Below are 47,234 nucleotides of genomic sequence, written 5' to 3'. Positions count from 1 at the left end.
CCGTAGTGCCGATGGTAGTGTGGGTATTACCCATGTGAGAGTAGGGTGCCGCCAGACTTTTAAATTAGAGCGAAAGCCCAGCAGAGATGCTGGGCTTTTTTGCTATTTGCCGTTTAGATTTTGTGTAAATAATTTTGCATAATCATTTATTTGTTTGTGATTTTCTATATCATAAAATGTAATATTAAACATCAAGTGTTGTAGGAACGAGATGAATTCACTAATCGCCTTTAATAAACCATTTAATGTTATTACACAGTTTTCCTTTCATGAAAAATATCAAACATTAAAAAATTTTATACCATTACCACAATTTTACCCAGCAGGTCGGCTTGATACTGACAGTGAAGGATTACTATTACTCACCAATGACGGTAAATTACAAGCTAAAATAAGTTCCCCGAAATTCAAATTACCTAAAACATATTGGGTACAAGTAGAAGGTGAGATTAACCAAAGTGCGATTGAAGCATTAAAGCGGGGTGTTCAATTAAAAGAGTTTCATACCGCACCTGCAATTGTTTCAGCGCTGGCTGAGCCGACACAATTATGGCCAAGGGTGCCGCCGATTAGAGAACGCAAAACGATACCGACCTCATGGGTAAGTATCACAATAACCGAAGGCAAAAATCGACAAGTTCGCCGAATGTGTGCCGCTGTCGGTTTCCCTTGTTTAAGGCTCGTGCGTGTACAAATTGGCAAATATAATCTCTTTACTCATCAATTGTCACAAGGTGAGTGGCGTTCAATCAGTCTCAATGATCTTTAATTACAATTAATCGTCTAATATTGGTTGATATTCTATTCTTTCCTTTAAATTTTAAAGGATCAAATTGATCAATAATGTTATTTTCTCTGATTGAATACATTGGGCTTTATTCTAAAATAAGATAAAATGATCGTTAATATGATCATAGGATAATTTATTTATGGCAGAACAAAAAAAAGAAGGCTTTTTTTCACGCTTAAAAAAAGGTCTTTTTAAAACTAAACAAAATATTGGATCGGGTTTTCTTAATTTATTTAAAGGAAAAAAGATCGACGATGCGTTATTTGAAGAGCTTGAAGAGCAGCTTATTATTGCCGATGTAGGCTTTGATACAACACAAAAATTAATCAGTTCATTAACTCAACAAGCTTCACGCAAAGAACTAAAAGACGCTGATGCACTACATGAGCTTTTAAAGCAAGAAATGAAATCTATTTTAAGTGATGTGGATAAACCTCTTGAAATAGAAAGTCACAAGCCTTTTGTTATATTAATGGTTGGCGTAAATGGTGTAGGAAAAACAACCACCATAGGCAAATTAGCTCGTCAATTTCAACAACAAGGCAAATCTGTTATGCTCGCTGCCGGCGATACATTCCGTGCTGCTGCCGTTGAACAGCTACAAGTGTGGGGAGAGCGCAATAATATCCCGGTTATCGCCCAACATATCAATGCGGATTCGGCTTCAGTTATTTTTGATGCTATGCAAGCAGCTAAAGCTAAAAATATTGATGTACTTATTGCTGACACAGCTGGACGTTTACAAAATAAATCTCATTTAATGGATGAACTCAAAAAGATCGTTCGAGTAATGAAAAAACAAGACGAAACGGCCCCGCATGAAATCATGTTAACGATAGATGCCGGTACCGGGCAAAATGCCATTAGCCAAACCAAACTATTTAATGAGGCAGTTGGTGTGACCGGTATGACATTAACCAAATTAGATGGTACCGCTAAAGGTGGGATTATTTTTAGTATTGCCGATCAATTTAATATCCCTATCCGTTATATAGGCGTTGGTGAGAAGATTGAAGATTTACGACCTTTTGTCGCTGACGATTTTATCAATGCACTATTTGATGAAACAGATGAATAGAGAGAAACCATGATCCAATTTCAGCGAGTAAGTAAAGTTTATTCCGGTGGAAAACCCGCACTACAAAATATAAATTTTACTTTATATTCTGGTGAAATGGCATTTTTAACCGGACATTCTGGCGCCGGTAAAAGCACTTTAATGCGATTAATTTGCGGTTTAGAAAAAGCAAATGACGGTAAAGTGCTCCTTAATGGTATTGATGTCTCTAGTTTAAAAAAACAAGATGTACCATTTTTACGCCGAACAATTGGCATGATCTTTCAAGATCACCAATTGCTGATGGATCATACTGTTTACGATAATGTGGCTATTCCATTAATTATTCTTGGTAAACCAGCTGAGGAGATCAAAAGACGAGTTTCCGCCGCTCTCGATAAAGTCGGATTGTTAGATAAAATGAAATTTTATCCTATACAACTATCCGGTGGAGAGCAACAACGAGTCGGGATTGCTCGTGCGATTGTTAATCGCCCAAATGTCTTACTTGCCGATGAACCGACCGGTAATTTGGATGATAAATTATCAAAAGATATTTTGACATTGTTTGAAGAATTTAATCAAGCTGGCGTCACCGTGCTAATGGCAACACATAATATGTCACTTATTCGCCGTAAACATCATCGCATATTAAATTTGAATCAAGGACGTTTAGAGGTTAAAAGTTGATGATTAATGCAAAAGTCAAACCTGCTAAACCAAAAGCAAAAAATGAAAATAGCTTTTTCGCACGTTGGAAAAGGCAAATTGCCTATGCCTGGAAAAATGTATTTAATGATTTCAGACAACATATTTTTGCCTCGTTGCTCACTATTTTTGTGATCGCAATTTCAATTGCATTACCGACAATTGGATATATATTGTGGAAAAATGCAAATCAAGCGGCACAGCAATGGAACCCAACGCCTAATTTAACTGTCTATATCAATAAATCATTAACACCGGAAAAAACGACTGATTTACTCGATAAACTCAAAACTTATACCGAGTTTGAAAGTGTCAACTATCTGTCAGCGGAGCAGGCACGTGAAGAGTTTAAAAAATGGTCTGGATTTGACAGTGCTTTAGATTTATTAGATGAGAACCCATTACCGGCAGTAGCCATTTTACTGCCGCAAAAAGAAGCCAAACAGACAACTAAACTTCATCAATTACAGGCGGAAATATCGAAAATTGAAGGTGTTGATGATGTACAACTCGATGATAGTTGGTTTACCAGACTTATCGCATTGACAGATATGGTAAAATCGATAGTATGGACAGTAGCAATCTTAATGGTTATTGCCGTTTCTTTAGTTATCGGTAATAGCATTCGATTAAATATTTTTGCCCGTAGGCAAACAATTGTTGTTATGCAATTAATTGGCGCAACAGAAGGATTTATTTTAAGACCATTTTTATATAGTGGCATCTTTATTGGTCTAATAAGTGCTATTTTAGCTTTAATTTTATCGAAAATATTTATACTTCAAATAGATTCAATCATATTGCATGTTGCAGATGTATTTGGAACAATAGTGACAATAAATGGACTTTCATGGGATGAAAGTATATTGATTGTTTTATTTTCGATGATAATTGGTTGGCTATCAGCTTTAATTGCGACTAAAAAATATTTAAAAGTGATGCATATTGCTTAATTAAATTAAATAAATATTATTAGTGCTATCAAGATATAAATATATTATAAAAAATGTGAACTAAATCACGTTTTGATGGTCTAATTAAACAGTAAGATTTTAAATTGTTGTTATTTAAAAAGGCAACAAAATAGCTTAATTAAAAGGGGGAATTAAATGAGTACTGATTTAAAAATGCAAGTAGGTGCTTTAATCCCACAAGGAAATATTGAATCATATCTTCGCATGATTAACACCTATCCGATGCTAACCGCAGAAGAAGAAAAATCATTAGGTGAAAGACTTTATTATCATGACGATGTGGACGCAGCAAGACAATTAATTTTGTCACACTTACGTTTTGTTGCGCATATAGCCCGTGGTTATTCCGGTTATGGATTACCGCAAGCAGATTTAATACAAGAAGGTAATATTGGATTAATGAAAGCTGTTCGTCGTTTCAATCCTGAAATGGGCGTTCGCTTAGTTTCATTTGCGGTACACTGGATAAAAGCTGAAATTCATGAATACGTATTAAAAAATTGGCGTATTGTTAAAGTAGCAACAACTAAAGCACAACGAAAATTATTCTTCAACCTAAGAAAAAACAAACAACGTTTAGGTTGGTTTAATAATGCTGAAGTTGATATGGTTGCTGATGAATTAGGTGTTAGTCGTAAAGACGTACTTGAAATGGAATCTCGCATGTCAGCGCAAGATATGTCATTTGATATTGATAGTGATGACGATGATAATTCAATTGTAGCTCCGGCGCTTTATTTAGAAGATGTTAATTCTGATTTTTCTAAATCAATTGAAAATGATAATTGGGAAAATGACGCAACGGATAAATTACATGATGCATTATCACAATTGGATGAACGTAGCCAAGATATCATTAAAGCACGTTGGTTAGATTCTGATGATAGCAAATCAACATTGCAAGTTTTGGCTGATAAATATAGTGTTTCGGCTGAACGTATACGTCAACTAGAAAAAAATGCAATGAAAAAACTACGTGTAGCCATTGAAGCATAATTAAATTGTGATTATTAACTTTTTAAACCTTACTGATAAAACAGTAAGGTTTTTTTATGCTCAAAATCCACAATGAATGCATTAAGATAAGTTATTATTGTTTTACTTTAATATTTTATTGTTTTTTATTGTGCTTGTTTTATACTGTATTTCCTAAGTTAAATAATAAGGAAATAAAAATGGATACAGCTATAACCAAAAAACAATCACGATTAAACCAATACTGTCAATATATGGCAATTTTAATCCTGCTCCCTATTGTATGCATGCTAATTGGTACGGTGTCGCCAATGCTGTTTTACTTTTTTGGTACGAATAATATCGGGTTGGAATCCAATGGATATTCATTTTTCATTTTTACAGCAATCGATGATAGCTTCGATGTACTAAGCTTAACCTTCTGGCAAGCTGCCTTAGCAACACTTATTGATACCGGCAGAATTATTATTTTAATTTATGCTTTTAATCAACTACGATTAATGCAGGTTAATTTTGCGCAAGCGGACTATTTTTCCGTTAAATCAACAAACTACTGTTATAACTTTGGTAAATATTTGGTGATTTGGGCGGTAATGGGGGTACTTTCAGAACCGGTAATAACGGCAATATTAAGTTACAATCAGCCTGAGCGTTATTTTTCAATATCGTTCACGAGCGAAGATTTTATGACACTGCTGTTAGCAATCAGTATTATGCTAGTTGGTCAGATCTTAAAAAAAGCCAGTCAGATCGCTGAAGAAAATAGACAGTTTATCTAAATATAGCATATAAATAATAACGTTGAGTACGATACAATGACGTTAACCTAGAAACCGATTTAATAGGATCTTAATGTGGCAATTATTATAAATTTAGATGTAATGCTGGCTAAACGCAAAGTTAAATCCAAAGACTTAGCAGCCGCAATCGGCATTACTGAACAAAATTTATCATTACTAAAGCAAGGTAAAGTAAAAGGATTCAGACTGGCAACCCTCGAGGCAATCTGTAAACACTTAGATTGCCAACCGGGCGATATACTGGAATATTCTGATAAAGAGTAAATGATTAACTTATTGCAAGTAAGGCGGCTTCTTCTGCATGCAATAAAGCGGTATCAAACAATGGCGTCAGGCAATCTGTCTGTTGGATTAACAAGCCAATTTCAGTGCAACCCAGTATAACGCCTTGTGCGCCTTGCTTAACAAGTTTATCAATAATCTGAAGATAAGCTTGTTTAGCGCTTGGCTTAATTATGCCATGGCAAAGCTCATCATAAATAATTTGATTGATGATTATTCTATCTTGCTCATCGGGAATCAGTACTTGTAAACCTTTATTAGTCAGTTTTGATTTATAAAAGTCTTGTTCCATCGTATATTTTGTTCCTAGCAAAGCAACCGTTTGAATATTGCCTTTGATTAAGTGCTGTGCCGTAACATCAGCAATATGGAGAATGGGAATATCAATGGCAGCTTGAATCTGATCTGCGACTTTATGCATCGTATTGGTACAAATCACGATAAAATCTGCCCCAGCTAATGCTAGTCTTTTGGCGGCATCAATTAAAATAAGCGCACTTTTATCCCACTCACCATTGGACTGACAATGTTCAATTTCTTGAAAGTCGACACTATATAAAAGCGTCTTGGCTGAATGTAATCCTCCTAATGATTTTCCTACCATTTGATTGATCACTTGATAATAAGTCACTGTGCTTTCCCAGCTCATCCCGCCGATTAAACCTATTGTTTTCATTTTATCCATTTCCTAAACGTATTAAGCGAACTGTGTGATTAAAATTATGTTGAAGAGATTAAATTTGTTTAATGTTAAGGTATTTTGGTAAATAAACCAAAGCGTCTTGTAACAATCTTTTAAACTTAAAAAACTTATATAACATAGTATATAAATCTTTTGATGCTATAATCGATATTAGTAGAATATAAGGAAAAAGCAATAATGCGAAAGCTGTTATCCAGTTATCATCCCTTACTTTATTGGTTAAGAGTAAATCAGCGTCGCTTGTTTCGTCGATTTTCCTGGTATTGTTCTTCACGTCAATATAGCTTAAAACGTAGTCATGATTTACGTTTACCTTTTCGTTATAAAAAACATACCTCTAAATTAATACGTCGATTGGGTAACAGCGATATTCAGCTTCAATACAATAAAGTCAAAAACCTAAAAATTGCAGTTGTTTCGTTAAATGGAATCTTAATTAAACCTGGTGAATATTTTTCATTTTGCCGATTAGTCGGAAAACCAACTAAGAAGCGAGGATTTGTCAATGGAATGGAACTTTTATTGGGCGTAGCTCGTTCAGGTATTGGCGGTGGTATATGTCAGGTTAGTAATCTGATTCATTGGTTAGCTCTCCATTCAAAGCGCCAAATAGTCGAACGAGCAAATCATAGCTTTGATCCTTTTCCTGATGATGGTCGGGTGTTACCTTTTGGTTCGGGTGCCGCTATTTTTTATAATTATATTGATCTTATTATTCATAATCCTACCGATAAAACATTTCAAATTATGCTTCATGTTGGCGATCACCAACTAGAGGGAGAACTATTATGTGATGAAGAAAGACAATACAGCTATCGTGTTTATGAAAAGCAGCATGCCTTTATTAAAAGGCAAGGTATTATCTATAGAAAAAATGATAATCTGGAGAGACACCATGACCAAAAACAATATCGGTCGCGCCCCTGCATGTATTTGTTCTAAAATGATGTATAAAAATAAAGTCATTGTGAAATACGAAGTGAATGGAGAATTGATAACAAATGAAGAAAACGAGTAAATATCTATTATTAATGCCAATAATGTGTTTAGTTTTATCTTTTTCATGTTTTGCAGATCCCAAAGTGATTCATGTCGTTGTTGCATTATGTGATAATAAGTATCAAGGCATTGCACCAGTTCCGGCTGCAATCGGTAATGGTCAAGATCCAAAAAATAATCTTTATTGGGGCGCCGCCTATGGCTTTAAAACCTTTTTTAGTAAACAAAAAGAGTGGCAAGTAGTACAAGTCAATAAACCTGAAAAGGGTTATATATTAGAAGAGATTATCTATAAGCATCAAAGCAAAGATGTTTATATCGTTGCGCAAGCCTATGACGGTAAATATATTGATAATACGATTGATGATTTTATTAATTACTCGGCAGGCAAAAAACAATCAACATTTACCATAAATAACAAAGAAATAATCGCTGGTGGTAAAGCTGATTTAGTTGTATACATCGGTCACAATGGTTTAATGGAATGGTCTTGGCGTAAATTCTTTGGTTATGAAACGAGTTGGGCGGCAAACTCAAAACAAGAGCAAGAAAAGCAAAAAACACGCTATGCGGCCGTTTTTGCTTGTAAAAGTCAAAAATATTTTTCTAAACCGTTATTAGGTACGGGTATTTCGCCATTGATTTTAACCATGCAGTATATGGCCCCGGAAGCATATAGCGTGCACGCCATGATTAATAGTTGGTTAAATGGTGAAAGCAAAGCAAACGTCAGATCAAAAGTGGCTAGCGCTTACAGTAAGTATCAAAAGTTAAAAAAACCGGCTATGAGCATGTTTACAACCGAATATAAACAATAGTAAATTAATTAAACCTGTATGATTAGAATGATAAAGATTTAAGGTATGATGAAAACACCTAAAATTGTGATTTTAACCGGTGCGGGTATTTCTGCTGAATCCGGGTTATCGACATTCCGAGCACAAAATGGATTGTGGGAAGGGTATGATGTTAACGATGTTGCAACCTACGAGGGTTATAGTCGCGATCCCATTGCGGTTCACAGCTTCTATAATATGCTAAGAAAAAAATTACAAAGCCCTGAGGTAAAACCAAACTTAGCGCATTTGGCTTTAGCTCAGCTGGAATATAAGCTTGGCAGTGAAAATGTGTTAGTTGTGACACAAAATGTTGATAACCTTCATGAGCGGGCGGGTTCTAAAAATATTATCCACATGCATGGTGAATTATTGAAAGTTCGCAATGAACAAACCGGACAAATCATTGATTGTCATCAGGATGTGGATTATGTAAAAAATAAGCTTATTCGTCCACACATAGTATGGTTTGGTGAAATCCCATTAGAGATGAATAAAATTTATCATGCGCTTTCACAAGCTGACTATTTTATTTCGATTGGTACATCGGGCAATGTCTACCCGGCAGCGGGTTTTGTAGAGGTTGCTAATCAATCGGGGGCAAAAACTGTTGAGCTCAATTTAGAGCCGAGTTTGGGTGAAAGTTTATTTCAAACCAAAATTTACGGCCCAGCAAGTAAAATTGTCCCTAAATTTGTAGAAACATTGAGCGCAATCGATAATTAATTAAGTTTCTTCAAATATGTTTTCGTATCTAAATTTTCCATTTGGCCTAGGATCCATTTTGCTTTTTTTTGTGTAAGGATATTAGGCTTAACTGGACTCCATTTTCTAGGATTAGGTAAAATTGCAGCCAGTAAACTAGCTTGCTCTTTGGTTAATTGCTTTGCACTGACACCAAAGTAGTGGCGGGAGGCTGCCTCAATACCAAAAATACCTTCTCCCCATTCGATACTATTTAAATAGATTTCAAGGGTGCGTTTTTTTGACCAACTTAGCTCAATACAAAGCGTAATCCAAGACTCAACGCCTTTACGCACGAAGCTACGTGCAGACCACAAAAATACATTCTTAGCCACTTGCTGGGTAATGGTACTACCGCCACGCTTTTTATTATTCTTTAAATTATGTTTAACTGCATGAACTATGGCACTAAAATCAAATCCCCAATGAGAAGAAAATTTTTGATCCTCGGCGGCAATAACCGCAATTTTTATATTATCGGAAATTTCATCCCAATCTTTCCATTCATGTTCTTGCTGAACATTCCAATTAGCTAATTTTCTTTCGACCATAATCATTGAGCCAAACGGATCGACCCAACGCATGACTAATACCAGAAAGAAAGATAACAGCATAAATCCAAGGGTGACTTTTATAGTGATGCGTAATAGTTTTTTTAGTATTCGATTCATGCAAATCTTTAATAGAAACTGAGTAAAAATTAGGTAAATAAGATACGATATATTAAGAATTAAATAAATATTTTTTTAAAAATTGGACAATTTGCTCGGGCTGATTGATATCTAATAGTGGCAAAGCCATTTTTACAGGCTGATCACTGGCAACAGCGATAGTAAATTCATCGATATAAAAAGGTTTATTGTTTGCTTGCCTATGACAGACAATCTTCGGGATTTTTTCATCTTTAAACCCTTCAACCAAAATCACATCAACGTTATCAAAACGCTCAATGAGATTGGATAAGCTGGCCGGCTCATTAGGGGTTTCTTCAATAAAAGCGTATCGATTATCGCAAGCAACAATCGTTTGCAAAGCGCCTGCTTTTCGTAACTCATAACTATCTTTACCGGCAATATCCACTTCGATATCGTGGTGGGCATGTTTTAAGCTACCAACTTTTATCCCTTGTTTAACTAATAACGCGATAATCTTTTTTAATAACGTGGTTTTACCACTACCGCTGTAGCCTGCGATCGCCACTATTTTTCGATTGTTCATAGACTCTTTGTTCAAGCATGTTATATTAAAAGTAAGATTAATATTACATCATTTTATGATGTTGGATGAATAAAAAAGGTAATGATATGTATGATTTTTTGAATGATTATAACCAAACTGTGCACCCACGTTTACTGCAACGTTTTCTTGATATTACCAACCAAAAATTAAGCGGTTATGGTTTAGATGCTTGTAGTTATCAAGCGAGAGAGACCATTCAAAAAAAACTCAAATCACCTAATGCTGATATTCATTTTATGCCGGGTGGGACGCTGACCAATTTAACGGTTATCTCTCATCTATTACGGCCTTATCAAGCGGTAATTGCAACCCAAACCGGCCATATTAATGTTCACGAAACAGGCGCCATTGAGGCGACCGGACACAAAGTATTAACGGTCAAAAGTTCGAATGGCAAATTGACACCAGAACTCATTAAACCGATATTAGCGCAGCACGGTGATGAACATATGGTGCAACCAAAGTTAGTCTATATCTCTAATTCAACAGAGTTAGGTACAATATACACTAAGCAAGAGCTCAAAGAGCTTTATCAATTTTGTCAAAAAAATCATCTATATCTCTATTTAGACGGCGCACGATTAGCCATGGCATTAGCCGCTAAAGAAAACGATATCACTTTTCCCGATTTAGCTAAATACACTGACGTATTTTATATCGGTGGTACCAAAGTCGGTGCTTTTGCTGGTGAAGCGGTGGTATTTAATAATTTAACCATTAATCAAGATTTCCGTTTTAGCATGAAACAAAAAGGCGCAATTTTAGCTAAAAGTTGGATTGTTGCCGTACAACTCGATACATTAATGACTGATAATCTCTATCTTGAGCTTGGCAAACATGGTAACCAAATGGCTGAAAAATTAGTCAATCTATTTGAAGAGGCCGGATTCACCTTTATGGCAAAACCACAAACCAATCAACTTTTTGTCAATTTTCCTAACGCAATAGCCAAAAAAATTGTTAACCATTATGCGGTCGATAATTTAGGCCAGACAGATAGCGATCATATCGGCTTACGTTTTTGTACATCATGGGCAACGCAAGACAACGAGATCGAAGCGTTTGCTAAACAGATTAAAAAATGGCTGTAACGGCAAAGTGTGTGATAAAAGATTAAATTATTGCGTATTGTGACTAGCTACTGCTTTTTTGGTTAAGGCTTTCAAGCATTTCAGGGGTATTAACGTTGATAAAACTGGTTGGCTTATCACTAAAATCGACAGCTTGCGCTTTGATGCTACTTAAAAATAACATCAATTTTCGCTCGCCTTGCGCTAAATAAGTTTTCAGTTGTGGCGTAATACTACGATGTATTAATAAGATAGTGGGGTGGCTATGTTGGCCATCAAACGGATAAATCGCATGATGAGTTGGGGTATAAATGGTTAAACGTGCGATTAAATCATTGGGTAAAAAAGGGGTATCGCAACTAACAAATAAGTTCCACGGTGTAGTGCTACGCAATAAGCCGCTATATATGCCCGAAAGTGGACCCAAATAGCCCTTATGATCATCGCTAAAAGTCGGGTAGCCTGCTTTTTGGTATTGATCGCAATGACGATTACAGTTGATCATAATATTACTCACTTGCGGTTTGATATGGTCAATAACATGTTGAAAAAGTGGTTTATTGTTCAACATCATTAAACCTTTATCTTCGCCATGCATCCGCAAGCTTTGACCACCTGCTAAGATTATTGCTGTAATAGGCAGATTTTCCATAAATTATTTCTCTTTAACATTGCGAAAAATCAAAATAACATTACTATATAGCAATGTTAATCTAGTCGTAAAATACAAAATAAAATAAATAATTCAATAATGACAGGTTTTATGGGCGAATAATTATTATTGAGTATATACTAAGCTGTTTTTAAGCTGTAGTTGCAAATCAATTAAATAATGACAATAAACCTGATGAAATATGGATATTTTAAATAAAATTCACATCATCATCTTCAATTTGATTGAAGACTTAAAAAGGTATCAATTATGAAATGTCATCGTATCGATGAAGTAATGGAGTTATTACAAGCAGCGTGGGAAAAAGATTCTGATCTCAATTTATTACAATTTTTGGCTAAACTTGGTCAAGAAGCTGGTTTTGAAGGTGAATTAAAGGATCTGGGTGATGAAGTCTTAATTTATCATCTTAAAATGCGAGACGCTGATAAAAATGAAGCCATTCCCGGGTTAAAAAAAGATTATGAAGATGATTTTAAAACCGCACTACTAAAAGCGCGCGGATTAATTAAAGAATAATTAAAGGAGAATTAACACCATGAAAAAAACGCTTATTGCCATTGGAGTACTAGCTTACAGTATGAGTTGCTTTGCTGAGTCAGTACCCGCCGATACTAATTCTGAAAGCCAACAAGCAACATCGGTATCGACACCGGCTGAAGAGTCAATTACTAAAGGTATTCAATATGGCGTTTTACCGACTAGTCCGTCACCGGATAAAGAAGTCGTTGAGTTCTTTTCGTTTAACTGCCCTAGTTGTCGGGTATTTGAAAATGACTACCATGGTGCTCAATTAATCGCAAAAACGTTGCCAAAAGATGTTAATTTTAAACGTTACCATTTAAATAATTTTGGTCCACTAGCGAAAGAGTTATCTGAAGCATGGGCGGTTGCCAATGTACTTGGCATTGAAGATAAAGTTGAAGACGTTTTTTATAAAGCGATGCAAACAGATAAGAAAATCAAAACAGCGGAAGATATCAAGACCGTATTTGCTGATTTAGGTGTTGATGCTCAAACTTATGATAAAACCAAAGATAGTTTTTTAGTTAAAACTTTTTTATCCCAACAAGCTGACGCTATTAATGAATTACAACCGGGTTCGATACCGCTGGTTGTGGTAAATCGAAAATTCTTTGTCAACTCTAGTGGATTGAATAAAGACAGTAACGAAGCATTTATTAACGACTATGCTAAAGTAACGGCTTTTTTAACGACGTTAGATCCGCATAATGTAAAAAATGAAGAAGAAAAGCCGATAGAATAATTGCCTTGCTGAGTTAAATCACTGATCAAGGTTGTCTTTTTTAGCGATAAATAGCTTAACATCATTTATATCCCTTTACTTAGTGCTAACATTAAGTAAAGGGATTTTTCTAGGCGAACTATTCACGTTCTAAAGCGTAAATAGGATCAAGTTTTGCCGCTCGTTTAGCCGGGAAATAGCCAAAAATAACGCCAATGACGCTTGAACAGCTAAATGCAGCAATAATAGAAGCAATAGAAAAACTCATTGCAAATGAAGTCACGAAATAGTTAAAAATAAAACCAATTACAAACGACAATAAGATCCCTAAAGCGCCACCAATTAGGCAAACTAATATTGCCTCAATTAAAAATTGTTGCAAAATATCACTTGAGCGAGCACCGACAGCCATTCTTACCCCAATTTCACGGGTTCTTTCTGTTACAGACACCAACATAATATTCATCACACCAATTCCACCAACCACTAACGAAATTAAAGCAATGGTTGAAATTAAAAGTGTTAACACCCAGGCTGACGAATTGACGGTTTCCCGTATGCTATCTGAATTGAAAATAAAGAAATCTTTACTACCATGCCGTTGTAACATAATGTTTTCGATAGCTTTTTCGGCAATTGATAAATCAACATTATCATTTACACGAACGGTAATACTCTTTAAAGACGTTTGACCGACCATACGATTAATAACGGTGGTATAAGGGAGCCAAATATTTAAACTTTCGTTATTGCCAAAACCTTGTTGCTGTTTGGTGGCAACCCCGATGATCCTAACCGGCAATTGTCCGACAATTAAAATTTTGCCAATCGGGTCTTGATTGGTAAATAGTCGTTTAACGGTATTTTCATCAATCACGGCATCTTGCGCAGAGGTATCCACGCTCTGCTTATCGAAAGCAATCCCTTTGCTGATAGTGTAGCCTCGCACCGCAAAAAACTGCTCTCCAACACCATTTACTGTTCCGGTCACGGCCAAATTATTGATACGAAAATAGGCACTTGTTGCTAAATTCGGTGTGGTGCTATGCACAAAACTTTGTTTTGCCAAAAAGTCAGCATCGGCAGATCTGAGCGTGGTAATTTTGTCAGCATTACGATCACCAAATCCACTTCCGGCATAAATTTCTAACGTGCTGGTGCCTAACGAGTTGATATTGGCTAAAATCTTTTGTTTGGTACCTTGCCCTAATGCCACCATAGAAACAACTGAAGCAATACCAATGATAATGCCGAGCATGGTGAGAAAAGTTCGTAATCGTTGTGATGCCATAGAAAGTAACGCCATTTTAAATGCATCACGAAAACGATAGTATTTGGCACGTAGATTGTCTTGCGTTTTGGTAATTTCGATCTGTTTTACCTGACGATGACTCCCTTGTTCGGTTTGATAATTAGGATTAATCGCATCGGAAATAATATTGCCGTCACTAATTTCAATAATACGTTCGGCGCTTTGAGCAATATTGTTATCATGGGTGACAATAATTACCGTATGACCTTGTTGATGAAGTTCACGTAAAATGGCCATTACTTCGGTGCCACTTTTACGGTCTAATGCACCGGTTGGCTCATCGGCCAGAATAATTTGCCCGCCATTAATTAAAGCCCGGCCAATACTGACACGTTGTTGCTGACCGCCGGATAATTGGTTAGGTTTGTTATTGATTTTTTCCGCCAGACCTAAACGAGTCAAAATATCTTTAGCACGAGTTTGGCGCTGATCTGCTGTCATACCGGCGTAGATTGCCGGAATTTCAACATTGCCTTGTGCGGTTAAGGCGTTTAATAGATGATATCGCTGAAAAATAAAGCCAAAATGTTCCCGTCGTAATTCGGCTAACTCATCGGGTGATAGTTTGCTGGTGGTGCGATTGCCAATGGTATAGGTACCACTGGTTGGCTTATCTAAACAACCCAGAATATTCATTAATGTTGATTTACCGGAGCCTGACGCACCAATAATCGCCACCATTTCACCGGCATTAATGGTTAAATCAATCCCTTTTAACACCTCAATTGTTGAATCGCCAGCCGGGAATTGCCGAGTGATCTTCTCCAGTTTAATAAGCGGATTAGGATAATTAGTCATATTAGAATTTTATCCTTGGTGATCGCCCGTTAGGACTAAATTGCGAGCCATTGGTACTACTCACTATCACAATCTCACCCTCTTTAAGTCCGGATTGAATTTCGACACTCACATTATTATTTATCCCTAAAGTGACTTGTCGCTCTTCAACAGTGTTATCGCTATTTAGCAGGTAAACAATCGCTTTATTGTCTGCTAAAGTCTGTACAATGGCTTGAGACGGAATTGATAGCACATCTTTCGCTTCAGCCAGTACAATGTAGACTTGCGCCGTCATCGAAATGCGTAAAATATGTTCGGGATTATCAACATCAAACAGCCCATTGTAGTAAATTGCCGTTTTTGATGATGAAGATGAAGCGCTTGTAGCTAGAGAACTCTCACTATTGATTGATTCGGGCGCCGGTTGAATGGCTCTTAATGTTAGCCCGTCAAACCGCTTATTTGGTTGCCCTAAAATAGTAAAATAAACCGGCATTCCTTTTTTAACATTAATGACATCGGCCTCTGAAATTTGCGCTTCGATCGTCATTTTATCCAGTTGAGCGACTTTAACAATGGTCGGCGCACTTTGTACGGAGTTGACGGTTTGTCCTTCATCAACCGGAATGGCGACGATAACACCGTCAATTGGTGAGCGGATTTTGGTATAACCTAAGTTGACTTTAGCGGTATCAACGGCGACTTGCGCACTAACAATATCGGCATCAAGTGCGGCAATATCGGCTTTAATTGCATCAAGATCGGCTTTTGACGAATCTAAATCAGCCTGTGCACCCACCCCTTTTTTCACCAACTTAAGTTGGCGCTCATAAGTAAGCTGATAATTGACTAATTTGGCTTGTTTTGATGTGCGCTGCGCTTCTAAACTATTTAGCTTTGCTTCAGATTGTTTAAGATCATTGCTCTGTTTAAGATCATCAATCTCAGCTATCATATCGCCTTGCTTAATCTCATCACCTAATTCCACATACAGCTTTTTTATCTGCCCTGAAACTTGAGCACCTACGCTGACTTGTTTGAAAGCGCTGATAGTGCCGTCGGCAAGCACGGTTTTTTCGACGTTTCCTTTAATAACCGGGGAAGTAATGTAGTTAACGGTGGATTGCGAAGGGGAAAGGATTAATTTTGCAACATAAATAACGACAAAAACGATGATCGCTATTAATAGGTATTTCAGTTTAATGTACTTTAACAATCTGTTTCATCCTTAAATTTTGTTATATTTTTTAACATTGTATCGTATTAAATTATTTGGTTTGGCTAACTAACGATAATTATTTGTAATAATTATGAAAATTACCGATATCATATCTATCTAAAAAAGCATGCTAAAAACACATTAGTTTATCGCCTTTTAGGCGGATTAAAAATAGAAAGATGTACTTGAATTTATAGAAAAAAAGCCATTAATCAAGTAATATGTAGCCGCTAAGCTTAAATTATCCATATCATTAGATAAAATAGTATATTGAAAGATTTCTTTTAAAGTCCGATTTTGAATGTTTATTATACTGTTTTTAAAGAAAAAATTAACAGTACTGCGGTAAAAAATCGTACCTTTATGTGGAGTAGAACAAATGTCATCTCAAAAACAGCAATCCACCTTAGATAATGCCCTAACATTGCTCGAAATTATTAGCCATTATTCTTCGGGGATTTCGCTGGCAGAAATTGTTAAACTCAGTCGAATGGCAAAAACCACGGTATTTAGAATCTTAGATATATTAAAAAAAAGACAGTACTTGAGTTATGACGCTGCCACAGAAAAATATTTTTTAGATGTCAAAGCCTTTCAATTAGGTGTTAAAGGATTAATGAATATCTCTTTAGTTGGGGTATCGATTCCTTTTTTAAAAAAGCTGGCTGCAATACTCAACGAAACCTGTTTTTTAGCGGTTTATCATGACGGCAGTGTGATTTATTTATACAAAGCTGAAGGTGAGCTGGCGGTTAAAACTAACTCCCATATTGGTAGTCGAATGCCGGTATACTGCACCGGTTTAGGAAAAGCATTATTAGCCTATCAACCATTAGTTGAAATTAACAAGGTGTTAAGTCGCCCATTGGTTCAATTCACCAGTAAAACGGTTGTTGATCGTGAAGCCATACACAACAGTTTAGCTAAAGTGTGCATCGACGGTTACTCAATGGATGATGAAGAAGTAGAAGAGGGATTAACCTGCATTGCTGTTCCAATCTTTATTAAACAAAATAAGGTGGTTGGAGCAATTAGCGTTGCCGGCTCTTCTTTTCGAATAATCCAGAAAAAGGCAATGATTATTCATGAACTGAAAAATATTGCCGCATCGATATCCGTTGAATTAAAGAAGAAAAATTAACTTACGGCTATAGAGTAAATTTATAGCTACCCTATATTGTAAAGGCTTATTATCATGACCCAAAAAGAGACAACTTCAGCAATTGATAAAGCCATTGCTGTGTTAGATGTGATTAGTGATTGCGCAGCAGGTGTCACCATTAACCAAATGATTGGCGCAACAAAACTCAATAAAATGATAATAAAAAAGATTTTAAAAACCTTACTTGATAGAGAGTATGTGTTTTATGATGCCAAATCAGAAAAGTACACTTTAGGTTTTAAATCGTTAGAGTTAGGCATATCAAGTTTAGTCAATGTTAATATTGTTGATGTGGTTATCCCTTTTGTAAAATCACTATCGAACACCATTAATGAGACCTGTTTTTTAGGTGTTTACAATAGTGGAAATGTGGTTTATTTATATAAAAGCGAAGGGAATAACGCCATTCATACCAGCTCAAATTTAGGGCATATGCGACCAGCATACTGCACCGGCTTAGGTCGTATATTACTTGCTCACCAATCGGCCGAAGAAATTGACCGTATTTTACATTCCCCTTTACCGCAATATACCGCAAAAACCATCACTGACCCCAATAAACTCAATCAACTATTAACTAAAGTTCGGCAGGAAAATATCGCTTACGATTGGGAAGAGGTTGAAGAGGGGTTAGTCTGCGTTGCATCCGGTATTTTCAATTATAGTAATGATGTGGTGGCGGCATTAAGTATTGCAGGACCTAGTCATCGCATGCAAAATCAGATAGAAAAGTGTGCCGGTTTGTTACAAGAGACAACTAACGCAATTTCCCGTCGATTAGGCTATATACCCTCATCATCATAAACATAGGGTGATGAGGATATGATGCGCATCATAGAGTATTTGGCATTAATGTTAAATGACGCATGGCACAAGAAGGGATAATTGCGCCACGGTGCTGAATCACTTCGCCAGCCAGATCGTGCCCTTGCTTAATCGCCGCTTGAATCGATCCGCCCGTCAGCCTGACAGATAAGTAGCCGGCACTAAACGAATCTCCAGCCGCTGTGGTATCCACAATATTTTGTTGAGCAATCACATTTGCCGGCAACTCGACTCGCTCCCTATCGGTGACAACAATACAACTTTCGCTGCCCCGTTTAATAATGATTTCACTGATGCCGAGTTTTTGACTGCGCAAAATACTATCTTGATAATCATTATCTCCCCAAAGCAGGGTTTCATCATCTTGAGTTAAAAATGCGATATCGGTATAAGACAAGATTTTTGAATAGACGTTTTTTGCATACTCTTGAGTGCGCCATAGTCGAGGGCGATAGTTATTATCAAAAATCACTTTACCGCCATTGGCTTTAAAGCTTTCTAAAAGCTCGATCAGCCTGTCGATGCTATGCTCATCAAGAATCGCAATACTGATGCCACTTAAATAGATATAATCAAAGGTGGCAATTTGCTGGCAAATCGAGGCGGTTTGCGCTGTTTTAAGCCAGAATCTTGCTGCTGCATCATTGCGCCAATAATAGAATGAACGCTCGCCACAATCATCGGTCACAATGGCATATAAACCCGGCATTTTATTATCGATTTGTTGGATAAGCTGAGTGTGGATCCGCTCTTGTTGCCATTGCTGTAACATCTCTTGACTAAAAGGATCGCTGCCTAGTGCTGTCACATAGTGAATATTGGCTTGATTATTCGCCAACAACCGGGCTAGATAAGTTGCCGTATTTAAAGTATCCCCGCCAAAACTTCTGTTGGTTACGTTGCCTTTAATCGACAGTTCAATCATACATTCGCCAATTACGGCTATATTTATTGTCATCATGTGTCCTTATTTGTTACCTTTGAAATACACCAAATCTTTATTTGGTTCGGTGATATTTCTTCAATAAATAACCGATTAATCGATTGCGACTTTTACCACCACTTTACGGATTTTTTCTGCCTTGCCGGCCACAATACACAGTGGTTTATGCACTTCATGCGGATAGAAGATAACAAAGTCATTCGGTTGCAGTACAAATAGCGTCTCTTCATTTGGTGCTTTAACAAAGGCGATATCCCCGTTAACTAACCGGTCTTCGATCACCTCAGTATGGGGCGGAAGTGTTGATACTGCCATGCCTTCTTGACCGGATAACACAATTTGAATATCAATATATTTTGCATGATACTCGTATTGCCCGACTTCTTGCGTGCGTGATAGTGTTTCAGACACCATATAAAAAACATTATCCTCATCGATTACGTAGCGACCGTTATCGGTCTTATCATTCACCTGTTGTTGAACTGTCTCAATGGCTTGTCTTAGTTTTTCAGGTAAATAAGGCACTAAATCAAGATGTTCAATATTGCCAATAATCATAAAATCCTCCTTAAATACTGAATTATTGGTAAAAAAGTGAGCCAATAATTCAGATAAAATATATTCAATCCGATTGACTTATCGACCTAACCAACCACCGTCAACGGCCAAGGTAAATCCATTAATATAATCAGAAGCTGAAGATGATAAAAACACCGCTGCGCCGCCCAAATCTTGCGGATCGCCCCAGCGCCCGGCGGGGATACGTTCTAAGATTTGACGGTTACGGGTTTCATCATTCATTAATGCAGTATTCATTTCAGTGGCAATATAACCCGGTGCAATACAGTTAATGGTGATCCCTTTTGATGCCCACTCATTGGATAACGATTTAGAAAAGCCAGACACCGCCGACTTCGCTGCGGTATAAGCCGGGATAGTGAATCCCCCTTGAAAGGCAAGTAACGAGGCAATATTGACAATTTTACCGTAGCCTCGTTCTAACATATGCCGGCCAACTTGTTGGCACATAAAAAATACCGCATTCATATTGATATCAATCACAAGATCCCAATCCGCTTTAGGGAAGGTCGCAGCAGGGTGACGCCGTTGAATGCCGGCATTATTGATCAATATATCAATATGTTGATATTTTTCGATAATGGTTGAAATCAAGCTTTGGTACTGTTCAAAGTTTGCCAAATCAAAAATAAACGTTTCACACGATACTTGATAGCTTTTTATTTCTTGTTCAGTTTGTTCATCACGGCAAACATCAATAATAATAATATTTGCCCCGGCGTTGGCCAAACTAAGCGCTAACGATTTTCCAATACCACGAGAAGCACCGGTTACAATGGCATTTTTGCCTGTTAAATCAAAGGGATTTTTATTTTTCATCATCATATTCCTTAATAAATTTTGCGTAATTAATCACTAAATTTAAACAGTGTTTTAATCACATTTTCGCCCACTAATGCATTAGCAAAACCTGCTTTGGCTTGTTCCGGAGGCAATATAGTTAATAGTTTTTTATAGGGGAAACCTTTATTTATCAAGGCAATCGCTGTATCAAAATCTCTTGCCTGATAAACTCGAGTCCCGATAATATTCAGTTCTTTAAATTCGATATCGAGTAACTTAAATTCGGTCGGTTTTTTATAAGAGCCGACAATCTCGATAGTACCTTGCACTTTAACCAGATCGGTTAATTGCAAAGCAACTTGAGGATGTGCTGCGCAGTCATAAACAATGTCAGCACCAACATTATGGGTAAGGTTTAACACAGTTTTTAACACATCTTCTTGTTTGGGATTAATCACGGTAAAACCAAGCTCTTTGGCTAAATTAATGCGAAAATCATTCGTTTCAATGACAATCACTTGTTTAGCGCCAGCGTGTTGTAAAACGCTTGCCACACAAAGCCCAATAGTGCCAGCGCCAAACACCACAACCGAATCACCGATTTTAAATGGCGTTCTTGATACCGCATGAATACCGACCGCCAGTGGCTCGACAAATGCTCCTAAATCCATGGGCATATCATCGGGCAAGACATGCACTTTCTGGCGATCGACTTTGACATACTCAGCCATACCGCCAGCGGTATCAATGCCATAAAGTTTTAGTGTTTGGCAAACATGACTGTTTCCGGATTGACAAGGGCTACACTGACCGCAGGAGATCAGCGGACGGACGCAGACTTTGGTACCGGTCGGCAGCTGATCATCACCGTCAACAATGTAACCGGAAAACTCATGCCCCATAACTAATGGCGCTTTGGCTCTTGGATGAACACCTAAATAAATATTTAAATCCGATCCACAAATGCCGGCATGGCTCACTTTGATTAACACTTCATTGTTGTTCAAAACCGGCTTGTCAATTTGTTCACAAACCACTTCATTTGGGCTTTTATATATGATTGCTTTCATGTTTATATCCTTTCTGCGCTAAAATTTTATCGATTTAAACAATACAAAGGCTGCTCACCTTTCGCCAATCGAATCGCCTCTTGAGCGGCTTTGCGTTTTAGATCTTGCTGTGATTGCTCTGAATACCAGGCAGCGTGCGGGGTCGCGATAAAGTTATCGAGTGCAAATAGTGCCCTATCAGTCGGTGGCTCTTGCTCAAACACATCGAGCGCAGCGCCGGCAATAGTGTTTGTCACTAAAGCTTGATAAAGCGCTTGTTCATTGACAATGCCGCCTCGTGCAGTGTTAACGAGATAGCAATTTTTTTTCATCATCGAAAATTCTTGATGACTAATCAAGTTTTGGGTCTGTTTAACCAGTGGCAGATTGAGTGAAATAATATCCGATTGGCTTAACAGCGTCTGTAAGCTGACAATTTCAATAAAATCAGGCAGATCTTCTTGTTTTGCTAACGGATCAAAACCGATCACCTTCAAACCTATACCATGCAATTTTTTCGCTAACGATAAACCTATTCGACCTAAGCCAATAATACCGACGGTCTGTTCTTGTAAGCGGTAAATAGGTATCGCTTTTTCATAAGCCCAAATTGCATTTTTGGTGTCACTGGTGAGTAAAGGCAATTTTCTGGCTAAAGCCATAATCAGAGCTAAAGCATGATCAGCAACCTCATTGGTGCCATAATCCGGCACATTACAAACGGCAACATTATTTTTGGTTGCTGACTGTATATCAATGGTATTCACCCCTACGCCATAACGGACAACGCCTTTTAATTTTTTTAACGAACTTAAAACCTTATCTGAAATGGTGGCATATTGTAAAATCAGCGCATCAGCATCCTGACAATCTCGAACAATATCATCGGGTTGAGTAATGTTAAGTATCTCAAAATCGATTCCCTGCTCGGCAAAAATGGCTTTTTCCATCGCCATTGATTCATGATCACAATCTGTTATATAAATCTTCATTTGTTTACCTCAATTAAAACGGAATAGCATTCCGAAATAATATTAATTAAGAAATTTAAAGAATGATATTTCATTTATTAAATAATGTGATCGTCATCACAGAATATTTAAACGCTAACTTAATAAAAAGATTAATAAAATCCAGACTATATTTATGATTTTTATATGACTTTTACAGTCGAATTAGCTCGTTATCTCCTTTTATTTAATTGTCCGTAATCGGTTATTTTCTGTTGCCATTATTTTGCCTTACTGGATCGTTTTTAGAAAATCAATATGAAAATATTATTGATATTCATGTGCTTAATTTTTATTTGGTGATGTTTATCACAAAATGGCGAATCAAAATTGATTTTATTTTGGTTATTTTATATGTTCAAAAAAGGAATGATATTCCGAATATTTTATATTTGCTTTGGCTGTATGCCGGAAAAGACAAATTAATATATTTAAATCATATGGTTATTTTTCTTGAGGAATGGATGATGAAAATAAAAAAATTTATAGATCGCGTACCCGGTGGATTAATGCTGATCCCACTGTTTCTTGGTGCATTGTGTAATACCTTTTTTCCCGGCGGGGGCAAATATTTAGGATCATTTACCAATGGCTTAATCTCCGGAACGGTACCTATTTTGGCTGTTTGGTTTTTCTGTATGGGCGCATCAATAGAGTTGAAAGCGACCGGCATGATGTTAAGAAAATCCGGCGTTTTAGTGGTGACCAAAATTGCCACAGCCTGGGTCGTTGCGCTGATTGCCGGCACATTCTGGACCAATGGTTATATGGTAGAAGGGGGCATCTTTGCCGGTTTTTCAATTATTGCCTTAGTTGCTTCAATGGATATGACTAATGGCGGATTATATGCCGCACTGATGAATCAATATGGCACCAAAGAAGAAGCCGGTGCTTTTGTTCTTATGTCTCTCGAGTCAGGACCTTTAATGACAATGGTGATTTTAGGGACATCTGGCGTGGCTTCATTCGAGCCTAGACTATTTATCGGGGCGGTGTTGCCATTTTTAATTGGCTTTTTATTAGGCAATTTAGATTCCGATCTACGCAAATTATTTGGTAGTGCTGTGCAAACTCTCATTCCGTTTTTTGCCTTTGCGCTAGGTAATAGCATCAAACTACAAGTTATTTTTGAGACAGGCTTAGCCGGTATTTTATTAGGATTATTAGTGATAGTGATAACCGGCGTGCCGCTTATCTTAGCCGACAAATTCTTAGGTAAAGGTAATGGTACCGCCGGGGTGGCGGCCTCGAGTTCGGCCGGGGCTGCTGTTGCCACACCGTTATTAATTGCCGAAATGGTACCGGAATTTGCCCCGGTAGCATCCGCTGCTACCGCTATGGTTGCCACCAGTGTGATTGTGACATCGGTTGTTGTGCCAATTATTACTTCAATTTGGGCTAAAAAGTTTGGAATAAGCGAGAGTAAACAAACTATTGATACCGATTTGCTTACGTCAGCAAAAAATGAATAGAAAACAGAAAATCAATTGATAAAGGAGATCAAGAATGAACAAAATATTAACAATGGTATTATTGCTGGTGTTATCTGTCAGTCAAAGTTTTGCTGCAACACCTAATCAAACCACTGTCGAACAAACCGTTGAAAGCTTGCGCTTAGCTATGTTAAATGCCGATAAAGCACAGTTAGAACAGCTTGCTTCAACCAATTTAAGCTATGGTCATTCCAATGCAATGGTTGAAAACAAGGCCGAATTTGTCGATGCGATTGTCAGCGGCCGATCAGGATTTACCACCCTTGCTTTTCAAGATCAGTCTATCATCACTGACGGTGATACAGCGATTGTACGCCATACTTTTGTTGCCGACACCAATAATAGCGGCATAATCGGTAAGGTGAAAATTGGTGTGATGTTAGTGTTTAAAAACGCCGATGGCGAGTGGAAACTTCTAGCCCGTCAAGCTTATAAACTTCCACAGTAAAGCTTAACTGTCGGTTTTTTTATTTAATGCGTTGCTGATTGTGAATGATGAAAACAATCAGCAACGTAAATTTTTTTATACTTAAACGTGGGTGTTTTTGAAAGTTTTTGGCAGGGTTTTGTGTTTTTTGCTTAAACATCTATATTTTCTGAAACTTCTTGACAAGGTTTTTACTTTTATTAAAAGTTACATTTTTTTGATCCGCTAGTTTCGGACGCTGTTAATTGGTTGATATTTTCATTTCGGTATCTGCGTCCGAATTAGGGGGATTGGTGCGAAATCCCCCTAATAACCCCCTCGCAGCACCACCCAAAGCGGTCTTCGACTGCCCTCCGCCTTCGTTCGGTCTTAACGCACCGGCGCTGATTTGTTCCGGACAAAGCAGCGCCTCGCCAAACATCCCTGTTTGGCGTGCTAACCTCACTCAGTTGTCGGCGCTTTGTGAAGGTGCGATCTGGGGCATTTGTTTGTTTTTGTGGAAGGTAATGGTAAGCCGTTTAAAAATAGTAATGGAGTTTAAAATACACACTTTTTAAACCCTTTTTTTTTAGCTAAAAATAAAACCATTAAAAATCAATATATTGCAAAAGCGTTAGAAAAAAGGGTTTTTAAACCTAAAATTGCCCTTTGTGTTTTTATAAACGATGTTTATAGTATGTGAGATTCTACTTTAAAGCTGCATAAGCTGTTTAGAAATTTAAAACAAGGGCGCGATCATAATCAGATAACTTTAAAGCTGCATAAGCTGTTTAGAAAATGCCTGCAAATTATTAACATTGCAATTATTTCTTGAAAGCTGCATAAGCTGTTTAGAAATCTTTCTTAACAATTGTATTGTACAATACAATCTTTTCAGCTGCATAAGCCGTTTAGAAAAAAGCAGTATGTGTCTGTCGTAAGATAGAGCCTTTTATGGCTGCATAAGGGGTTTAGGATTTTTTTGAAATATCTTAAACTTTTGTTTTTATACTTAAACATGGGTATTTTCTAAAACTTCTTGTCAAGGTTTCGTGCACTTTTTTAGTTATTATGGAAGGTAGTAATATTGAATTTTAGATATTTTTGAAAATATCTTAACCTTTTGTTTTTATACTTAAACACGGGTGTTTTCTGAAAGTTTTTGTCAAAAATCATCTGTTTTTAAATTTGCTAACGGGATCTTATCTTAGGTTTTGTTAAGGATTGCGTTATAATGTCGCCAATTTTTTTGCAGTCTATAAAGATAATCGAGCAATGGCGTTAAAAATAACCAGTAAGTGTATTAATTGTGATATGTGCGAACCTGAGTGCCCGAATGAGGCGATCTCTATGGGGTTTGATACTTATGAGATCGACCCGAATAAATGCACGGAATGTGTTGGTTATTATGATCACTCTACATGCCAGCGTGTTTGTCCGATTCAAAATGCGATAATTGCTGATCCGGAGCATGAGGAGACGCATGATCAGCTTTTAGCAAAATTTGAGTTATTAAAGCGCTCTTCTTAGTTTATTGTTCAGATTTGACATCAATGCGAAGCGCTTTGGGAATTTCAAAGGTGATGTTTTCTAAAATGCCGTCGGTTTCAATTAACGATGTGCAGCCTAAACTTTTTAAATAATCGATAACCTGTTGCACTAATATATCCGGCGCTGAGGCACCCGCTGTTACGCCGATTCGGCGTGCATTGCTTATCCATTTTGGATCGATATCCGAGGCAAAATCAATTAAGTAGGCTTGTTTGCTGTTACGTCTGGCAAGCTCGGCTAATCGATTGGAATTGGATGAATTTTTAGATCCAACAACTAACACGATGTCTGCTTGTGATGACAGTTGTTTAACCGCTTGTTGTCGATTGGTTGTGGCATAACAGATGTCATTTTTGCGTGGGCTTCGGATATGGGGAAAGCGTGCTTTTAAGGCGGTAATGATTTCAGCGGTATCATCTACCGATAAAGTTGTTTGGGTGGTAAAACAAAGATTATCTTCGTTTTTGACCTGTAATTGTTGCACATCTTCGATAGATTCAACTAAATAAATACCCCCTTCGGGGTTACTGTATTGCCCCATAGTGCCGTCTACTTCGATGTGTCCGGCATGACCGATTAAGATAACCTCTTCGCCTCGATAGCTCGATCTGGCTACTTCCATATGAACTTTCGTTACAAGTGGACATGTGGCATCGAATATTCGAAGATGACGAGCTTTCGCCTCTTCTCGAACGGCTTTTGATACGCCATGTGCTGAAAAGATTAAAATGGTGTTGTCGGGGACTTCACTAATCTCTTCGATAAAAATTGCCCCGAGTTGTTTAAGGCGATTTACCACATAGCGATTATGCACCACTTCGTGGCGAACATAAACCGGTGCGCCAAACAGTTCAATCGCTCTTTCAACAATGGTGATAGCACGATCAACACCGGCACAAAAACCGCGAGGATTAGCTAAAATAATTTGCATTGTTATGGTGTCTTTTTCGGTTTTTTATAACTGCTGATAATAAACAATCCGATACCAATACAAATTGCGCAATCGGCAATATTAAACGTTGGGTAGTGCCAATTGCCAAAATTGACATCGAGAAAATCAACAACAAAGCCATGATATAGCCGATCAAATAAGTTACCTAATGCACCGCCTAAAATCATTGATAGAGAAAGGTTTTCTAATTTTTGCGAGCGATTATTGCGATAAAGCATATACACAATTACTGCACTGATAACTAAGGCAATAGCCGCCAGCATTACTCTTTGCCCTTCAAAAATACTAAAGGCAGCGCCAATGTTACGCACATAAGTGATCGAAAAGAAGGGTAAGAGATTGACTGTTTCAAATAGTTCAAATCTATCTAAAATATAAAATTTACTTGCAATATCGATGATGAAAACGACTATTGCCAATAACACCCAGTAAAGTCCGTTATCTTTTTTCATGTAGTTGGCTCATTATGATATTACCGCCGACATTAGTCGGCGGTGAAGGTATTAAATTGCTATCGCATTGACGATAGCTTAATGGTTTATCGTGAGTGATTTACGGTTAAGCAAAATGTCTTATTTCGCCATTTCCGTGAATGTTTTGCTCACAGCGTTTACATAAATGCGTTGTCGGTTCATTATCAACAGTATAATGCCAGCAACGTGGGCACTTATCGCCTTGTGCTTTCGCTAATTCAATTTTAAGACCGCTTATATCACTTTGTACTGCCTGTTGCGGTGCATTCTCAAGCGGTTTGACGCTTGCTTGTGAAGTGAGTAATACAAAGCGTAATTCATTTTCTAATTTCGCTAGTGCATTGGCGATATCCTTGTCAGCATAAAGCGTCACCGCCGCTTCAAGTGAACCGCCGATAACTTTATCGTTTCGTCCTTGTTCTAATACTTTATTCACTTCACTACGAATGGTGAGAATTTGTGCCCAATATTCACTATTTAACGCTTCACTCTCCGGTAAAGTAAAGAGTTGGTTGTACCATTCATCTTCAAATATAAACTCTGATTTTTCATTTGCCGGTAAGTATTGCCAAATTTCATCAGCGGTAAAGGATAATACCGGTGCAATCCAACGCACCATAGCTTGCGCAATATGATATAACGCCGTTTGACAACTATGGCGAGCAATACTATCGCTTTTAGCGGTGTATTGGCGATCTTTAATAATATCTAAATAGAATGATCCCATTTCAATTGAGCAAAATTGCATGATACGTTGTACCACTTTGTGGAAATCATAACTTTCATACGCTTGAATAATTTGTTCTTGCGCTTCTTTCGCCATGCTAACCGCCCAGCGATCAAGTATCACCATCTCTTCAGGTTTAACCATATTTTTAGCTGGATCAAAACCATTTAAGTTTGCCAGTAAGAAGCGAGCGGTGTTACGAATACGACGATAGCTGTCTGCTGCTCGTTTGATGATTTCATCTGAGTAGCTCATTTCACCCGAATAATCGGTTGAGGCGATCCATAAACGTAAAATATCGGCGCCAAGTTTATTCATTACCTCTTGTGGGGTGACGATATTGCCTAGAGACTTAGACATTTTACGCCCTTGACCGTCCACCACAAAACCATGAGTTAATACTTGTTTGTAAGGGGCTTTATTGTCAATTGCTGTTGATAGCATTAATGATGACATAAACCAACCACGGTGTTGATCTGAGCCTTCTAAATACATGTCGGCTTCGTGTCCTTCAAACTCCGGACGTACGCCTACAACTGAGAAGAAAGTTGATCCTGAATCAAACCATACATCTAGTGTGTCCGGTACTTTGCGGTAATCATCGGCATCCGGGCCTAAGAGATCTTTAATATCGGCATCCCACCATGCTTGAATACCGTTTTGTTCAACCAATTTAGCCACTTTTTCTACTAATTGTAGTGTATCGGGATGTAACTCTTCGGTTTCTTTGTGGACAAATAACGTCATAGGTACGCCCCATGTACGTTGACGAGAGATACACCAGTCCGGACGATTAGCGACCATTGTTTCAATTCGAGCTTGCCCCCAATCCGGGATCCAGCGCACTTGTTTGATCTCTTTTAGCGATTGCGCACGTAAACCTTGTTTGTCCATGCTGATAAACCATTGTGGTGTTGCACGGTAAATAACCGGTGTTTTATGGCGCCAGCAGCATGGGTAACTATGTTCGATATTTTCAAAGTGTAATAACGCATTGTGCTCTTTTAAGATCTCAACGACGACTTTATTGGCTTTAAACACAAAAAGACCATCTAAGCCTGCGCCGGTGCCCGGTAAATAACAGCCATTACCGCCAACCGGGTTAGCTACTTCAAGTCCATATTTTTGACCGACTAAAAAGTCTTCTGCACCATGACCGGGCGCTGTGTGCACTGCACCGGTACCGGCATCAACAGTTACATGTTCACCCAGTACAATCGGCTCATCAAAATCAAGGAAAGGGTGTTTAAAGCGTAATAGCTCAAGTGCATCACCTTTACAGCTGCCAAGGACTTTCCAGTCTGAAATTTCGGCACGCTTCATGACTGATTCGACCAGATCAGTGGCTAAAATTAAGCACTCTTTATCGTTTATTTGTACCAGTTGATACTCAAATTCAGCATTTAAGGCAATACCACGGCTAGCCGGTAATGTCCAAGGTGTGGTTGTCCAAATCACGGCATAAATGGTTAAATCGGTATTTACGCCAAATTTACTTGCAACTGTTTGGTTATCTACGGCTTTAAATTTTACATCGATTGCCGGTGAAGATTTATCATAATATTCAACTTCAGCTTCGGCCAATGAAGACATACAATCAGTACACCAGTAAACCGGTTTAGCCCCTTTGACTAAATGCCCATTTTGAATCACTCTACCTAATGCTCGAATAATATTCGCTTCGGTATCGAAATTCATTGTACGGTAAGGGTTTTGCCAATCACCAAGGACACCCATGCGGATAAAATCGGCTTTTTGTAGCTCAACTTGTGAAGCAGCATAATCACGACAAATTTGACGAAATTCAGCAGGCGTTACTTTTACCCCCGGTTTACCGACTTGTTCTTCAACTTTCTGCTCAATTGGCAAACCATGACAGTCCCATCCTGGAATATACGGGGAGTCATAGCCACTTAAGCCTTTTGATTTGATAATAATATCTTTAATTATTTTATTAACTGCATGACCGATATGAAGTTTGCCGTTGGCATAAGGCGGGCCGTCGTGCAAAATAAATGCTTTCTTGCCTTTTTTGACTTGACGAATTTTGCGATAAAGTTCTTTATCGTACCAATTTTGCAACATTGCCGGTTCACGTTTGGCAAGATCGCCTCGCATTGGGAAACCGGTTTCCGGTAAATTCAAGGTATTTTTATAATCTGTCATGCTGATTTATTCCAGTTAATTTTGTTGATACTACTTTCTTAATTGGTTAATTGTGCACTGATCTTTTTAGCAGTGCAAACATCTTGTGTAATTTGTTCTTTTAATTCAGTTAATGAGTTAAATTTTTTCTCATCACGCAATTTTTTAACGAAGGTGACGTCTAAATATTGTCCATAAAGATCACCTGAAAAGTCAAATAGATTCACTTCTAAAATGGCTTTTTTTCCTTCAATAGTTGGTCTTATCCCGATATTGGCAATGCCGTGATAAGATTGCTGGCTACAACTATTTTTGACCTTCACTAAATAGACACCTTGCAAGGCTGGTTTTTTGCGGTGTAAATGAATATTCGCTGTTGGAAACCCTAACTGCCTTGCTAACGCATTGCCATGTATCACTCGACCAGCAATGGCGTAATTTCGACCTAACAGGCAATGTGCCAATTGAAAATCGTTATTGAATAATGCTTTTCGAACTGCCGTACTGCTAACCCGTAAATGATCAAAGACAAAGGTCGGGATACTTTCTACCGCAAAGCCATAAGTTTGGGCATAGTGCTCAAGTAAGTTTATATCCCCTTTACGTTCATAGCCAAAGCGAAAATCATCACCAATAGCAATATATTTGGCTTGTAACTTATTTATCAACCAATCTTGGATAAAATCGTCAGCAGACATTTTGGCAAAAGTTTGGTTGAACGGTATCGCAATAATATAATCTATGCCGAGTTTTTCAATTAAAATCACTTTTTCTTGAAATGAGGTTAATCGGGAAGGGGCATTGTCCGGGCAAAAAAACTCTAACGGTTGTGGTTCAAATAACATCACAACAGTCGGTAGATTTAATCTCTTACCTTGGGTAATTAAATGGTTAATTAATTGCTGATGTCCTAAATGTACGCCGTCAAAATTGCCCAATGTCAGTACACACTGGGAAATTTGATTTTTTATATTAGCAATACCGCGAATGATCTTCATGAAAATGTGTTATTTAACTGTGTAATTTAACTCAAGTAGCCGAGAATTATACCAATCTTTCTTGAAGATGCACGTAATATAAAGCTGATTTTTGGTCGTTTTGTCTTTGAGTTTTGGCTTTTAATTGGTGTTAAATAATCAATCTGCATACAACTGGTTCAAAAATCCGCTCTATTTAAGTTGGCGTGAATATTGATTGTTACCAAAAAATCCGACAATAAGCCAGCTCTTTGGCTCGTTTTTTATATTCTTCTTGTTGCGCTGTAGGAATAAAAAAACGGTTTTTTTCTATCTCTTCGCACTCTTTTACATCACGTTTAATATGCTCTGCTTCTTCTTTTGATATTCGAAAGAAAAAGGTACTAAATATACCGATTTTTGAATCGTCATCATCATCCATCGTGACTTTATTTTCTAAATCAAACATTCTTTTGGAAGGATAAGCCAGCCCGTCGAATAAGTCTTGTGCTTTAGTGAGTTTTCGCATCGCAATGGTTTGCTCATTACCATAAACGTAGTTTTCGTTGATAAAGTAATTGTCGCCTTGTTTACTTATTTCAACAATATTGGCGATCGATGCCGTATGTTTATAATCCGGGCCACCTTCAACCCAAAAACCGATAAATTTATCTTCATTATTCCGTTGCGGTTCAGAACATGCTGTAATCAAAAATACCGTAAAAATGAGTGATAAATATTTCATTGAATATCCTTATAGTGTTAGTGATTTAAAGCCCTTAAAAACTCCTGCCTTGTACTTGGGTTGGTTTTAAATCCACCACCTAATGCCGTTGTGGTTGTCATGCTACTGGAATCTTTAATGCCTCTGGCTTTGACGCAATAGTGAGTTGCATCAATTGAGACCGCCACATTTACCGTCCCTAGTAAGGTTTGAAGAGCAACGAGTATTTGTTGAGTTAACCTTTCTTGTACTTGTGGGCGTGAGGCAAAAAATTCGACAATTCGGTTAATTTTGGATAAGCCGATAACTTTATCTTTCGGGATATAAGAGACGGTCGCTTTACCGTCAATTGTGACAAAATGGTGTTCACACACACTGGTTAAAGTGATATCACGAACGGTTATCATCTCGTCGACTTGCATTTTATTTTCAATCAACGTGATTTTCGGGAAATTCTCGTAATACAGTCCGGAAAAAATCTCATCGACATACATTTTAGAAACACGATGTGGCGTTTCGGCAAGACTGTCATCGGTCAGATCCAATTCCATTAACTGCATGATCTGGCGAAAATGCTCTTCGATTTTTGCCTTGCGTTCACTATTATCCATTGCTAAACGACAAGAAGGGGTTTCAAGATTTTTTGCTGCCAGTGCGGCTTTAACTTTTTGTGCAGCAATGCTTAATTCTGTCATGGCTAAATACTCGGACGAAAAAGATACCGTATTATATAACACTCGTTATTTAATATACAGTTTTTTACTTTGCGTTTTCTATTTAAACACCTTATTTACCCTAAACTTCTTTACACTATATTATCGTCAATAATGACAATATTATCGCTAATTGGGGTATACTGTTTGGTAACGTTTTTAATAAACTTGGGTAACTATAATGCCAAATAAAACACCAATCATTTTAATTGATGGATCTTCTTACCTTTACCGTGCTTTTTTTGCATGTCCGCCATTAACCAATGCCAAAGGTGAACCGACTGGGGCTATTTTTGGTGTGATTAATATGATTCGTAGCTTAATTAATCAATATAATCCTACCCATATTGCCGTTGTGTTTGATGCCAAAGGCGGATCGTTTAGAAACGAAATTTACAGTGAATATAAAGCCACTCGTGAAGCCATGCCGGAAAACTTGCGTCCGCAAATTGAGCCGATTCATACCATTTTAAAAGCCATGGGCTTGCCGTTACTTTGCATTGAAGGAGTAGAAGCTGATGATGTAATAGGTACACTGGCAAAACAGGCCGAAAAAGAAAATCTTCATGTGTTAATTAGCACCGGTGATAAAGATATGGCGCAGCTGGTCAGCGATAAAGTGACACTGATTAATACCATGAACAATACCTTGCTTGATCCAAAAGGTGTCATGGAAAAATTTGGTGTACCGCCCGAAAAGATTATCGACTATTTAGCCTTAAGGGGCGATTCATCGGATAATATCCCCGGTGTGCCAGGCGTGGGTGAAAAAACGGCACAAAGTTTATTAACTGAATTTAATAGCGTTAAAGATATCTATCAACGTTTAGATGACATTGAAAAGTTATCAATTCGTGGGGCGAAATCTTTAAAACAAAAACTGATCGACAACCAAAAAGAAGCCGAACTGTCCTATTTATTGGCTACGATCAAAACCGATGTGAAGTTAGATTTTTCTAATGAACAGCTTATCGCCGGTGATATTGATGTTAACGCTTTAAACGAACTATTTGCCTATTACGGCTTTCATCGCTGGCAAAAAGAGTTAATCTCCGGTAGCTTTTTAAAACAGCAAAAAGCATCGGCGGCGATTATCAGCAGTAATCTATCATTATTTGGGCAGGATGAATCGCCAGCGCAAACTAGATCGACCGATTATCAATGTATTTTAACCGAAGAGCAATTAGATAGCTGGATTGCAAAATTAACCAATAGCACGCAATTTGCCTTCGATACGGAAACCGATAATGTTGATCATGTGCATGCTAAATTAGTTGGAATTTCGTTAAGCGTCACCCCGCATCAAGCGGCCTATATTCCGCTTGCTCATCACTATCTAGGCGTACCAGAGCAGCTAGCGCTTGATAGTGTGCTGGCGAAATTAAAACCGGTATTAGAAAACCCCAATATTAAAAAAATTGCCCAAAATGCTAAGTTTGATTACAGCGTGCTGGCAAACTATGGCATTAAGGTGCAAGGTATCGCTTATGACACCATGCTTGAGTCGTATGTACTTAACAGTACCGAAAGGCACGATATGGACAGTTTAGCGAGCCGTTATTTAAATTATAAAACCATTACTTATAGTGAGCTGACTAAGCAAGATAAGAAACAACTGACAATTGATGCTATTGAGGTTGAAAAAACGACCCAGTATGCGGCGGAAGATGCCGATATAACTCTACAACTGCATGAAAAATTGTGGCCGGAACTGTCTAAAGAAGCAGAACTAACCAAGTTATTTACTGATATTGAAATGCCGTTAGCTATCGTATTGGCGGAAATGGAAAGAACCGGTGTTCTGGTGGATGCCAAACAGTTAAACGACTATTCACACGAACTGGCACAACAGTTAAAAGCAATTGAAGCAGAGCTACAATCGCTGGCCGGTGAAAAATTCAATCCGGCTTCACCAAAACAGATTCAAGCGATTTTGTTTGAAAAGCATCAACTGCCGGTATTGAAAAAAACGCCGAAAGGTGATCCGTCAACCAGTGAAGATGTGCTGAGCGAATTGGCAAATGAGTATGAGTTACCGCGCATGATTTTATTTTATCGTGGGCTTGCCAAACTGAAAAATACCTATACCGATAAATTGCCATTGATGATAAGTCCAATCGATCATCGTATTCATACCAATTATAATCAAATTGGTACTGTAACCGGTCGCTTATCATCAAACGATCCAAATTTGCAAAATATTCCGGTACGTAATGAAGAGGGGCGTCGAATTCGCCAAGCATTTATTGCACCAAAAGGCTATAAAATTATTTCGGCTGACTATTCGCAAATTGAACTGCGCATTATGGCGCATCTTTCACAAGATAAGAGCCTACTTAATGCTTTTGCCCATGATAAAGATATTCACCGGGTAACCGCCAGTGAAATTTTAAGTAAACCGGAATCCGAAGTGACATCAGAAGAGCGTCGACGCGCTAAAGCGGTCAATTTTGGATTGATTTACGGTATGAGTGCATTTGGTCTATCCAAACAGATAAATATCGCCCGTAAAGAAGCACAGTTTTATATCGATCGTTATTTTGAGCGTTATCCGGGTGTGCAAAACTATATGGAACAAACCCGCCAACTTGCTGCTCAGCAAGGGTACGTGCAAACGCTATCCGGCCGACGGTTATATCTTCCTAAAATCACCTCAACTAATGGCATTGAAAAACGTGCTGCCGAACGTGCGGCAATTAATGCTCCAATGCAAGGGACAGCAGCTGACATTATTAAAACCGCCATGATTAAAATGAGTGACTGGATAAAAAGTCAACCAAACGGCAATATTAATATGGTGATGCAAGTTCACGATGAATTAGTGTTTGAAGTGAAAGAGGAACTGGTTGATAACTATTGTTCTAAAATTAAATCAATCATGGAAAACTGTTATCAATTATCGGTACCTTTGAAAGTCGATGTCGGTATTGGTAATAACTGGGATGAGGCACATTAATTGTTGCTATCGTCAAGTTGTCAAAAAGTGGTGGTTTTATACTTAAACGCAGGGTAAATCTGAAACTTCTTGACAAAATAGTGATTGATTTTAAGCCGCTAACTGGCTATTGCTCAAACCCTTTAGCGTGTTAAAATAAACCACTAAACCAAATTTATATCAAAATGTTATTACTTTACCAATGTTGGTTGGTAAGTTTGATAAAAGGGCACTGATAACGATCATCGTTTTGGTGTTCTTTTTGTTATTATTAGGATTATTTCATGAAAATCAAAACCCGTTTCGCACCAAGTCCGACTGGTTATTTACACGTAGGTGGTGCACGTACTGCGCTTTATTCTTGGCTTTATACTCGTCATGCACAAGGTGCATTTGTGTTGCGTATTGAAGATACCGATCTCGAACGTTCAACGCCGGAAGCGATAGAAGCGATTATGGAAGGAATGAATTGGTTAAAATTATCATGGGATGAAGGCCCGTATTTCCAGACAAAACGTTTTGATCGTTATAATCAAGTTATTGACGAAATGTTAGCCAATGGGTCAGCTTATCGTTGTTATTGTTCAAAAGAGCGCCTTGAAAAGTTGCGTGAAGAGCAAATGGCGAAAGGCGAAAAAGCACGTTATGACGGCCATTGCCGTTGTGATGAAGTACAAAAACAACATAACCATAACGAGCCGCATGTTGTGCGTTTCGCTAATCCTGTTGACGGGGTTGTGGTGTTTAACGATCTTATTCGTGGCCCAATTGAAATTGCGAATAAAGAGCTTGATGATTTAATCATTCGCCGTACTGACGGTTCGCCAACTTATAATTTCTGTGTGGTGGTCGATGATTGGGATATGGAAATTACCCATGTGATTCGTGGTGAAGATCATATCAATAATACGCCTCGTCAAATTAATATACTTAAAGCTTTAGGGGCGCCGCTGCCTGAATATGGTCATGTTTCGATGATTTTAGGTGATGACGGGCAAAAATTATCTAAACGTCATGGTGCGGTGAGTGTGATGCAGTATCGTGATGACGGTTACCTACCGGAAGCCTTGTTAAATTATTTAGTCCGACTCGGCTGGTCACATGGCGACCAAGAGATATTTTCAGTACCTGAAATGGTTAGCTATTTTTCATTAGATGCGGTCAGTAAATCGGCCAGTGCTTTTAATACTGAAAAATTATTATGGTTAAATCACCACTATATTAATCATTTAGATGCTGATTATGTCGCACAGCACTTAATGTGGCACATCAATCAACAAGGTTATGATTTAACTCAAGGGCCGGATTTAATTACTATCATCAAATTATTTGGTGAGCGCTCAAAAACCCTTAAAGAAATGGCTGAAGCATGCCGCTATTGCTATCAAGATTTTGATGATTTTGATGCCGATGCTGCCAAAAAACATTTACGTCCGGTGGCAAAAGCACCATTAGAGCTGATTAAAACCAAAATTGCAGCGATTGCGGATTTTGATTGGCAAATCGATAAAATTCATCATGCTATTGAAGCAACCGCTAGCGAACTTGATATCGGTATGGGCAAAGTGGGTATGCCGTTACGTGTTGCAGTAACTGGCATCGGTCAATCACCGTCAGTGGATGCGACCGTGTTTGCCGTTGGTAAAAAACGGGCTTTAGCGAGAATTGATAAAGCACTGGCTTATATTGCACAACGGGAACAGGCTTAAGCATAATATTGATTGCCGGGTAAAAACCCCGGCAATTGGCTTTCTGGCAATATTGAGAGTTTACTTATGGCTCGTTTAAAAAAACGTTATTGGTTTTTACTAAGTTTTTTTCTTATTATCGGGCTGTTCATCATTGGCGGCTGGCAATATTGGATATCAATTAAGCAAAAATATGATATTGCGTTAGATTGGCAGGGACTCAATGTCAGTTTCGACGGTATATCATTTGAAGAAATCACCCTATCCCAACAAAAAACCACTATCGTAGCCAAAAACATAAATTTATCATTGGCGAAATTGTCTGTTAAAGATTTAAGTCTCTATTTGCCACAGGATGATGATCCAATAACGGCTGAGTCTACCGATAAACAGATAAGTGATAGCGAACAACCTCCGGAACAGTCCGGTTTGGATCTGGCAACGCTAGCAACCGTATTTTATTGGATGCCAACAACCATTCATGTTGATTCATTCAAACTCTACCAACAACATGTCCCGATTTTGGATATAAAGATTGATACCGTCAAACAGCAACAATCCCTTAAACTCGATATTTCAACAGATAAACCCTATTTAGCGTATTTGTCAGGTAATTTGCTGTTGAACCAAACCGATTCACATTTAGAAATTCAGCAGGGACTTTTTACTACCACATTAAATCAATTAGGTATTGAAAATGGCAATATCACGCTACCTTTCTCCGCAACAATTAGCCAAGATCAAGTCACTTTAACGAACTTAGATAATGGATCGGTGAGTGTCAAAAAAGCGCAGTTGACTGAGGATTTAATGGTTAATGATTTAACCGGTAGTTTACAGTTTAAAATACAGTTCCCTTTGTTATTTGAATTAAATCAACTGTCTGCAACAGGTCAATTAGCTATCCATAAAGCCAATGGAATTTATAAAAACAGTGATATTAAATCAGTCAGTGGCGCAGTAAATTTATCGCTGAAAAATAATCAATTTAATGTATCAACCTCCGCATTGAACATTCAGGAAGTCAATTTAGGGGTTATTTTCCAAAAAATAAAATTAGCCGGTCAATATTCTGCTTCTTTAAATTCACCCAGTAAAGGTTTGGTAACATGGACAAAAGCACAAGCGGCGCTCTTTTCCGGAACGTTGTTGCTTGACGCCGGTAAATTGAATTTAGCTAAATTGCCCCAACAATTAAAATTAAGATTAAAAAATATTCAGTTACAAGATGTTTTTACTCAGTATCCAGCGGAAGGTTTAGACGCTAAAGGGACGATTGAGGGGTATTTACCAATCACACTATTAACAGTGAAAAACAACGGTAAAAACAGTTTAGGCATAGTGATTAAAAATGGAGAATTAACCACCGTCAATGACGGCTATTTACGCTTTGACAATGCGACACTAAAAGAGTATGCACAAGCTAACCCAAATATTAAAATACTCACTGATATTATTAAAAATTTTCATTATACTAAGCTAGCCGGAACAGTTTATTATAGCAATGGAATCGCCAAATTAGGTTTAAATATTCAAGGGAATAATTTAGATGCTGAAAATGGTAAAGCGTTAAATTTAAATCTCAATCTGGAAGAAAATGTCGCTAACTTGCTAATGAGTATGCAACTGTCCGATCAAATTAGCGAACCTATTCGTAAGCGAATTGAAGCGCATTTAAATAAGAAGCGGTGATCAATTAAGAGGATATTCTATGCTAAAAGGTGTGATAGCTATTATGTTAGGAAGTTTTATATTAATCGGATGTTCGCCAACGGTAAAAGTGCAAGCGCCGAGTGAGCCGATTAATATCAATTTAAATGTTAAGATTGATCATGAAATCAATATCAAAGTCGATAAAGCGCTAGATAATATGATTAATAAATCCGGGTTATATTAAAAAGTACGTCTTACTCTTTATTATCCTTGATGAAGGAAAACCCAAACCCATACTTATTGCTACAATAAATAGTAGCGAAAAATTTTTTATTACACATATTTAACTCATTTCAATATGATGTATTTATCAGGGGGAACTGTTATGAAGATTTTTAAAAAAGCAACGATAGTATTATTATCGGCTATTTTATCTTTTCCGGTATTGGCGTTAACGTTAGATCAAGCCATGAGCTCGTTAAGCCAAGCAAAAGCTAATGGTTTAGTAGGTGAACAAGCCGACGGCTACTTAGGCGTAGTTAAAAATGAAGGTGAGGCAAGTCAAATTGCGCAGTTAATTAATCAGGCTCGTAAAGCACAATATCAAAAAGTTGCCGGTGAAACCAATGTGTCGTTAACCGAAGTGCAAAACCGAGCGGGCAGTAAAGCGCAAGAAAAAACGCCAGCCGGTCAATATATCAAACAACAAGGTCAGTGGATAAAGAAATAATCTTAATCTTTTTCAGTGATAGGAAAAGTATAATGACATAATACTTTAATTATGTATAAATTATGTGTATTGTGTTACTTTAGCGAATTATTCGCAACAATTTATTAAAAAGCTTGGCACCCAATAATGTGTGCTAAGTTTTAAATGTAACGTTAGTTTTTACTTGTAAATAGTATCGCTTTAGCGATTTTAAATGGAGAAATTCAATGTGTTCGATTTTAGGTATTCTTGATATTAAATCAGATCCGGAACAACTACGAACAAAAGCATTAGAACTATCAAGTCTACAGCGTCATCGTGGCCCTGATTGGTCTGGTATTTTTGCTTCTGATAAAGCTATTCTTGCTCATGAACGTTTATCAATTGTTGATGTTAATACAGGATCTCAGCCACTTTATAATAAAGATAAGACTTTAGTATTAGCAGTTAATGGCGAAATTTATAATCATCAAGAACTCCGAAATCAGTACAAAGATCGTTATGAGTTTCAAACCGGCTCAGACTGTGAAGTTATCTTAGCGCTATATCAAGAAAAAGGTATTGATTGCCTTGATGACTTACAAGGTATGTTTGCTTTTATTCTTTATGATATTAACAAAGGCACTTATTTTATTGGTCGTGACCATATTGGTATCATCCCAATGTATATGGGTCATGATGAAAACGGCACATTTTACGTTGCTTCTGAAATGAAAGCGTTAGTACCGGTGTGTAAAACCATTGAAGCATTTCCGCCGGGATGTTATCTATCAAGCACTGAAGGTGAAATCAAAACCTATTATAAACGTGATTGGATGGATTATGAAAACGTTAAGGATAATAAAACCGATATCAATGCACTACGAATTGCGTTAGAAGAGTCTGTTAAGAGTCATCTTATGTCAGATGTGCCATACGGCGTTTTATTATCCGGTGGGCTTGATTCTTCGGTGATTTCGGCTATTACCAAAAAATTCTCAGCACGTCGTGTTGAAGATCATGAAAAATCTGAAGCTTGGTGGCCACAATTGCACTCTTTTGCCGTAGGTTTAAAAGGGGCGCCAGATCTTAAAGCTGCGCAAGCGGTTGCCGATCATCTTGGTACAGTTCACCACGAAATCAACTTTACCATTCAAGAAGGTATCGATGCTATTCGTGATGTGATTTATTACATTGAAACTTATGATGTCACAACTATCCGTGCTTCAACACCAATGTATCTAATGGCGAGAAAGATTAAAGCCATGGGGATTAAAATGGTGTTATCCGGTGAAGGTGCTGATGAAGTGTTTGGTGGTTACCTCTATTTCCATAAAGCGCCAAATGCTAAAGAGTTCCATGAAGAGACAGTACGAAAATTAGCCGCTCTTCATATGTATGACTGTGCACGTGCTAATAAAGCAATGGCAGCATGGGGCGTTGAAGCTCGTGTACCATTCCTTGATAAGAAATTCTTAGATGTGGCAATGCGCATTAATCCAAAAGATAAAATGTGCGGTAGCAACGGCAAAATGGAAAAACATATTGTCCGTGAAGCATTTGAATCTTATTTACCGGCATCTGTGGTTTGGCGTCAAAAAGAGCAATTCTCTGACGGTGTTGGCTATAGCTGGATCGATACTTTAAAAGAGATTGCGGAAAGTAAAATCACTGATCAGCAGTTAGAAAACGCAAAATTCCGTTTTCCTTACAATACACCGACTTCTAAAGAAGCTTATATGTACCGTGAAATTTTTGATGAATTATTCCCGGTTGAAAGCGCAGCGCATTGTGTACCGGGTGGTCCGACCGTTGCTTGCTCGACAGCCAAAGCGATCGAATGGGATGAGTCATTTAAAAATTTAAATGATCCTTCAGGTCGTGCAGCGGTAGGTGTTCATAACGACGCTTATAAAAAATAATTAGCTTACGCTTTAATGATTAATAAAAAACGGGGAATTTTCCCCGTTTTTTGTTGCTCACATACTGCCTATGTTTGACAGTTTGAATTAATGTGCAGCGCCTTTTGGTGCGCCGATAGGTAAAATAGTGCGTCCGTATTGTTCGTTAAGCACTTCTGCCATAGCAAGGTAGATAGCGCTTGCGCCACAAATAATACCTTCAAACCCGGCAACATGGATAATGTCGTGATTACCGGAAATGTTACCAATTGCTAACAGCGCAAATAAAAGCGTTAAGCTGGCAAAAACAAATTGTAATACACGATTACCTTTTAATGTGCCGATAAACATAAAGCCGGTAAAAATGCCCCATAAAGCAAGGAAGATTCCGACAAAAGTTGCATCGGTCGGTGCAGTTGCTGGCGAAGTTGGTAAATACCAAATGCCAACTAGTGCAATCCAGAAGAAACCGTATGACGTAAAAGCAGTGGTGCCAAATGTGTTACCTTTGCGGAATTCTAAAATGCCGGCAATGACTTGTGCCAGTCCACCATAAAAAATACCCATTGACACAATTGCCGTCATAACAGGAAAAAATCCTGCATTATGAATATTTAATAAAATTGTGGTCATACCAAATCCCATTAGTCCAAGTGGGCCAGGATTGGCAAGTTTTGTTTGTTCCATAAAGATCCTTTAACTAATAATCATAATAAAAAAGAGCGGCAATAATAAGTGTTGAAAAGCGGAGAATCAAGATTTAAAGAAAAATAATTTTTTTTCCCCCTTGATATTAAAAATTACGTTCCCATTTAAGTGGAAACAAAATTATTTCTTTGTGAAAATTAAGGGCTTGAAAATCCATATTTCAGACTTATATACAAAGAATAAAATACAGGTTTTGAGGAGAATAGATTATGGGTAAAATTATTGGTATCGATTTAGGTACAACAAATTCATGTGTAGCAGTAATGGATAACGGTCAGGCTAAAGTATTAGAAAATGCCGAAGGCGATCGCACAACCCCTTCCATTATTGCCTATACGCAAGATGGCGAAATTCTAGTTGGTCAACCGGCTAAACGCCAAGCAGTAACCAATCCACAAAATACATTATTTGCCATTAAACGTTTAATTGGTCGTCGTTTTGAAGATGCCGAAGTGCAACGTGATGTTGGTATTATGCCATATAAAATTGTTAAAGCTGACAACGGCGATGCATGGGTAGAAGTAAAAGGCCAAAAAATTGCTCCACCACAAATTTCTGCTGAAGTATTAAAGAAAATGAAGAAAACAGCAGAAGATTATCTTGGTGAACCAGTAACCGAAGCTGTCATTACTGTTCCGGCATATTTTAATGACGCACAACGTCAAGCAACCAAAGATGCTGGTCGTATTGCCGGTTTAGATGTTAAACGTATTATCAACGAACCAACAGCTGCAGCATTAGCTTATGGTTTAGATAAAGATGTTGGTAATCGCACCATTGCCGTTTATGACTTAGGTGGTGGTACATTTGATATTTCAATCATCGAAATTGATGATGTTGACGGTGAAAAAACTTTCGAAGTATTAGCAACCAATGGTGATACTCACTTAGGTGGTGAAGACTTTGACTCACGCTTAATTAACTATTTAGTTGATGAGTTTAAACGTGAACAAGGTTTCGATCTTAAAAATGATCCACTTGCAATGCAACGTTTAAAAGAAGCGGCTGAAAAAGCGAAAATTGAATTATCATCAGCACAACAAACTGATATTAACTTACCTTATATCACTGCTGATGCATCTGGCCCTAAACACTTAAATATCAAAGTGACTCGCGCTAAATTAGAATCTTTAGTTGAAGATTTAGTTAAACGCTCAATGGAACCAGTGAAAACAGCATTACAAGATGCCGGTCTTTCTGTTTCTGATATTAAAGATGTCATTTTAGTGGGTGGTCAAACCCGTATGCCAATGGTGCAAAAAGCGGTTGCTGACTTCTTTGGTAAAGAACCTCGTAAAGACGTTAACCCGGATGAAGCAGTTGCAGTTGGTGCGGCAGTACAAGGTGGTGTGTTAGGTGGTGATGTTAAAGATGTATTATTACTTGACGTAACCCCATTATCATTAGGTATTGAAACAATGGGTGGTGTGATGACTACCTTGATTGAGAAAAATACGACTATCCCAACTAAACATAGTCAAGTGTTCTCAACAGCTGAAGATAATCAATCTGCGGTAACCATTCATGTGTTACAAGGTGAGCGTAAACGTGCAAGCGATAATAAATCATTAGGTCAATTTAACCTTGATGGTATTCAAGCGGCACCACGTGGTATGCCACAAATTGAAGTAACTTTTGATATTGATGCCGACGGTATCTTACATGTTTCTGCGAAAGATAAAAACACCGGACGTGAACAAAACATTACCATTAAAGCTTCTTCTGGTTTAAGCGAAGAAGAAATCCAAAAAATGGTTAATGATGCCGAAGCAAATGCTGATGCTGACCGTAAGTTTGAAGAGCTAGCTCAAGTTCGTAATCAAGCGGATCATCTTGTTCACTCAACTCGTAAACAAGTTACTGAAGCAGGCGATCAATTACCGGCAGCGGATAAAACAGCTATCGAAGAAGCAGTAACTGCATTAGAAACTGCAGCTCGTGGTGAAGATAAAGCTGAAATTGAAGCGAAAATCAATGCATTAATGGAAGCATCGAAAAAGTTACTTGAAATTGCACAACAACAAGCGCAAGCTGACCAAGGTGCACAAGCAAGTAGCGCTAGTGATGCTGGTCAAGATGATGTTGTTGATGCGGACTTCAAAGAAGTTGATGATGATAAAAAATAAGCATTAACAACGATGTTTTTTAATGAGTTATTTCAACGAGTTATAAACATGTAACTTACTAAACGGGCGCGAGGTAACTCAAGCCCGTTTAGTTGTTTTTGCAAGAAAAATTAAGGTTAATTATGGCGAAGAAAGATTATTATGAAACATTAGGCGTAAGTAAAAGCGCAACTGAAGCTGAGATAAAAAAAGCCTATAAACGCCTAGCCATGAAATATCATCCTGATAAAAATCAGGACAATAAAGCCGAAGCTGAAGCAAAATTCAAAGAAGTTAAAGAAGCTTATGAAGTATTGACCGACGCACAAAAGAAAGCCGCTTATGATCAATATGGACATGCCGCTTTTGAGCAAGGTTTTGGTGGCGGCGGTGCTGGCGCAGGTGGATTTGGTGGCTTTAGTGGTTTTGGCGGTGGATCGGCATTTGATGATATTTTTAGTGACTTCTTCGGCGGTGGTCGTGGGCGTGCGCAAAGCCCTTCAAGAGGTGCAGATTTACAATATAATATCACCCTAACATTAGAAGAAGCAGCAAGTGGCGTAAGTAAAGAGATCAAAGTACCGACTTGGGTGACCTGTAGTGTTTGTCATGGACAAGGTACTGAAAAAGCCTCTGATGTGGTTACTTGTGATACCTGTCATGGTGCTGGCGTTGTTCAAATGCGTCAAGGCTTTTTTGCGGTACAGCAAGAGTGTCCAACCTGTCATGGCCGTGGTAAAGTAGTGAAAAATCCATGTAAGAAATGTCATGGTGAAGGTCGAGTTCAGAAAACCAAAACATTATCTGTCACTATTCCGGCCGGTGTTGACACTGGTAACCGTATCCGTCTTTCTGGTGAAGGCGAGGCAGGGTTAAATGGTGCGCCAGCAGGTGATTTATATGTTCAAGTGCAGGTAAAACCTCACGGAATTTTTGAACGAGATGGCACAAATCTACATTGTGAGATTCCAATTAATATTGTTTTAGCGTCGTTAGGTGGGGAAGTTGAAGTACCTACATTAAATGGTAAAGTGAGCTTAACCATTCCGGCTGAAACTCAAACAGGTAAAATGTTCCGTTTACGTGGTAAAGGTATTAAATCATTACGTGGTAATTCTGTTGGTGATTTATACTGTCATGTTGTGGTTGAAACACCGGTTAACCTCACCGGTAAACAAAAAGAGTTACTCAAAGAGCTTGGCGAAAGTTTGAAAGCGGATAAAAATGCCAAACACAGCCCAAAAGAAAAAAGCTTTTTTGATAAAGTTAAAAAGTTTTTTGGATAAGAAAATATCACTCAATAGCGAAGCAGGGTTATCTGCTTCGCTATTTTTTTGACACCCAAATAAGACTAAAAGATATAGCGACGCAAGTCGTACAACAGATACTCAATCAAAATTTATCCGTAAATATTGAATGTAAATATGATCCGACTTGGTCGCAGTATTTAACTTGGGTGAAATAGTTTATAAAAACTTAATTGAAAGTAAAAAAACCCAGCAAAGCTGGGCAAGATGGGTTTAATGTTTAATTTTATTTATTGTCATTTAGAACTAAATTTTAGTTGTAAAAGTACGAGCAATAACGTCACGTTGTTGTTCTGCAGTTAAAGAGTTAAAACGTACTGCATAACCAGAAACACGAATAGTTAATTGAGGATATTTTTCCGGATGTTGCACAGCATCTTCTAATGTTTCACGACGAAGTACGTTAACATTTAAGTGTTGGCCACCTTCAACTTTAATTGTTGGTGCGACATCTAATGGAATTTCACGATATTCGAATTGACCAAGTTCAGCTGTTGGAATGACTTGATCTTCTTTGTAAACAGATTTAGCAGCAACACAACGTGCTTCTTTAGTTGAATCATCTAATAACCAGAAAGAGTTTAATAGTGCTGCATTGTCTGCTTTAGTGATTTGGATACCTGTAATCATTTTAAATCCTCCTAACGGACGTTATTGTCCTGAATAATTGATTGTAATATAGCACTTTAAAAAATTGATTAAAGTCAAAAAAAGCTATCAATTTGATAAGCAATACCTTAGATCACTTTTTAGTCAGGTAATCAATAAAACGGATTGTAATATTTTATAAATGATTTGGGTATCAATATGTTAGATAAACATGTTCGGTTTAGAAATAGATCGCTTTTTATCCAGCCTTAATAATCAGCCTAAAATGCAGGTAAACTTGAAGTTGGCCGCTAGTCTTTGCTACTCAATAGATTGTTATTAATGACAATCACTCAATCAACATACCATTCTATTTGATATAAATCGCCTGATATAGAGGCAAACTATTTTTACTTCACACTTTTACTACTGATGAATAGCTGGAGTAAATTTGCTTTACTGAAATAAAATTTAAATTATTGTTTCATAAATTTTTTTGCCGAATGAAATTTATTTGATAAAAAAAGAATATTTGTGAACAACATCACGTCGACTTTTAAATTTTTGCCATTTTTAAAAAAAGTTGGCAGTGACGTTAAAGTGTCAAAGCAACACCCACCCTAGACTAACTTGAGCATCTAAAAGAGATGTTGATCTTGAGCAGTAGTTAGATAAAAAGTGGTGGTAAGATGAAAAATAGAGTGATTGGTTTAAAAAATTATCTGGCTTATGGCGCCGGTGATTTTTTAGGAGCGGGTACTAC

The 47,234-nt window shown here is 37.7% G+C and carries 45 protein-coding genes and 2 pseudogenes (1 of these 47 only partly in view); 27 read left to right on the top strand and 20 right to left on the bottom strand.

The window, feature by feature from the left end:
• Positions 1 to 211 precede the first annotated feature (211 nt).
• The 7 genes and pseudogenes from J3U74_RS09675 (at position 212) to J3U74_RS09645 (ending at position 5,568) form a co-directional block, all read left to right on the top strand.
• A complete protein-coding gene (locus J3U74_RS09675; RefSeq protein WP_267337977.1) occupies positions 212 to 769 on the top strand; it encodes a pseudouridine synthase in 558 nt (185 codons plus the stop codon).
• Between the two features lie 175 nt (positions 770 to 944).
• Positions 945 to 1,868: pseudogene (gene ftsY, locus J3U74_RS09670) on the top strand (signal recognition particle-docking protein FtsY); the annotation flags it as partial.
• Between the two features lie 9 nt (positions 1,869 to 1,877).
• The gene (gene ftsE / locus J3U74_RS09665) at positions 1,878 to 2,537 is read left to right on the top strand and encodes a cell division ATP-binding protein FtsE (protein ID WP_220218508.1); all 660 of its coding nucleotides are present in this window, start codon (positions 1,878 to 1,880) and stop codon (positions 2,535 to 2,537) included.
• Complete coding sequence (ftsX, locus tag J3U74_RS09660; RefSeq protein ID WP_370634029.1) at positions 2,534 to 3,508, top strand: permease-like cell division protein FtsX; 975 nt, start codon at positions 2,534 to 2,536, stop codon at positions 3,506 to 3,508. The genes ftsE and ftsX overlap by 4 nt, the downstream gene beginning before the upstream one ends.
• 156 nt (positions 3,509 to 3,664) lie before the next feature.
• Positions 3,665 to 4,525, top strand: a complete 861-nt coding sequence (rpoH, locus tag J3U74_RS09655) for an RNA polymerase sigma factor RpoH (RefSeq protein ID WP_220218510.1) — start codon at positions 3,665 to 3,667, stop codon at positions 4,523 to 4,525.
• Between the two features lie 179 nt (positions 4,526 to 4,704).
• Complete coding sequence (locus J3U74_RS09650; RefSeq protein ID WP_267337979.1) at positions 4,705 to 5,283, top strand: hypothetical protein; 579 nt, start codon at positions 4,705 to 4,707, stop codon at positions 5,281 to 5,283.
• 75 nt (positions 5,284 to 5,358) lie between these two features.
• Positions 5,359 to 5,568, top strand: a complete 210-nt coding sequence (locus tag J3U74_RS09645; RefSeq protein ID WP_267337980.1) for a helix-turn-helix domain-containing protein — start codon at positions 5,359 to 5,361, stop codon at positions 5,566 to 5,568.
• A 4-nt stretch (positions 5,569 to 5,572) separates the two neighbouring features.
• Here the strand turns inward: J3U74_RS09645 and J3U74_RS09640 are convergent, their stop codons facing one another.
• Positions 5,573 to 6,262, bottom strand: coding sequence for an aspartate/glutamate racemase family protein (locus tag J3U74_RS09640; RefSeq protein ID WP_267337981.1), 690 nt, complete (start codon positions 6,260 to 6,262; stop codon positions 5,573 to 5,575).
• Positions 6,263 to 6,466: 204 nt separating this feature from the next.
• Between J3U74_RS09640 and J3U74_RS09635 the strand changes: the two are divergent.
• The 3 genes and pseudogenes from J3U74_RS09635 to cobB all read left to right on the top strand — a co-directional run bounded on the left by J3U74_RS09635 (position 6,467) and on the right by cobB (position 8,850).
• Positions 6,467 to 7,307, top strand: a pseudogene (locus J3U74_RS09635) (VanW family protein).
• A complete protein-coding gene (locus tag J3U74_RS09630; protein WP_220218515.1) occupies positions 7,291 to 8,106 on the top strand; it encodes a hypothetical protein in 816 nt (271 codons plus the stop codon). Before J3U74_RS09635 ends, J3U74_RS09630 begins: the two are co-directional and overlap by 17 nt.
• 45 nt (positions 8,107 to 8,151) lie before the next feature.
• The gene (gene cobB / locus J3U74_RS09625; RefSeq protein ID WP_267337983.1) at positions 8,152 to 8,850 is read left to right on the top strand and encodes a Sir2 family NAD+-dependent deacetylase; all 699 of its coding nucleotides are present in this window, start codon (positions 8,152 to 8,154) and stop codon (positions 8,848 to 8,850) included.
• Here cobB and mtgA read toward each other — a convergent pair.
• Together mtgA and mobB are read right to left on the bottom strand one after the other, a co-directional pair.
• Positions 8,847 to 9,530 carry a monofunctional biosynthetic peptidoglycan transglycosylase gene (mtgA, locus tag J3U74_RS09620; RefSeq protein WP_370634037.1) on the bottom strand — a complete coding sequence of 228 codons (684 nt, stop codon included), beginning with the start codon at positions 9,528 to 9,530 and terminating at the stop codon, positions 8,847 to 8,849. The genes cobB and mtgA overlap by 4 nt on opposite strands.
• Positions 9,531 to 9,591: 61 nt before the next feature.
• Positions 9,592 to 10,086, bottom strand: a complete 495-nt coding sequence (gene mobB, locus J3U74_RS09615) for a molybdopterin-guanine dinucleotide biosynthesis protein B (RefSeq protein WP_267337984.1) — start codon at positions 10,084 to 10,086, stop codon at positions 9,592 to 9,594.
• Positions 10,087 to 10,172: 86 nt separating this feature from the next.
• On the opposite strand from mobB, the gene J3U74_RS09610 reads away from it, so the two are divergent.
• A complete protein-coding gene (locus J3U74_RS09610) occupies positions 10,173 to 11,198 on the top strand; it encodes a threonine aldolase family protein (protein WP_416379798.1) in 1,026 nt (341 codons plus the stop codon).
• A gap of 43 nt (positions 11,199 to 11,241) precedes the next feature.
• On the opposite strand, the gene mobA is transcribed toward J3U74_RS09610, so the two are convergent.
• Positions 11,242 to 11,829: a molybdenum cofactor guanylyltransferase MobA gene (mobA, locus tag J3U74_RS09605; protein WP_267337986.1), complete on the bottom strand. Its 588-nt coding sequence runs from the start codon at positions 11,827 to 11,829 to the stop codon at positions 11,242 to 11,244.
• 270 nt (positions 11,830 to 12,099) lie between these two features.
• On the opposite strand from mobA, the gene J3U74_RS09600 reads away from it, so the two are divergent.
• Together J3U74_RS09600 and J3U74_RS09595 are read left to right on the top strand one after the other, a co-directional pair.
• Positions 12,100 to 12,369: a YihD family protein gene (locus tag J3U74_RS09600; RefSeq protein WP_267337987.1), complete on the top strand. Its 270-nt coding sequence runs from the start codon at positions 12,100 to 12,102 to the stop codon at positions 12,367 to 12,369.
• Between the two features lie 19 nt (positions 12,370 to 12,388).
• Positions 12,389 to 13,117, top strand: a complete 729-nt coding sequence (locus tag J3U74_RS09595; RefSeq protein ID WP_267337988.1) for a DsbA family protein — start codon at positions 12,389 to 12,391, stop codon at positions 13,115 to 13,117.
• Positions 13,118 to 13,235: 118 nt separating this feature from the next.
• Here J3U74_RS09595 and J3U74_RS09590 read toward each other — a convergent pair whose 3' ends face one another.
• Positions 13,236 to 15,206 carry a MacB family efflux pump subunit gene (locus J3U74_RS09590; RefSeq protein WP_267337989.1) on the bottom strand — a complete coding sequence of 657 codons (1,971 nt, stop codon included), beginning with the start codon at positions 15,204 to 15,206 and terminating at the stop codon, positions 13,236 to 13,238.
• 1 nt (position 15,207) lies between these two features.
• The gene (locus J3U74_RS09585; RefSeq protein WP_220218524.1) at positions 15,208 to 16,404 is read right to left on the bottom strand and encodes an efflux RND transporter periplasmic adaptor subunit; all 1,197 of its coding nucleotides are present in this window, start codon (positions 16,402 to 16,404) and stop codon (positions 15,208 to 15,210) included.
• A gap of 382 nt (positions 16,405 to 16,786) precedes the next feature.
• Here J3U74_RS09585 and J3U74_RS09580 point away from each other — a divergent pair, with 382 nt between their 5' ends.
• Both J3U74_RS09580 and J3U74_RS09575 read left to right on the top strand, forming a co-directional pair.
• Positions 16,787 to 17,548 (top strand): IclR family transcriptional regulator, encoded by a 762-nt coding sequence (locus J3U74_RS09580; RefSeq protein ID WP_220218525.1) that lies wholly within the window; start codon positions 16,787 to 16,789, stop codon positions 17,546 to 17,548.
• A gap of 54 nt (positions 17,549 to 17,602) precedes the next feature.
• The gene (locus J3U74_RS09575; RefSeq protein ID WP_267337990.1) at positions 17,603 to 18,373 is read left to right on the top strand and encodes an IclR family transcriptional regulator; all 771 of its coding nucleotides are present in this window, start codon (positions 17,603 to 17,605) and stop codon (positions 18,371 to 18,373) included.
• 28 nt (positions 18,374 to 18,401) lie between these two features.
• Here the strand turns inward: J3U74_RS09575 and J3U74_RS09570 are convergent, their stop codons facing one another.
• The 5 genes from J3U74_RS09570 to J3U74_RS09550 form a co-directional block, all read right to left on the bottom strand.
• Entirely contained in the window at positions 18,402 to 19,355 is a 954-nt protein-coding gene (locus tag J3U74_RS09570; protein ID WP_267337991.1) for a sugar kinase, read from the bottom strand.
• A 75-nt stretch (positions 19,356 to 19,430) separates the two neighbouring features.
• A complete protein-coding gene (locus J3U74_RS09565) occupies positions 19,431 to 19,895 on the bottom strand; it encodes a YhcH/YjgK/YiaL family protein (RefSeq protein ID WP_267337992.1) in 465 nt (154 codons plus the stop codon).
• 78 nt (positions 19,896 to 19,973) lie between these two features.
• A complete protein-coding gene (locus J3U74_RS09560; RefSeq protein WP_220218529.1) occupies positions 19,974 to 20,735 on the bottom strand; it encodes an SDR family oxidoreductase in 762 nt (253 codons plus the stop codon).
• Positions 20,736 to 20,764: 29 nt separating this feature from the next.
• Positions 20,765 to 21,769, bottom strand: coding sequence for a zinc-dependent alcohol dehydrogenase (locus tag J3U74_RS09555; RefSeq protein ID WP_267337993.1), 1,005 nt, complete (start codon positions 21,767 to 21,769; stop codon positions 20,765 to 20,767).
• A 26-nt stretch (positions 21,770 to 21,795) separates the two neighbouring features.
• Entirely contained in the window at positions 21,796 to 22,740 is a 945-nt protein-coding gene (locus J3U74_RS09550) for a C-terminal binding protein (RefSeq protein WP_267337994.1), read from the bottom strand.
• A gap of 485 nt (positions 22,741 to 23,225) precedes the next feature.
• Here J3U74_RS09550 and kdgT point away from each other — a divergent pair, with 485 nt between their 5' ends.
• Positions 23,226 to 24,230: a 2-keto-3-deoxygluconate transporter gene (gene kdgT / locus J3U74_RS09545; protein ID WP_267336545.1), complete on the top strand. Its 1,005-nt coding sequence runs from the start codon at positions 23,226 to 23,228 to the stop codon at positions 24,228 to 24,230.
• Positions 24,231 to 24,264: 34 nt separating this feature from the next.
• On the top strand, positions 24,265 to 24,699 hold the full coding sequence (locus tag J3U74_RS09540) for a nuclear transport factor 2 family protein (RefSeq protein WP_267337995.1): 435 nt from the start codon (positions 24,265 to 24,267) through the stop codon (positions 24,697 to 24,699).
• Positions 24,700 to 24,919: 220 nt separating this feature from the next.
• On the opposite strand, the gene J3U74_RS09535 is transcribed toward J3U74_RS09540, so the two are convergent.
• Entirely contained in the window at positions 24,920 to 25,099 is a 180-nt protein-coding gene (locus J3U74_RS09535) for a hypothetical protein (protein WP_267396007.1), read from the bottom strand.
• Positions 25,100 to 25,932: 833 nt separating this feature from the next.
• On the opposite strand from J3U74_RS09535, the gene J3U74_RS09530 reads away from it, so the two are divergent.
• Complete coding sequence (locus J3U74_RS09530) at positions 25,933 to 26,187, top strand: YfhL family 4Fe-4S dicluster ferredoxin (protein WP_220218536.1); 255 nt, start codon at positions 25,933 to 25,935, stop codon at positions 26,185 to 26,187.
• Position 26,188: 1 nt separating this feature from the next.
• On the opposite strand, the gene ispH is transcribed toward J3U74_RS09530, so the two are convergent.
• From ispH to folE, 6 genes are all read right to left on the bottom strand, one after another.
• The gene (ispH, locus tag J3U74_RS09525; RefSeq protein ID WP_267337997.1) at positions 26,189 to 27,139 is read right to left on the bottom strand and encodes a 4-hydroxy-3-methylbut-2-enyl diphosphate reductase; all 951 of its coding nucleotides are present in this window, start codon (positions 27,137 to 27,139) and stop codon (positions 26,189 to 26,191) included.
• Positions 27,140 to 27,141: 2 nt separating this feature from the next.
• Positions 27,142 to 27,612, bottom strand: a complete 471-nt coding sequence (gene lspA / locus J3U74_RS09520) for a signal peptidase II (protein WP_267337998.1) — start codon at positions 27,610 to 27,612, stop codon at positions 27,142 to 27,144.
• Between the two features lie 106 nt (positions 27,613 to 27,718).
• Positions 27,719 to 30,526: an isoleucine--tRNA ligase gene (gene ileS, locus J3U74_RS09515; RefSeq protein WP_267337999.1), complete on the bottom strand. Its 2,808-nt coding sequence runs from the start codon at positions 30,524 to 30,526 to the stop codon at positions 27,719 to 27,721.
• A 38-nt stretch (positions 30,527 to 30,564) separates the two neighbouring features.
• Positions 30,565 to 31,503, bottom strand: a complete 939-nt coding sequence (ribF, locus tag J3U74_RS09510; protein ID WP_267336496.1) for a bifunctional riboflavin kinase/FAD synthetase — start codon at positions 31,501 to 31,503, stop codon at positions 30,565 to 30,567.
• Between the two features lie 199 nt (positions 31,504 to 31,702).
• Positions 31,703 to 32,206 carry a hypothetical protein gene (locus J3U74_RS09505; RefSeq protein WP_267338000.1) on the bottom strand — a complete coding sequence of 168 codons (504 nt, stop codon included), beginning with the start codon at positions 32,204 to 32,206 and terminating at the stop codon, positions 31,703 to 31,705.
• 17 nt (positions 32,207 to 32,223) lie between these two features.
• Positions 32,224 to 32,880 carry a GTP cyclohydrolase I FolE gene (gene folE / locus J3U74_RS09500; protein ID WP_220218542.1) on the bottom strand — a complete coding sequence of 219 codons (657 nt, stop codon included), beginning with the start codon at positions 32,878 to 32,880 and terminating at the stop codon, positions 32,224 to 32,226.
• 199 nt (positions 32,881 to 33,079) lie between these two features.
• Here folE and polA point away from each other — a divergent pair, with 199 nt between their 5' ends.
• The 6 genes from polA (at position 33,080) to asnB (ending at position 41,784) form a co-directional block, all read left to right on the top strand.
• On the top strand, positions 33,080 to 35,854 hold the full coding sequence (gene polA / locus J3U74_RS09495; RefSeq protein WP_267338001.1) for a DNA polymerase I: 2,775 nt from the start codon (positions 33,080 to 33,082) through the stop codon (positions 35,852 to 35,854).
• A gap of 263 nt (positions 35,855 to 36,117) precedes the next feature.
• A complete protein-coding gene (gene gltX, locus J3U74_RS09490) occupies positions 36,118 to 37,542 on the top strand; it encodes a glutamate--tRNA ligase (RefSeq protein WP_267338002.1) in 1,425 nt (474 codons plus the stop codon).
• 66 nt (positions 37,543 to 37,608) lie between these two features.
• Positions 37,609 to 39,213, top strand: a complete 1,605-nt coding sequence (locus tag J3U74_RS09485) for an intermembrane phospholipid transport protein YdbH family protein (RefSeq protein WP_267338003.1) — start codon at positions 37,609 to 37,611, stop codon at positions 39,211 to 39,213.
• A 19-nt stretch (positions 39,214 to 39,232) separates the two neighbouring features.
• Positions 39,233 to 39,418: a YnbE family lipoprotein gene (locus J3U74_RS09480; protein WP_220218546.1), complete on the top strand. Its 186-nt coding sequence runs from the start codon at positions 39,233 to 39,235 to the stop codon at positions 39,416 to 39,418.
• A 141-nt stretch (positions 39,419 to 39,559) separates the two neighbouring features.
• Positions 39,560 to 39,904, top strand: a complete 345-nt coding sequence (locus tag J3U74_RS09475; RefSeq protein WP_220218547.1) for a YdbL family protein — start codon at positions 39,560 to 39,562, stop codon at positions 39,902 to 39,904.
• A gap of 206 nt (positions 39,905 to 40,110) precedes the next feature.
• Complete coding sequence (gene asnB / locus J3U74_RS09470) at positions 40,111 to 41,784, top strand: asparagine synthase B (protein ID WP_220218548.1); 1,674 nt, start codon at positions 40,111 to 40,113, stop codon at positions 41,782 to 41,784.
• 87 nt (positions 41,785 to 41,871) lie between these two features.
• Here asnB and satP read toward each other — a convergent pair whose 3' ends face one another.
• Positions 41,872 to 42,450, bottom strand: a complete 579-nt coding sequence (gene satP / locus J3U74_RS09465) for an acetate uptake transporter (RefSeq protein WP_220218549.1) — start codon at positions 42,448 to 42,450, stop codon at positions 41,872 to 41,874.
• A 230-nt stretch (positions 42,451 to 42,680) separates the two neighbouring features.
• On the opposite strand from satP, the gene dnaK reads away from it, so the two are divergent.
• Both dnaK and dnaJ read left to right on the top strand, forming a co-directional pair.
• A complete protein-coding gene (gene dnaK / locus J3U74_RS09460) occupies positions 42,681 to 44,597 on the top strand; it encodes a molecular chaperone DnaK (RefSeq protein WP_220218550.1) in 1,917 nt (638 codons plus the stop codon).
• A 122-nt stretch (positions 44,598 to 44,719) separates the two neighbouring features.
• A complete protein-coding gene (gene dnaJ, locus J3U74_RS09455) occupies positions 44,720 to 45,862 on the top strand; it encodes a molecular chaperone DnaJ (RefSeq protein WP_267338004.1) in 1,143 nt (380 codons plus the stop codon).
• A 267-nt stretch (positions 45,863 to 46,129) separates the two neighbouring features.
• On the opposite strand, the gene grcA is transcribed toward dnaJ, so the two are convergent.
• The gene (gene grcA, locus J3U74_RS09450; protein ID WP_220218552.1) at positions 46,130 to 46,513 is read right to left on the bottom strand and encodes an autonomous glycyl radical cofactor GrcA; all 384 of its coding nucleotides are present in this window, start codon (positions 46,511 to 46,513) and stop codon (positions 46,130 to 46,132) included.
• Between the two features lie 647 nt (positions 46,514 to 47,160).
• On the opposite strand from grcA, the gene J3U74_RS09445 reads away from it, so the two are divergent.
• Positions 47,161 to 47,234 carry the 5' end (the start) of an MFS transporter gene (locus J3U74_RS09445; protein ID WP_267336490.1) on the top strand. Its footprint extends 1,447 nt past the window's final position, so 74 of the gene's 1,521 nt are visible here — the first part of the coding sequence; the start codon lies at positions 47,161 to 47,163; its stop codon lies beyond the right edge, outside the window.

The sequence above is a fragment of the Gilliamella sp. B3892 genome, assembly GCF_026536305.1.
In the GTDB taxonomy this organism is placed as follows: Bacteria; Pseudomonadota; Gammaproteobacteria; order Enterobacterales; family Orbaceae; genus Gilliamella.
This window is presented reverse-complemented; position numbering and strand designations above follow the sequence as displayed.

What these genes read in the sequence shown, in the direction of transcription:
- J3U74_RS09530 (WP_220218536.1), top strand. Translation starts at nt 25,933, where the DNA reads ATGGCGTTAAAAATAACCAGTAAGTGTATTAATTGTGATATGTGCGAA.
- J3U74_RS09675 (WP_267337977.1), top strand. Translation starts at nt 212, where the DNA reads ATGAATTCACTAATCGCCTTTAATAAACCATTTAATGTTATTACACAG.
- J3U74_RS09570 (WP_267337991.1), bottom strand. Translation starts at nt 19,355, where the DNA reads ATGATGACAATAAATATAGCCGTAATTGGCGAATGTATGATTGAACTG.
- J3U74_RS09595 (WP_267337988.1), top strand. Translation starts at nt 12,389, where the DNA reads ATGAAAAAAACGCTTATTGCCATTGGAGTACTAGCTTACAGTATGAGT.
- rpoH (WP_220218510.1), top strand. Translation starts at nt 3,665, where the DNA reads ATGAGTACTGATTTAAAAATGCAAGTAGGTGCTTTAATCCCACAAGGA.
- mobB (WP_267337984.1), bottom strand. Translation starts at nt 10,086, where the DNA reads ATGAACAATCGAAAAATAGTGGCGATCGCAGGCTACAGCGGTAGTGGT.
- J3U74_RS09485 (WP_267338003.1), top strand. Translation starts at nt 37,609, where the DNA reads ATGGCTCGTTTAAAAAAACGTTATTGGTTTTTACTAAGTTTTTTTCTT.
- gltX (WP_267338002.1), top strand. Translation starts at nt 36,118, where the DNA reads ATGAAAATCAAAACCCGTTTCGCACCAAGTCCGACTGGTTATTTACAC.
- dnaJ (WP_267338004.1), top strand. Translation starts at nt 44,720, where the DNA reads ATGGCGAAGAAAGATTATTATGAAACATTAGGCGTAAGTAAAAGCGCA.
- polA (WP_267338001.1), top strand. Translation starts at nt 33,080, where the DNA reads ATGCCAAATAAAACACCAATCATTTTAATTGATGGATCTTCTTACCTT.
- folE (WP_220218542.1), bottom strand. Translation starts at nt 32,880, where the DNA reads ATGACAGAATTAAGCATTGCTGCACAAAAAGTTAAAGCCGCACTGGCA.
- J3U74_RS09610 (WP_416379798.1), top strand. Translation starts at nt 10,173, where the DNA reads ATGTATGATTTTTTGAATGATTATAACCAAACTGTGCACCCACGTTTA.
- dnaK (WP_220218550.1), top strand. Translation starts at nt 42,681, where the DNA reads ATGGGTAAAATTATTGGTATCGATTTAGGTACAACAAATTCATGTGTA.
- J3U74_RS09565 (WP_267337992.1), bottom strand. Translation starts at nt 19,895, where the DNA reads ATGATTATTGGCAATATTGAACATCTTGATTTAGTGCCTTATTTACCT.
- ftsE (WP_220218508.1), top strand. Translation starts at nt 1,878, where the DNA reads ATGATCCAATTTCAGCGAGTAAGTAAAGTTTATTCCGGTGGAAAACCC.
- cobB (WP_267337983.1), top strand. Translation starts at nt 8,152, where the DNA reads ATGATGAAAACACCTAAAATTGTGATTTTAACCGGTGCGGGTATTTCT.
- J3U74_RS09650 (WP_267337979.1), top strand. Translation starts at nt 4,705, where the DNA reads ATGGATACAGCTATAACCAAAAAACAATCACGATTAAACCAATACTGT.
- J3U74_RS09535 (WP_267396007.1), bottom strand. Translation starts at nt 25,099, where the DNA reads ATGTTTGGCGAGGCGCTGCTTTGTCCGGAACAAATCAGCGCCGGTGCG.
- J3U74_RS09575 (WP_267337990.1), top strand. Translation starts at nt 17,603, where the DNA reads ATGACCCAAAAAGAGACAACTTCAGCAATTGATAAAGCCATTGCTGTG.
- J3U74_RS09630 (WP_220218515.1), top strand. Translation starts at nt 7,291, where the DNA reads ATGAAGAAAACGAGTAAATATCTATTATTAATGCCAATAATGTGTTTA.
- ribF (WP_267336496.1), bottom strand. Translation starts at nt 31,503, where the DNA reads ATGAAGATCATTCGCGGTATTGCTAATATAAAAAATCAAATTTCCCAG.
- J3U74_RS09505 (WP_267338000.1), bottom strand. Translation starts at nt 32,206, where the DNA reads ATGAAATATTTATCACTCATTTTTACGGTATTTTTGATTACAGCATGT.
- grcA (WP_220218552.1), bottom strand. Translation starts at nt 46,513, where the DNA reads ATGATTACAGGTATCCAAATCACTAAAGCAGACAATGCAGCACTATTA.
- J3U74_RS09580 (WP_220218525.1), top strand. Translation starts at nt 16,787, where the DNA reads ATGTCATCTCAAAAACAGCAATCCACCTTAGATAATGCCCTAACATTG.
- J3U74_RS09480 (WP_220218546.1), top strand. Translation starts at nt 39,233, where the DNA reads ATGCTAAAAGGTGTGATAGCTATTATGTTAGGAAGTTTTATATTAATC.
- J3U74_RS09560 (WP_220218529.1), bottom strand. Translation starts at nt 20,735, where the DNA reads ATGAAAAATAAAAATCCCTTTGATTTAACAGGCAAAAATGCCATTGTA.
- ileS (WP_267337999.1), bottom strand. Translation starts at nt 30,526, where the DNA reads ATGACAGATTATAAAAATACCTTGAATTTACCGGAAACCGGTTTCCCA.
- J3U74_RS09540 (WP_267337995.1), top strand. Translation starts at nt 24,265, where the DNA reads ATGAACAAAATATTAACAATGGTATTATTGCTGGTGTTATCTGTCAGT.
- mobA (WP_267337986.1), bottom strand. Translation starts at nt 11,829, where the DNA reads ATGGAAAATCTGCCTATTACAGCAATAATCTTAGCAGGTGGTCAAAGC.
- J3U74_RS09550 (WP_267337994.1), bottom strand. Translation starts at nt 22,740, where the DNA reads ATGAAGATTTATATAACAGATTGTGATCATGAATCAATGGCGATGGAA.
- J3U74_RS09555 (WP_267337993.1), bottom strand. Translation starts at nt 21,769, where the DNA reads ATGAAAGCAATCATATATAAAAGCCCAAATGAAGTGGTTTGTGAACAA.
- asnB (WP_220218548.1), top strand. Translation starts at nt 40,111, where the DNA reads ATGTGTTCGATTTTAGGTATTCTTGATATTAAATCAGATCCGGAACAA.
- J3U74_RS09475 (WP_220218547.1), top strand. Translation starts at nt 39,560, where the DNA reads ATGAAGATTTTTAAAAAAGCAACGATAGTATTATTATCGGCTATTTTA.
- kdgT (WP_267336545.1), top strand. Translation starts at nt 23,226, where the DNA reads ATGAAAATAAAAAAATTTATAGATCGCGTACCCGGTGGATTAATGCTG.
- J3U74_RS09590 (WP_267337989.1), bottom strand. Translation starts at nt 15,206, where the DNA reads ATGACTAATTATCCTAATCCGCTTATTAAACTGGAGAAGATCACTCGG.
- lspA (WP_267337998.1), bottom strand. Translation starts at nt 27,612, where the DNA reads ATGAAAAAAGATAACGGACTTTACTGGGTGTTATTGGCAATAGTCGTT.
- ispH (WP_267337997.1), bottom strand. Translation starts at nt 27,139, where the DNA reads ATGCAAATTATTTTAGCTAATCCTCGCGGTTTTTGTGCCGGTGTTGAT.
- satP (WP_220218549.1), bottom strand. Translation starts at nt 42,450, where the DNA reads ATGGAACAAACAAAACTTGCCAATCCTGGCCCACTTGGACTAATGGGA.
- J3U74_RS09640 (WP_267337981.1), bottom strand. Translation starts at nt 6,262, where the DNA reads ATGAAAACAATAGGTTTAATCGGCGGGATGAGCTGGGAAAGCACAGTG.
- J3U74_RS09600 (WP_267337987.1), top strand. Translation starts at nt 12,100, where the DNA reads ATGAAATGTCATCGTATCGATGAAGTAATGGAGTTATTACAAGCAGCG.